This window comes from Marinomonas profundimaris, from assembly GCF_000508165.1.
GTDB lineage: Bacteria > Pseudomonadota > Gammaproteobacteria > Pseudomonadales > Marinomonadaceae > Marinomonas > Marinomonas profundimaris.
This window is the reverse complement of record NZ_AYOZ01000060.1, coordinates 1-57,671: the sequence shown is the minus strand read 5'-3', so window position 1 is coordinate 57,671 and position 57,671 is coordinate 1. Positions and strand designations below refer to the sequence as shown.

At 41.7% G+C, this 57,671-nt stretch carries 52 protein-coding genes and 7 tRNA genes (1 of these 59 running past the window's edge); 39 read left to right on the top strand and 20 right to left on the bottom strand.

Annotation, left to right across the window (positions count from 1 at the left end; translation table 11 throughout):
• Together D104_RS34590 and hpf are read right to left on the bottom strand one after the other, a co-directional pair.
• Positions 1-138 carry the 5' end (the start) of a Bax inhibitor-1/YccA family protein gene (locus D104_RS34590; RefSeq protein WP_024025255.1) on the bottom strand. Its footprint begins 522 nt before the window's first position, so 138 of the gene's 660 nt are visible here — the first part of the coding sequence; the start codon lies at positions 136-138; its stop codon lies off the left edge, out of view.
• Positions 139-291: 153 nt separating this feature from the next.
• On the bottom strand, positions 292-609 hold the full coding sequence (gene hpf / locus D104_RS34585) for a ribosome hibernation-promoting factor, HPF/YfiA family (protein ID WP_024025254.1): 318 nt from the start codon (positions 607-609) through the stop codon (positions 292-294).
• Between the two features lie 290 nt (positions 610-899).
• On the opposite strand from hpf, the gene D104_RS34580 reads away from it, so the two are divergent.
• The 11 genes from D104_RS34580 (at position 900) to D104_RS34530 (ending at position 9,168) form a co-directional block, all read left to right on the top strand.
• Positions 900-1,706 (top strand): DnaT-like ssDNA-binding domain-containing protein, encoded by an 807-nt coding sequence (locus tag D104_RS34580; protein WP_024025253.1) that lies wholly within the window; start codon positions 900-902, stop codon positions 1,704-1,706.
• Positions 1,669-2,445, top strand: a complete 777-nt coding sequence (locus tag D104_RS34575) for a replication protein P (RefSeq protein WP_024025252.1) — start codon at positions 1,669-1,671, stop codon at positions 2,443-2,445. The genes D104_RS34580 and D104_RS34575 overlap by 38 nt, the downstream gene beginning before the upstream one ends.
• Positions 2,446-2,556: 111 nt before the next feature.
• Positions 2,557-3,198, top strand: coding sequence for a response regulator (locus D104_RS34570; protein WP_024025251.1), 642 nt, complete (start codon positions 2,557-2,559; stop codon positions 3,196-3,198).
• Between the two features lie 18 nt (positions 3,199-3,216).
• Positions 3,217-5,040: an excinuclease ABC subunit UvrC gene (gene uvrC / locus D104_RS34565; protein ID WP_024025250.1), complete on the top strand. Its 1,824-nt coding sequence runs from the start codon at positions 3,217-3,219 to the stop codon at positions 5,038-5,040.
• A gap of 45 nt (positions 5,041-5,085) precedes the next feature.
• The gene (pgsA, locus tag D104_RS34560) at positions 5,086-5,646 is read left to right on the top strand and encodes a CDP-diacylglycerol--glycerol-3-phosphate 3-phosphatidyltransferase (protein WP_024025249.1); all 561 of its coding nucleotides are present in this window, start codon (positions 5,086-5,088) and stop codon (positions 5,644-5,646) included.
• 96 nt (positions 5,647-5,742) lie between these two features.
• Positions 5,743-5,817 (top strand) — tRNA-Gly (locus D104_RS34555).
• A gap of 22 nt (positions 5,818-5,839) precedes the next feature.
• Positions 5,840-5,913: transfer RNA gene (locus D104_RS34550), tRNA-Cys, on the top strand.
• 11 nt (positions 5,914-5,924) lie between these two features.
• Positions 5,925-6,010, top strand: a tRNA-Leu gene (locus D104_RS34545).
• Positions 6,011-6,388: 378 nt separating this feature from the next.
• Entirely contained in the window at positions 6,389-7,255 is an 867-nt protein-coding gene (locus tag D104_RS34540) for a BRCT domain-containing protein (RefSeq protein WP_024025248.1), read from the top strand.
• Between the two features lie 120 nt (positions 7,256-7,375).
• A complete protein-coding gene (locus D104_RS34535; RefSeq protein ID WP_024025247.1) occupies positions 7,376-7,984 on the top strand; it encodes a hypothetical protein in 609 nt (202 codons plus the stop codon).
• Positions 7,985-8,109: 125 nt separating this feature from the next.
• Positions 8,110-9,168 carry a hypothetical protein gene (locus D104_RS34530; RefSeq protein ID WP_024025246.1) on the top strand — a complete coding sequence of 353 codons (1,059 nt, stop codon included), beginning with the start codon at positions 8,110-8,112 and terminating at the stop codon, positions 9,166-9,168.
• 60 nt (positions 9,169-9,228) lie between these two features.
• Here the strand turns inward: D104_RS34530 and D104_RS34525 are convergent, their stop codons facing one another.
• The 3 genes from D104_RS34525 to D104_RS34515 all read right to left on the bottom strand — a co-directional run bounded on the left by D104_RS34525 (position 9,229) and on the right by D104_RS34515 (position 10,077).
• The gene (locus D104_RS34525) at positions 9,229-9,525 is read right to left on the bottom strand and encodes a helix-turn-helix transcriptional regulator (protein ID WP_024025245.1); all 297 of its coding nucleotides are present in this window, start codon (positions 9,523-9,525) and stop codon (positions 9,229-9,231) included.
• Positions 9,526-9,540: 15 nt separating this feature from the next.
• On the bottom strand, positions 9,541-9,783 hold the full coding sequence (locus tag D104_RS34520; RefSeq protein WP_152531174.1) for a hypothetical protein: 243 nt from the start codon (positions 9,781-9,783) through the stop codon (positions 9,541-9,543).
• Positions 9,784-9,879: 96 nt separating this feature from the next.
• Positions 9,880-10,077, bottom strand: a complete 198-nt coding sequence (locus D104_RS34515; protein ID WP_024025243.1) for a CPXCG motif-containing cysteine-rich protein — start codon at positions 10,075-10,077, stop codon at positions 9,880-9,882.
• A 178-nt stretch (positions 10,078-10,255) separates the two neighbouring features.
• Here D104_RS34515 and D104_RS37080 point away from each other — a divergent pair, with 178 nt between their 5' ends.
• Positions 10,256-10,699, top strand: a complete 444-nt coding sequence (locus tag D104_RS37080) for a hypothetical protein (protein WP_152531173.1) — start codon at positions 10,256-10,258, stop codon at positions 10,697-10,699.
• A 120-nt stretch (positions 10,700-10,819) separates the two neighbouring features.
• Positions 10,820-11,251 (top strand): acyl-CoA thioesterase, encoded by a 432-nt coding sequence (locus tag D104_RS34510; RefSeq protein WP_024025241.1) that lies wholly within the window; start codon positions 10,820-10,822, stop codon positions 11,249-11,251.
• A gap of 61 nt (positions 11,252-11,312) precedes the next feature.
• Here the strand turns inward: D104_RS34510 and D104_RS34505 are convergent.
• Positions 11,313-11,397, bottom strand: a tRNA-Leu gene (locus D104_RS34505).
• 76 nt (positions 11,398-11,473) lie between these two features.
• Positions 11,474-12,700: an EAL and HDOD domain-containing protein gene (locus D104_RS34500; RefSeq protein ID WP_024025240.1), complete on the bottom strand. Its 1,227-nt coding sequence runs from the start codon at positions 12,698-12,700 to the stop codon at positions 11,474-11,476.
• A 198-nt stretch (positions 12,701-12,898) separates the two neighbouring features.
• On the opposite strand from D104_RS34500, the gene D104_RS34495 reads away from it, so the two are divergent.
• The 10 genes from D104_RS34495 (at position 12,899) to D104_RS34455 (ending at position 26,017) form a co-directional block, all read left to right on the top strand.
• Positions 12,899-12,974, top strand: a tRNA-Ala gene (locus tag D104_RS34495).
• A gap of 86 nt (positions 12,975-13,060) precedes the next feature.
• A tRNA-Ala gene (locus D104_RS34490) sits at positions 13,061-13,136 on the top strand.
• A 228-nt stretch (positions 13,137-13,364) separates the two neighbouring features.
• Entirely contained in the window at positions 13,365-13,598 is a 234-nt protein-coding gene (locus D104_RS34485) for a type II toxin-antitoxin system ParD family antitoxin (protein WP_024025239.1), read from the top strand.
• Positions 13,598-13,900: a type II toxin-antitoxin system RelE/ParE family toxin gene (locus tag D104_RS0119100; RefSeq protein WP_031215305.1), complete on the top strand. Its 303-nt coding sequence runs from the start codon at positions 13,598-13,600 to the stop codon at positions 13,898-13,900. Before D104_RS34485 ends, D104_RS0119100 begins: the two co-directional genes overlap by 1 nt.
• Positions 13,901-14,294: 394 nt before the next feature.
• On the top strand, positions 14,295-17,717 hold the full coding sequence (gene recC / locus D104_RS34480) for an exodeoxyribonuclease V subunit gamma (protein ID WP_024025238.1): 3,423 nt from the start codon (positions 14,295-14,297) through the stop codon (positions 17,715-17,717).
• Entirely contained in the window at positions 17,714-21,367 is a 3,654-nt protein-coding gene (gene recB / locus D104_RS34475; protein ID WP_024025237.1) for an exodeoxyribonuclease V subunit beta, read from the top strand. Before recC ends, recB begins: the two co-directional genes overlap by 4 nt.
• The gene (recD, locus tag D104_RS34470; protein WP_024025236.1) at positions 21,354-23,294 is read left to right on the top strand and encodes an exodeoxyribonuclease V subunit alpha; all 1,941 of its coding nucleotides are present in this window, start codon (positions 21,354-21,356) and stop codon (positions 23,292-23,294) included. The genes recB and recD overlap by 14 nt, the downstream gene beginning before the upstream one ends.
• Before the next feature lie 223 nt (positions 23,295-23,517).
• Positions 23,518-24,525, top strand: a complete 1,008-nt coding sequence (locus D104_RS34465) for a tryptophan--tRNA ligase (protein WP_024025235.1) — start codon at positions 23,518-23,520, stop codon at positions 24,523-24,525.
• 13 nt (positions 24,526-24,538) lie between these two features.
• A complete protein-coding gene (locus D104_RS34460) occupies positions 24,539-25,402 on the top strand; it encodes a Tim44 domain-containing protein (protein ID WP_024025234.1) in 864 nt (287 codons plus the stop codon).
• Positions 25,403-25,507: 105 nt separating this feature from the next.
• Positions 25,508-26,017: a chemotaxis protein CheW gene (locus D104_RS34455; protein ID WP_024025233.1), complete on the top strand. Its 510-nt coding sequence runs from the start codon at positions 25,508-25,510 to the stop codon at positions 26,015-26,017.
• Positions 26,018-26,100: 83 nt separating this feature from the next.
• On the opposite strand, the gene D104_RS34450 is transcribed toward D104_RS34455, so the two are convergent.
• A complete protein-coding gene (locus D104_RS34450; RefSeq protein WP_024025232.1) occupies positions 26,101-27,399 on the bottom strand; it encodes an inosine/guanosine kinase in 1,299 nt (432 codons plus the stop codon).
• Positions 27,400-27,487: 88 nt separating this feature from the next.
• On the opposite strand from D104_RS34450, the gene D104_RS34445 reads away from it, so the two are divergent.
• Entirely contained in the window at positions 27,488-28,237 is a 750-nt protein-coding gene (locus D104_RS34445; protein WP_024025231.1) for a HesA/MoeB/ThiF family protein, read from the top strand.
• Positions 28,238-28,393: 156 nt separating this feature from the next.
• Complete coding sequence (gene trxB / locus D104_RS34440) at positions 28,394-29,347, top strand: thioredoxin-disulfide reductase (protein WP_024025230.1); 954 nt, start codon at positions 28,394-28,396, stop codon at positions 29,345-29,347.
• 119 nt (positions 29,348-29,466) lie between these two features.
• Here trxB and ppa read toward each other — a convergent pair whose 3' ends face one another.
• Positions 29,467-29,997, bottom strand: coding sequence for an inorganic diphosphatase (gene ppa / locus D104_RS34435; protein WP_024025229.1), 531 nt, complete (start codon positions 29,995-29,997; stop codon positions 29,467-29,469).
• Positions 29,998-30,205: 208 nt separating this feature from the next.
• Between ppa and ihfB the strand changes: the two genes are divergently transcribed.
• The 5 genes from ihfB (at position 30,206) to D104_RS34410 (ending at position 33,317) form a co-directional block, all read left to right on the top strand.
• Positions 30,206-30,511 carry an integration host factor subunit beta gene (gene ihfB, locus D104_RS34430; protein WP_024025228.1) on the top strand — a complete coding sequence of 102 codons (306 nt, stop codon included), beginning with the start codon at positions 30,206-30,208 and terminating at the stop codon, positions 30,509-30,511.
• Between the two features lie 74 nt (positions 30,512-30,585).
• A complete protein-coding gene (locus tag D104_RS34425; protein WP_024025227.1) occupies positions 30,586-30,909 on the top strand; it encodes a LapA family protein in 324 nt (107 codons plus the stop codon).
• Positions 30,910-30,914: 5 nt separating this feature from the next.
• Positions 30,915-32,093 (top strand): lipopolysaccharide assembly protein LapB, encoded by a 1,179-nt coding sequence (gene lapB / locus D104_RS34420; RefSeq protein ID WP_024025226.1) that lies wholly within the window; start codon positions 30,915-30,917, stop codon positions 32,091-32,093.
• A 56-nt stretch (positions 32,094-32,149) separates the two neighbouring features.
• Positions 32,150-32,857, top strand: coding sequence for an orotidine-5'-phosphate decarboxylase (gene pyrF / locus D104_RS34415; protein ID WP_024025225.1), 708 nt, complete (start codon positions 32,150-32,152; stop codon positions 32,855-32,857).
• Between the two features lie 148 nt (positions 32,858-33,005).
• Positions 33,006-33,317, top strand: coding sequence for a ComEA family DNA-binding protein (locus D104_RS34410; RefSeq protein WP_024025224.1), 312 nt, complete (start codon positions 33,006-33,008; stop codon positions 33,315-33,317).
• Positions 33,318-33,348: 31 nt separating this feature from the next.
• On the opposite strand, the gene D104_RS34405 is transcribed toward D104_RS34410, so the two are convergent.
• The gene (locus D104_RS34405) at positions 33,349-35,073 is read right to left on the bottom strand and encodes a SulP family inorganic anion transporter (RefSeq protein ID WP_024025223.1); all 1,725 of its coding nucleotides are present in this window, start codon (positions 35,071-35,073) and stop codon (positions 33,349-33,351) included.
• 212 nt (positions 35,074-35,285) lie between these two features.
• Here D104_RS34405 and uvrB point away from each other — a divergent pair, with 212 nt between their 5' ends.
• The 3 genes from uvrB to D104_RS34390 all read left to right on the top strand — a co-directional run bounded on the left by uvrB (position 35,286) and on the right by D104_RS34390 (position 37,692).
• Complete coding sequence (uvrB, locus tag D104_RS34400; protein WP_024025222.1) at positions 35,286-37,313, top strand: excinuclease ABC subunit UvrB; 2,028 nt, start codon at positions 35,286-35,288, stop codon at positions 37,311-37,313.
• Positions 37,314-37,344: 31 nt separating this feature from the next.
• Complete coding sequence (locus D104_RS34395; protein ID WP_024025221.1) at positions 37,345-37,533, top strand: hypothetical protein; 189 nt, start codon at positions 37,345-37,347, stop codon at positions 37,531-37,533.
• 82 nt (positions 37,534-37,615) lie between these two features.
• Positions 37,616-37,692: transfer RNA gene (locus tag D104_RS34390), tRNA-Val, on the top strand.
• A 163-nt stretch (positions 37,693-37,855) separates the two neighbouring features.
• On the opposite strand, the gene D104_RS34385 is transcribed toward D104_RS34390, so the two are convergent.
• The 6 genes from D104_RS34385 to D104_RS34365 all read right to left on the bottom strand — a co-directional run bounded on the left by D104_RS34385 (position 37,856) and on the right by D104_RS34365 (position 45,970).
• A complete protein-coding gene (locus tag D104_RS34385; protein WP_024025220.1) occupies positions 37,856-38,863 on the bottom strand; it encodes a PDDEXK family nuclease in 1,008 nt (335 codons plus the stop codon).
• A gap of 16 nt (positions 38,864-38,879) precedes the next feature.
• Positions 38,880-39,605, bottom strand: a complete 726-nt coding sequence (locus D104_RS37075) for a DUF6710 family protein (protein WP_024025219.1) — start codon at positions 39,603-39,605, stop codon at positions 38,880-38,882.
• 82 nt (positions 39,606-39,687) lie between these two features.
• Entirely contained in the window at positions 39,688-40,893 is a 1,206-nt protein-coding gene (locus tag D104_RS34380; RefSeq protein WP_024025218.1) for a GIY-YIG nuclease family protein, read from the bottom strand.
• Positions 40,886-42,934 carry a DEAD/DEAH box helicase gene (locus tag D104_RS34375; RefSeq protein ID WP_024025217.1) on the bottom strand — a complete coding sequence of 683 codons (2,049 nt, stop codon included), beginning with the start codon at positions 42,932-42,934 and terminating at the stop codon, positions 40,886-40,888. Before D104_RS34375 ends, D104_RS34380 begins: the two co-directional genes overlap by 8 nt.
• 2 nt (positions 42,935-42,936) lie before the next feature.
• On the bottom strand, positions 42,937-45,708 hold the full coding sequence (locus D104_RS34370; protein ID WP_024025216.1) for a class I SAM-dependent DNA methyltransferase: 2,772 nt from the start codon (positions 45,706-45,708) through the stop codon (positions 42,937-42,939).
• Between the two features lie 31 nt (positions 45,709-45,739).
• Positions 45,740-45,970, bottom strand: a complete 231-nt coding sequence (locus D104_RS34365) for a helix-turn-helix domain-containing protein (protein ID WP_024025215.1) — start codon at positions 45,968-45,970, stop codon at positions 45,740-45,742.
• Between the two features lie 141 nt (positions 45,971-46,111).
• On the opposite strand from D104_RS34365, the gene D104_RS34360 reads away from it, so the two are divergent.
• From D104_RS34360 to D104_RS34345, 4 genes are read left to right on the top strand one after another with little or no spacing between them, the layout of a single operon-like run.
• A complete protein-coding gene (locus D104_RS34360; protein ID WP_024025214.1) occupies positions 46,112-46,351 on the top strand; it encodes a hypothetical protein in 240 nt (79 codons plus the stop codon).
• Positions 46,344-47,540: a site-specific integrase gene (locus D104_RS34355; protein WP_024025213.1), complete on the top strand. Its 1,197-nt coding sequence runs from the start codon at positions 46,344-46,346 to the stop codon at positions 47,538-47,540. Before D104_RS34360 ends, D104_RS34355 begins: the two co-directional genes overlap by 8 nt.
• The gene (locus D104_RS34350; RefSeq protein WP_024025212.1) at positions 47,537-48,061 is read left to right on the top strand and encodes a hypothetical protein; all 525 of its coding nucleotides are present in this window, start codon (positions 47,537-47,539) and stop codon (positions 48,059-48,061) included. The genes D104_RS34355 and D104_RS34350 overlap by 4 nt, the downstream gene beginning before the upstream one ends.
• Before the next feature lie 44 nt (positions 48,062-48,105).
• Positions 48,106-48,504: a hypothetical protein gene (locus tag D104_RS34345; RefSeq protein WP_024025211.1), complete on the top strand. Its 399-nt coding sequence runs from the start codon at positions 48,106-48,108 to the stop codon at positions 48,502-48,504.
• Between the two features lie 109 nt (positions 48,505-48,613).
• Here D104_RS34345 and D104_RS34340 read toward each other — a convergent pair whose 3' ends face one another.
• The 3 genes from D104_RS34340 to D104_RS34330 are packed head-to-tail and all read right to left on the bottom strand — an operon-like array spanning position 48,614 to position 54,189.
• Positions 48,614-51,175, bottom strand: coding sequence for a site-specific integrase (locus tag D104_RS34340; protein WP_024025210.1), 2,562 nt, complete (start codon positions 51,173-51,175; stop codon positions 48,614-48,616).
• A complete protein-coding gene (locus D104_RS34335; protein WP_024025209.1) occupies positions 51,162-53,273 on the bottom strand; it encodes a hypothetical protein in 2,112 nt (703 codons plus the stop codon). The genes D104_RS34340 and D104_RS34335 overlap by 14 nt, the downstream gene beginning before the upstream one ends.
• On the bottom strand, positions 53,266-54,189 hold the full coding sequence (locus D104_RS34330; protein ID WP_024025208.1) for a hypothetical protein: 924 nt from the start codon (positions 54,187-54,189) through the stop codon (positions 53,266-53,268). Before D104_RS34330 ends, D104_RS34335 begins: the two co-directional genes overlap by 8 nt.
• 1,106 nt (positions 54,190-55,295) lie before the next feature.
• Here D104_RS34330 and D104_RS37070 point away from each other — a divergent pair.
• Both D104_RS37070 and D104_RS37510 read left to right on the top strand, forming a co-directional pair.
• Positions 55,296-55,679, top strand: a complete 384-nt coding sequence (locus D104_RS37070) for an MbcA/ParS/Xre antitoxin family protein (RefSeq protein WP_024025207.1) — start codon at positions 55,296-55,298, stop codon at positions 55,677-55,679.
• A gap of 144 nt (positions 55,680-55,823) precedes the next feature.
• A complete protein-coding gene (locus tag D104_RS37510; RefSeq protein WP_024025206.1) occupies positions 55,824-55,961 on the top strand; it encodes a hypothetical protein in 138 nt (45 codons plus the stop codon).
• 105 nt (positions 55,962-56,066) lie between these two features.
• On the opposite strand, the gene D104_RS34325 is transcribed toward D104_RS37510, so the two are convergent.
• A complete protein-coding gene (locus D104_RS34325; RefSeq protein WP_024025205.1) occupies positions 56,067-57,188 on the bottom strand; it encodes a hypothetical protein in 1,122 nt (373 codons plus the stop codon).
• Between the last annotated feature and the right edge of the window lie 483 nt (positions 57,189-57,671).

Here is a 57,671-nt window from a genome sequence, read left to right as displayed (position 1 = left end):
GAAGTTCATTGTCATGCTCACGCCCGCAGTGAAGGCGCTGAACAAAAGGGTTAGCGACAACAGTCCGTATGTATTGCGGAGCGTTTTGTTTGCCGCTTGCGACGTATGTGTCGACGAGTGGGCTTCTGTGTAACGCATGGTATGACTCCTTTGAGGTTTAAGACTATCAATAGACTTAATATGAGGCTGAAAGTTCCAAACTTCAAGCTAGATTGTTTATCTGGGGAATAAAAATCAAAAAACACCGATGCGTCTCGGTGTTTTTCGAATGGGAAGATGAATGAGTGTGGTTTAGTTGGATAACACGGCTTTGTGTGTCGTGTTGGATTGTTTGGTTTTATGTTTGCCTATTTGTCTGATGAGTTTGTCTATCATGCTATCTATGGCGTGGAATAATCTGTGCTCAGATGTGGATGCGGCAAATAACTCTTTACCAGGCAGTTGTAGGCTTGCCTCGGCCTTCTGGCATTTATTGTCTTTAAGCAAGGTGACGTTGACTGAGGTTATTTGATCTGTCAATTTGGATAACTTGGCAAGCCTCTCATTGATGTGATCTTTTATTGCCGGGGTTACGTCGATATGGTGACCAGAGATTTTGGTAGTGTGCATACTGTATTTCTCCTGAGTGACATTTGTGAAACAAGCAACATAAACGACAGAGAGTAAAGAGCATTTGATGAAAATGTCGCCGCCTTTTGAGCATAGGTGTGCTTTTTAAATCTGTCAAAAAACGCCGCCAGATCACTTTTTGTTGAAGTGGTTGGTGGTATTATAGTGGTAAATAAGGGGAGAAATTGATGACTGTCTTTCTTCAAAAATGACGTCGTTAGTTGAAGGTTGTCGTGCTTATGGTAATGGCTTTTGATAGACTGTTGAGCTAAATATGCGAAGCGAGATTTATGTTGGATAACGACTATTCATTACCGATATCATTTTCAATGGCTGCCCAAATTGGGCTAGAAGAAACGGTATTACTGACTTTTTTAAAACAACAGGCATACCTTGTTAATTCAGGAGTTTTGCGTGTTGAAATGAGTCAATTAAGTGTGCAACTGCCATTTTGGACTGTGCCTATGTTGATGCGCTTATTGGCGAATTTACAAATTAGCCAACTATTAAGTTTTCAGCGACAAGAAGAGATGTTAGACATCCATTTAGCGTCTTCGCAAAAAGTGACGCAAACGGTTAAGCCTGCAGCAGAAAGAGTGCCAAAAGAAGATTCATTGATGAATAAAATGGATCGGTTGCATAAAGCGTCACGGGAAAAGCCAGAAGAGTTTACGCCTCAGCCAAAAAGCTACCCTGCTAAGCAACCGGTGCGACAATACGATGCGCCATCTCCTCCTGTGGTAAATGACCGCAGAGGTGTTACTGATTTTGATCTGTATTTAGAGCAAAAAGAACGTGCTCGACAGCCTGATCAATGGCAACCAGAAGAAGCAACGCTTGAACAAATTGCACAATCTGGTATTGCTCGTGAATTTGCCTTGTCTTTGCAAACCGAGTTTTTGTTACGAATTAAAGAACAGCGTAAAAATGTTCGGACTTGGAACAGTGAATTTTTCAAATACGTAAAACGTCAGTGGCAATACAAACAATCGGATAGGTCTTCATATGAAGGAACCTCAGTCAGTTCAAAATTTACTAAAACCTCTAGAGAACAGGTTAGTGACGCCCTCAACAACATCCACGACACAGACTGGTGATTTTGGCGGGTATGGCTCAGAAAGTGGCGGTGCCACGCGTGAGTCAGGTCCAACTGAGGCAGAGCAGCAAACTCGCGTTTTAGTAAATATGTTATTTGCGCGCTTTAAGGCGATTTATACTCATAAATTCGCATCGGCTTACAGCACGACAGACGAAGTGAAACTCGCGAAACGAGAGTGGGCGATTGCGCTAAAAGGCTTTCAGGAGCCTTTGCTTGCCTACGCGGTAGAGCGTACGAAAGAAGTGCATGCTTGGCCTCCCACCATCTCTGAATTTTTAAAACTGATCAGCACCGCCTATAAAGCATACGGTTTGGCAGACCCACGTTCAGCGTATCTTGAAGCTTGTGCTTGTCGAACTGATCCATTGCAATACAAATGGAGCCACCCTGCCGTTTTTTTTGCGGGTTCTCGGGTGGGTTGGTACAAAATTAAATCGGAAGAAGAGCGTGTTACTTGGCCTTTGTTTGAGCTGAGTTATGTGGAAGTTGTTGACCGTGTCATTGCTGGCGAGCGTTTGGTTATCCCAAAAGTCATAATGATTGAAGACAAGCAAACGCTTAGCGTAAAAGATTTAGTGAGTAAAATTGCCAATGATTTATCCGTTGACGAAGAGGTGATAGCGCCTCTGCTTTACTACACGCAAAAAACCTATGGTTCTGGTGTGCGTGTTCGTTATCGAGAAATTAGTCAGAAAAAACTCCTTGAAATGGGTTACGAAGAAAAACTTCCGGAGTAATGCGGTTCATTGAGCAGCATTTTTCAATTTTAGCAGGATGCTATTGGCGCGGCTTCATTCTAGGGTAGAGTGAAATCGACACGAGGCGTAGGAAATTTTGGTGAGGTTGTTATGTTGAAAGTATTGATCGTTGACGACCATGATGTGGTTAGCCAAGGTATTAGTCGCGTATTGCAAGATGTTAATGGTGTCGAAGTTGTTGGCGTGGTGCACAGTGGTGAAGAGGCCATTGTTCAATCCAAAATACTGTTGCCAGACATTATTCTTATGGACGTGCATATGCCAGGAATTGGTGGTTTAGGTGCGACAAAAGAAATAAAGCGCATATTGCCAAAGACAAAGATCATTGCCTTGTCTGCATTAGACGACAACCTTTATCCAGTGAAATTATTGGAAGCTGGCGCATCAGGTTACTTAACCAAAGGCACCAACACTTCCGAGTTGCTAGAAGCCATTCAAATGGTGTCGAAAGGCGAGCATTATATTTCTAAGACAGTCGCGCAAAAAATGGCATTGTCTAAGTTTTCCATCGATGGTCAAGGCTCGCCATTGGGGCAGCTGTCAGATCGAGAGTTGCAAGTGGCTCAAATGATTGTGGATTGCAAAAAGTCCAATGAAATTGCAGATCATCTCAATGTGAGTCCAAAAACCGTGAGTACATATCGTACTCGTATTTTTACGAAGCTTAGTATTGAAAGTGATGTTGAGCTTATTCACTTGGCCGTTCGTTACAATGTACTTGGTATGGGCTAGGCGAAAAACGAGGTTTGTTTGAGCCATTCAGAATTTGATCCAAAGCATTTTGTCAGTCACTTAACGACTCGTCCTGGTGTTTATCGTATGTACGATAGCAAGGGGTCGTTGTTGTATGTTGGTAAAGCAAAAAATCTAAAAAATCGTGTGGCCAGTTATTTCCGCGTCACTGGTTTAACAACGAAAACCATGGCGTTGGTCAGTCGCATTCACACGATTGAAATTGCTGTCACCAAAAGTGAAACGGAAGCGTTATTGCTTGAGCAAACGCTGATAAAGCAACATCGTCCGCCATACAATATTCTACTCAGGGACGATAAATCTTACCCCTATATTTTGCTGTCCAATCATCTTCATCCGGCGCTGCTGTTTCGTCGAGGGGATAAAACGGATAAGGGAACGTTATACGGCCCTTTTCCGAGTGGCTCCGCGGTAAAAGAAAGCTTAAGCACCATGCAGAAGGTGTTCAAAGTGCGCCAGTGCGAAGACAGCACTTACGCCAATCGATCTCGACCTTGTTTGCAATATCAGATTAAACGATGCTCAGGCCCTTGTGTTGGCTTGATTAGCGACGAACAGTACGATCTGGATGTTCGCCATGCTCGCATGTTTCTACAGGGTAAAGACCAAGAATTGACCGCAGAAATTACGTCTCAAATGACCGTCGCGGCCACAGACATGGAATTTGAGCGTGCCGCCGAGTTACGCGATCAAGTCATCCAGCTGAAGCATATACAAGAGCAGCAACACGTTTACGGCCAAGTGGGGGATGCGGATGTTATTGCCTCGATTATCCAACCTGGTGGTTTGTGTGTTCACGTTATGATGGTGCGCAAGGGGAAGGTGGTTGGCAGTAAAAGCCATTACCCTAAAATGGCCATTGAGGTCACAGAAGGGGAGTTGCTGTCGTCTTTTATTGCGCAGTTTTACCTTGGTGGTATTCAGGAATTACCTAAGACATTGATCGTTAGTCATGAGTTAGAGGATGGTGATGCATTGGTGGAGGGGATTTTTGAAACCACTCAGAAAAAAATTGAAGTGCTCAATAATGTTCGAGGTCAGCGTGCTCGTTGGCTTGATCTGGCGAAATTGAATGCAGAGCAAGGGCTTCAGGCGCGTTTATCTGACAAACGTAATCACTTTAGCCGTATAACCGCGCTGCAAAAATTGTTAGGCTTCTCTGAGCCGCCAACGCACATGGAGTGTTTCGATATCAGTCACTCAAGTGGCGAAGCAACCGTTGCATCATGTGTGGTATTTGGGCCTGATGGACCGGACAAAAAACGTTACCGCTCATTCAATATTGAAGGCGTTGAACCTGGTGACGATTACGGTGCGATGAAGCAAGCACTAATGAGGCGCTATAAGCGAGTCAAGAGTGGTGAGTTGGAAGCGCCAGATGTCTTACTGATTGACGGTGGTAAAGGTCAGCTAACGCAAGCAGAAGCTGTGCTAAAAGAATTAGGGCTAGTGAACATCTTCTTATTAGGTGTGGCCAAAGGTGATACGCGAAAGCCCGGTCTTGAAACCTTGTATATTGGTTCAAAAGAAGACGAAGTCGTACTGCCGCCAGATTCATCGGCTTTGCACTTGATTCAGCATATTCGAGACGAAGCTCACAGGTTTGCGGTAAAAAGCCATCGTCGTAGACGAGATAAGAAGCGCCGGCATTCTGTGTTGGAAGAAATACCAGGTATTGGTCCTAATCGTCGTAAAGAGCTATTAACCGCGTTTGGCGGCTATCAAGAACTGTTGTCTGCAAGTCAGGAAAATATTTCAAAGGTAAAAGGGATTAGTGCGAAAAAAGCAGAAGAAATTTACCTTTACCTCCATAAAAGTTAAGTTTGGCTAAGTGTTGGTGCATTTAGCGTAATTATTAGGAATAAAATGAACATACCGAATATTTTGACGTCCGTGCGGATCTTCATGATTCCAATATTAGTGGCCATATATTATTTACCGTGGGAAGGGCGTTATTTCACCTGCGCCATAATTTTTGCGCTGGCTGCCATTACCGATTGGTTGGATGGCTATTTGGCTCGAAAGCTCGATCAAAGTACGGCTTTTGGTGCTTTCTTTGATCCTGTGGCGGATAAGCTTATGGTATCTATTGCGTTGGTATTACTGGTCGCCAGTTATGCCAACCCATTACTCACCTTGGCCAGTGCCGTTATCGTTGGTCGAGAAATTGTGATCTCAGCTTTGCGCGAATGGATGGCAGAAATGGGCAAACGAGCAAGTGTTGCCGTTTCCTATATTGGTAAGTTGAAAACCGCCATGCAAATGTTGGCCATTTTCATTTTATTGGGAAGCCGTCCGGATACCTTGATGGCGCATGTGGGGGAAGTAGTGTTGATCGCCGCGGCCTTGTTAACGCTTTGGTCAATGTACATTTACTTGAAGGCGGCGTGGCCTGAGCTAATGTCCAAAGAGTCGGATGAAAAATAAACAGATTGTAAAAAAGTGCCTAAGTTAGTTATTTATTTGGAATTTTTCCTTGACGTGAAAGCTCAAATACATAGAATAGGCACCGTCTTTTGAGACGCGGGAATAGCTCAGTGGTAGAGCACAACCTTGCCAAGGTTGGGGTCGCGAGTTCGAGCCTCGTTTCCCGCTCCAATCAAAAGAATTTCTGATATGAGGCCGGATGGCAGAGTGGTCATGCAGCGGACTGCAACTCCGTTAACGCCGGTTCGATTCCGACTCCGGCCTCCAAAATCAGATATGCCCGGGTGGTGAAATTGGTAGACACACAAGACTTAAAATCTTGCGCTGAATAAGCGTACCGGTTCGATTCCGGTCCCGGGCACCATTTATGGTGCCTTTTTTTTGCCTAAATTTTGTTATCTAGCTCAAACCCTCGTACTTTCTCGCTTTCAGCCTTTTTATTCAATTCCTTAAAATTCATTCTTTTCATTACTTATGCTATCTTTTCTGAAATTCAGCACCGTACGTTGCACTATAAATTGATCGACGACCTAGATATTGTACTGATTTTTTACTTGGGGTTTTGGTTGGCATAAGTGTAAGCGTGATGAAAGAAATAAAAACTCATAGGGACAAGTGACAACATTTGAATTAAACCGCCACAGGGCGGTTTTTTTTGTGCTGGCGTATGGTTCGACTGGAACAAGCAGACAAAACACTTTACTGTGGATGGATAGCGTTGATTCAGGTTAAAGGAGTAATCATGGACAGTTCAACACCAAACTACGCGCTTGCGAGTAACAAGAAAAAAGCCATTTACTCCTTGAAGGGAATTTTACAAGGCGTGGTGGCTGACACTGCATTGAATACGATGGAAGCCCTTTACCTAAATACTTGGTTGTTAGACTCAAAACCATTGCGCAATGATCCCGACGCCATCGACTTGTTGGACTCAATCAGCGATGCGTTGGCGGATGGTAAGTTCACTGCGGAAGAGCTGGAAGACCTAAGCGCACTCATTACCGACATTATCGAGTTTCGGTCCTATGAAGACGTCACGGCTTCGGACTACCTGAACGAGTTTCTAGGGTTAATCAATGGTATCGTGTCAGACGATCAGATTAACGCAGACGAGTTTTCCTATCTCCATGAGTGGCTAAACAAACATATCGATTTGGTTGATGACGCTACAGTAAGAGGCGTGGCAACGAAGATGGTTGAGTTTTCAGCGCTTAAACAAGCCACACCTTCCGATGAAGAAGCCTTACTGTCTTTTCTAAAACAGACGGCCGGTATTCGCTTCCTAGAAACGGGCGCCGCCGATGCACACCCTATGGACCACATCGCAGACAGCATCGAATCCATGAACCACGAGCGTGCGGCCATGTGTTTTACCGGTGTATTCAATACAGGCACCCGCAAAGAAGTAGAAGCGATTGCCATCAAGTTGGGTGCTACGCCTCGCAAAGACCCGAGCAAATCTATTCATTACGTCGTGATTGGTTCTCAAGTGTCGCCAGATTGGAAACACACCAGCTTTGGTCGCAAAATACAAAAAGCGATAGAACTAAGAGAAAGCGGGCATCCGCTTATCATCCTAACGGAACAAGAGTGGGTTAGGTTTATTTAGTCTATTATTAATAGCTAATACGTGATGCTTTCACTAGGCGATTTAAATAGGGTAAAGGGCGGAACTAGAAGTTAATTTTACTCTGACCCCATTTATTAAAAATATTATAAGGATACGGAATTGACACGAAATAAATTTGTAGGTGTGGTTTTTATTGCGTTAATAGGATTGTCTTCTATAGCTTATTTTTTTGCAGACGATGGCTTTTTAATTGGTAACATAGTTCCAGAAATCATAGGTGTTTGTGTAGAGCTATTGATAATAGTTTTTGTTCTTGATGCTTGGAATAAAAAAGAAGAGAAAGACAAAAAAATTAAAGTTGAAAGAAGGCTAAGAGAATTTATGATTTTTTTTCTAAAGCATAACTTCAAAGATTTCCCTGTCGATTGTCAACCAGGTGATTTTTATGGAGAAGATCATAAAAAAAATCAAAAGTCTTTAAATAATTTAATTTCCTACATTGAATCAAATGGGCTTAATGAATCAATTGTTTTAAAAGTACAAAGTTACTGTGAGAATGAAAAAGAAATATTTAACAATTTAATACCAGTGGCTTCTGATTTAACAAATGATCATTTCAAGTCATGGGTTAGGCTTGCATATTTTATGAATGCTATAGTCTCAAAAAACGAAAAAACTAGTTATGCAGTGATTAAAATACTTCAAAATATTAAGCGTTTTGATAATGAATCATTTGAAAATGGTCTATATGTTGGGTCGAAATCTTAATTGTCTAGGTTGGAAGAAGCGTTGTGATTTATTTTTTTGATTTGTGTTTTACATTTGAGTTTTGACTTTTTAAATTGTTGGTTAATAACTAGATATAAAACCTAAATTATATTGAGGAATTGGTAATGTTGCTAAAAGAAATTTATGGATATGATGCTCCATGTTTGGGTATTTGGCCAATGCCTTGGTATGAGAATCCAGGCTATTTTCTTATGTACGAACTAAAACTCATAAATGATAAGTTGAAATGGCTTCACCGATCTATTGAAAGCCAAAAAAGGCCAGGACATGCAAAAGCTGATGTATATGATGATTATCTGGTTGCAGCTAAAATTGCTAAAGAAAATAGTGTTTCGATAGCGCATATTGTAAATGGTCTAGATATATCTGACATAGAAAAATCCTCACTTACCTTAAAGGCCGAGAAAGCTTTGATGGTTAAAAAAAGGCTGATGGATGAAGAATTCTTGATGCTCCAGGAAGCCAAAAAACTTCACAGTAAAAGAGAGTTTAAGAAAGGTGACATAAAATTAAATGAGCCTAGTGATCTGATTGAAGAGGAGTTATGTAAGCAGTTGGTTGATTTTCCATACTTAACTGTTGTGTGTATTTCTCAATATGGAGTTATTTTATTAAAAAAAGAGAGTGATGGGGTTTGGGTTCGAGCGAAAAAAAATAAGAAAGCAGCTTTATATGCATATAAAGAAAAAATCGCTAAAGGGTTTGGGTATAGTTGCTATGCTCACTGGGGTAAAACAAAATCAGCAATAAGAAAAGAGTTGCTTCCGCGTGCAAATGAGTTATTGCAATTAGCAAGTGTGAAAAGGTTATTGGCTGACGCTGAGAGATTAGGGCAAAAAGTACTTGTGGTTGGTGAGTATGTTTTTTGGTTTGAAGCTGATAATGGTATTGGTTGGGTTATTAAAGAATCAAATGGAGTACCAAGTGAGTCAAGTGCTAATACTTTATGGCAAGATGGGGAAATTATATCTAAGAATCATGGTCGGATTGTAGTTTTACCGTATCAAAAGGAAGATGGCACCAAAGTAGTTGGGCACACTAAAAATGCACCTAATGATCAAAAGGCTAAACCAAGACACCCAGATGAATTTCTTGAACTGCCATTTGAAATTTTGGATGGTGATCTAATGGTTGGTTTATTTGGAGAATTACCTTACGAGTGATTCTTTATTAGGCATAAAAAAAACCGCCCTTTGGCGGTTTTTTTATGTCTGAATACTAATTCAATGCGTCATTTTTTGAGCTAGTGCCCAGGACATTACGTCGCTTGCGATCCAGCGCCAGTTGGTGCGGTTTTCTGATCCGCCTACGTTACGAGGTTTTGGGAAAGTTCGTCTGCATGCTACGTCACCCATGAATTTGTTTTTCGATAGCCCAAGGTAAGCGGCGCATTCGTCTGATCCCCAAAGGGTTTTGTTGTCCGATACTTTCGGCTTGCTTAGTGTCTGGATCAGTTGTTCTAGCTTTTCAGCTAGGGCAGTTTCGACTTTTTCTGGTGTTGATACGTTTGAATTTTCCATGTTATTAGTCCTTTATTAAACGGCGATGTTAAGAGGTTGCTTGTTTGCTTTGTTTAAGATGACTAGGCGCGTCAGGTATTTTTTAGAAACGATGCTTTTGAGTTCGGTTTCTGTCCATTTAGCGCAAAGGTCTGTTTCGATAAGAAGTGACGTTGCTAGTGCGTAGGGTTCTAGGTCGAGCATGTAGGCCACGAAGAAACGCCACATTCTGACAAGGGTTCGGTTTTTGATATTGGCCAGTTGGTCGTGGATGCTCAAATCTGAGTAATCAGTAAAGAAAGCCTCAAAGTCTTTTGGGCTTTTCTGGTTTTACTCGACACGACTCATTGTCTGTTTGTCTCAATATTTTACGGCTTAATACGTCTCATTTTCCGAGTGAACCGAAACCGTAGTTGAACCATCAATCGCGATGTCTATGTTGAATGTGATCGGGCGGCAACAGACTTGGCAATCCTCAATGTATTCTTGACTGTCATCCAGTATTTCAATCACGACGTCTATGGTTTCTCCGCAGTACGGGCATGAAATGTCTTTTTCTATTAATGCGTTCATGATGTCCTCTTTTTTTTGTGACTCTCATTTAAATCATAGGGTAAAAATGGTCTGGTCAGTTCAATGTTTACTTGCGAAAGTGCTGCTTTGTGTGAAAAGTCACAGTCTTGGCAATCTGCTTTCACTCTATTTATGCAAAACTGTTATGATTTTTGGCTTCAATGGTGAGGTTGATGAAATGATTAAGCGTATTGGTTACTGGTTGGTTCTTGTGTTTCCTGTCTTTTTGTTTGGTTGTGCTTCCGGTTCGCATGTGATTACGGGGCAGCAGCGTCCTGAGATCGAGGTGGATCAAGTGTCTGTGTTTACAGAGATGCCAGCGTTTGAATTTGAAGTGATTGGTACGGTGCGTGCATCAAGCGATAGCGGTTTTTCAGAAGATTCAAGGAAAGAAAAAGCCACACAGGAGCTAAAGGAGCAGGCGGCTAAGATAGGTGCTAATGGCGTCATTGTGGGTGATGTGACGCAATTGTCATTTCGGCGTTTAGGGACAGGGGTTGGTGTCTCTGTAGGTAGCGGAGGTGGTGTCGGAACGTCGATTGGTTCCAGTTTTTCATTTCCTACGACTGAGGTGGTTGGAAAGGCCATTTATTATCCGTCAGACGGGCTGAAAACGCCGTAATTTAAGTATTGGAAGTAAGTGTTTTGGTGGGTTTGTGATACTATTTTTTGGGGTTCTGTACTCTTTTATACAGGCAGAAAAGCAGCGTTAGTAAATGATGAAAACCAATGAGAGAGCGTTATGTCAGGGTTAGAAGAAAAGGCAAAGGGTCGTCTTACGACTAGGACGGTCGCGATGCCAGGGGATACTAATCCTGCAGGTGATATTTTTGGTGGTTGGGTGGTGTCGCAAATGGATATCGCGGCGGGGATTTGTGCAGGGCAGCGAGCACAATCTCGAGTGGTTACTGTGGCACTGGATAGCATGAGCTTTATTCGACCAGTAAAAGTCGGTGATATTTTGGGTGTTTATACACACGTTGAGTCGGTTGGCCGTACTTCTATGAATATTCTTGTTGAAGCTTGGGTTCGCCGTGGCCGTATTGGTCAGCGTGAAAAAGTCACGGAAGGAATGTTCAAGTTTGTTGCGATCGATGAAACGGGCGTATCTACTCCGATTCCGAAAGAAGAAGATTTACCGGATTACGTGTTGCATGGTTTTGATGATCATTAAGCCATTGACGGCTAAATAGGCAAAAAAAAAGCGCTTACCGAAGTAAGCGCTTTTTTTATGTTGGTACCAGTAGGCGGACTCGAACCGCCACGCCTTTCGGCAACGGATTTTGAAGCCGTCGTGTCTACCAATTCCACCACACTGGCCTTGAAAAAGGTGAAACGTATTCTATGTTTTTTTCTATAGGTGTCAATCGTTTAAGCAAAAATAAACGCATTTTATTTAGTTAATAGACCTTACTACTTCATCAGACCACAGCATCGCGTCCAGAAACGCTCGATTTAAGGTGGTTCTGTCGGCTTGTGATAAGGATTTTATACTATCCCAGCTTTGCTCTTCACAGCTTAATGCTTGTATTAAATAGCCTCCCAGTTCACCAGATTGCGTCATAATAGCGGCTCGTGAGCCTTTATCCAGCGCAATTTGCTCCAGCACCACGGACTTTTCCACATTAAACACCGCGTCGATACCAGACATCAAACCTACCATGAAGGCTGAATCAGCCAGTTCAGATTGTTTGCTTTCAGCGATCAGTTGGCAGCAACGCCCCCGGGTTAACAGTACTTTTAATAATGCCTGTGGTTGATTGCTTGATGATGTCAGGGTGATCAATAGCGCCCATTTTTTTAATTGTAATAAGCCTAAAAAAACAACGGCTTCTTTTATGGAAACAACGGTTTTAGGTACGCCGCAAACGGGGCTGTTTAGAATGCGTAATAATTGATAAGACAGCTTAGGGTTTTTGCCAACCAAGCTTGTGATGGCTTCTATGCTAATGTCTTTGTTTTGCAATGCATTGACGAGTTCAATGGCGCCGTGTGTTGCTGAATCAATCCTTTTGCCTTTGATGATTTCAGGGCGTTGTAAAAAATACCCTTGAAATAAATCGAATCCGAGCGTTTTACACAGTTCAAACATTTTCGAATCTTCGACTTTTTCGGCCAATAGGATCAAACCTCTGGCCTTGAGTTCAGCAATTTTTCCTGCGTATTTTTCGGGGTGTGTTGCAAGAACGTCTATTTTTACGATCGATACCCAAGGTAAGAGTGTTTCGTAAGCCGCATCAAATTGATAGTCGTCTAATGCGAAACGATAACCTGCAGAGCGCCACTTTTTCAACGCCACAAAAAACTCAGGAGTTAATTGTTGGTTTTCGAGTATTTCGATATACACGGTATCGGGGTCAATCGGAAAAAAGGCGTCGGACAGCATCAATTCCGTTGTCATATTGATAAAAAAAGGTTTTCTCAATTGAGATTCTAGTTTTGTGAGGCCAATGCACAGGTTTACCAAAACTTGGCTGGTAGCCGCTTCGCCATCAGAAATATTGGCGTTTAGGGAGTCCTTTCCACGGAATAAAAGCTCATACCCAAAAATGTCTTTTGTTCTTTTGAGTATTGGTTGTTGAGCCATCATTAGATCATCTAAAACCGCTGGAAATTCGATCATATGCTTCTCTTATTTGTTGCCTTTTGTGACATCGTTCTACTTTTGGCAGAACAATGAGTTATAAAAACATATCTCTCTTCATTCTTGCAATGAGGAAAGTGTTGGAATTTTGTTTTCTACGATAAGGTTAAATTCGAATTGGGTGTTTTAAAAGGGTTGACAGTATTTATCGACGCCCATAAAATCCAACGCGGTTTTGGGGCTATAGCTCAGCTGGGAGAGCGCTTGCATGGCATGCAAGAGGTCTGCGGTTCGATCCCGCATAGCTCCACCAATTCCCACTGTTTTTGTTTTTACTACTTAAGAGTAAAACAAAGAACAATCCCAGGACATTCTGTCCACTGACGCCAAGCGTTTTGTGGGGCCTTAGCTCAGCTGGGAGAGCGGTTCGCTGGCAGCGAACAGGTCAGCGGTTCGATCCCGCTAGGCTCCACCAATTTTATTCATTTCATTTTTACTCACAGATGCACTTTACTAGGCATTAGTCATTGAACTAATAAAGTGGCTACATGAGATCTCTATCAATACTTGGCTCACAATCAACTCTATATTTTAGGAACTACTCATACTAAACAGTGATAAAACTTTAGCGTCGATGTCTATATTTGACAAATATAGACATCGAGTGATAGTTTTCAATGAAAAGATCATGAGGTTTAATAGTATGAATATCAGCTTTACCGACACACAAGAAACTTATATTGCAGCCCAAGTAAAAGGCGGCGATTTTCAGAATGCTAGCGAAGTGGTTCGAGATGCATTGCGCTTACATCAAATCTACCGTCACCGCATAATAGAAGACTTACGCGTAGAAATAGCCAAAGGTTGGGGTGGTGAAACTAGTCCAAATAACGTACAGGATATTATTAATACCAAGCTGAAAGAAAAACGCCCTTGATGGCTTCTTTTATTGCAAGTTATGAGCTTTCTCCAGAAGCAGAGCAAGACTTGAGTGATATTTTTGATTATACAGAAATGGAGTTTGGCCTCGATCAGGCGGTTCAGTATTTAAAAGACCTAGAACGCAGTTTTATTCAGTTATGTAGCAATCCCAGCATAGGTCGTGAACGCACCGAAATCCGCCCAGAGCTTTATAGTTTTGTAAGTCAATCTCATGTGGTGTTCTATCGTACTCTTAATGATCACTTAAGAGTTGTTCGAGTTCTGCATGGTAGCCGTGATCTGCCTAGATATTTTTGAAAGTTACAGTTCGCATACCTTAACGCAAAACGCGGGAACGCATCCAAAACCAAGTCTTTGCAGCCATACTTATGTTATGCGCGCCTTTTGCCACGACATCGAAGTCAAACTCTCTATTGCCTTTGCACACTTCCAGATGAACTCAGTTCTCTGTACCTCACACTATAATTGTAAGGTCTAAGAAACTGTGCAATAAATTCTGGGAAGTCCATTTAGTATTTCTTTCCAATGTGCTTAAGCTTGGATAATTCGTATTTATCTTTTCGATTACTTTTAACACTTAATCTGCCTTCTCTTCACTTTTTAAACCATTCAGTTCTTCTTTTTTATTGCTTCCAAGGTTAGGCTTATTGGTATTTTTATTAAGTTCCTTTCTAAGGTCTAGGGTTCGTGCATGTTTCAACTTTACACTGGTAACCGTCTAGAGGATTTGGCCGTATTGCTGGCTAAAATTTTGGCAGTGTCTCCGCCAGAAAATCCGTTTGATGACGAGTGTATCTTGGTACAAAACCCAGGGATGGCTCAGTGGTTAAAAATGTTTTTGGCGCAATCCCATTCTATTGCCGCGGGTTTAGCGTTTCCTCTTCCTTCTACGTTTGTTTGGCGTACTTTTTCGCAAACTCTTGACGATATTCCTGCACAAAGCGAGTTCAATAAGCCGTTTTTGGTGTGGCGTTTGATGCGGTTACTAGACTCGCGTCTTAGCGATCCTGAATTTCAGGCGCTCAGTTGGTATTTAGAAGAAGACGATACACAAGTTCGTCGTTTTCAGTTGTGCAGCAGCATTGCGGATATTTACGACCAATATTTAGTGTATCGACCGGATTGGATAAAAATCTGGGAAGCCGGTGACTGCCAAGACAAAAACTTGGCAGCCTTATTTGAACAGCAACCTTGGCAAGCCATTTTATGGCGCGATTTGGTCGCCGATGTGAGCGAACTGGGCACGTCCTTGTACCATCGTGGTAATTTAATCGAAGCCCTGCAAGACGCCGCGCAGTCATCGACTCGCCCTGTTGGTGTTCCTGAACGCATCTTTATTTTTGGTGTGTCTTCTTTACCGCCAAATACGTTGGAATCGTTACGCGTGCTTGCGGCATCGGGTTGGATTGATGTGCATCTTTTTCTACAGAATCCGTGTCGTTTTTATTGGGGCGACATTGTTGATAAGCATTACCTAGGGCGAGAAATAAAACGCCAAACCCTCAAGCCCGGTTTAAGCACAGACACCTTGCATTTGGATGCGAATCCTTTATTGGCAAGTTGGGGGCGATTGGGGCGAGATTATATTGCCCAATTGCAAGAAATGGCCGACGGCGAGCTGGATGTCTTTGAAGACTATCTGAGCGAGCAATCAAGTCGCTCCGAGCAGGCAAGCGGTTTGTTGCAATGGGTTCAGCAAGATGTACTGACACTCGAAAATCACGGATCGCAAGAAGAAAGAGATTCGACCATTGCCAACGCGGAATATCGTCATCGCATCGCGGTGGCAGATCAAAGCATTCGCGTTCATCTTTGCCACAGTCCATTGCGTGAAGTGGAAGTGTTGCACGATCAATTACTGCAGATGTTTGAACATAATCCCAGCCTAACGCCAAAAGATATTATTGTGATGTTGCCTGACGTCAACGCGTACAGTCCTTTTGTGAAGGCGGTTTTTGGTAAAGGAAGCGGTCAAACGAAAGGAAGCAGTCAGGCGCAAAACAGAAAGCGCATCCCGTTTGCCTTGATTGATCAATCTGGTGGTATGGAAAACCCGATCGTTGACGCGTATTTGTATTTACTGGGCTTGGGCGAAAGTCGCTTTACCTTATCGGAACTCATCAGTGTGTTGGAAGTGCCGGCGGTGCTGGCGCGATTTGAGCTCACACCGGATGAATTGGAGCGCATTCGCCAATGGTCGACGGAAGTCGGTATTCGTTGGGGTTTGGATGGCAATACCGCACAACAGCACGATTTACCAACGCAAGAATCCCATACCTGGTTACACGGCGTGCGTCGCATGTTGTTGGGTTACGCCATGGGACACGATCATATTTGGCAAGAGACATTAAGTTACGGCGACGTCGAAGGGGTGGAGGCGTCGGTGGCGGGCAAGCTGGCGGAATTCTTGATGGCAATTAATAACGCGCAAACGCGTCTTATGCAGTCGCTAACGCCGAAAGAATGGGTGTCGATCCTGTATTATTTGTCCGATCAATTTTTCTTGATCGATGAGGACGACGCCTTTCGAGTATTATTAAGCAAGCAGCTGGATGCCTTGACGTTACAGTGGCAGCAAGCGCATTTTGACGCGCCATTGGATCAGCAAGTATTGCGACAGTTGTTGTCGCCGCTGTTGCAAGAATCTCAAGGTGGGCAGCGCTTTCTTGCCGGACGAGTGAATTTTTGTACCTTGATGCCAATGCGTTCTGTGCCTTTTAAAGTGATTTGTGTGCTGGGTCTGAACGAAGGCGATTACCCGCGTAGTGTTGCACCGATGGGATTTGACCTCATGGTGGGTCAATATCGAAGTGGTGACCGAAGCCGACGCGAAGACGATAAATATCTGTTTCTTGAGGCGTTAATGTCAGCACGAGACTGTTTTTATATCAGCTATGTTGGCCGCAGTATTCAAGACAATAGCGAGAAAAACCCTTCTATTTTGGTAAGTGAGTTACTGGAATACATCGGCCAAAGTTGCGTTTTTGAAGGCGATCAAACACTGGCGCCAGATAATGCGCAAACGGCGTTATTGGACAAGTTGATCATTGAACATCCGCTACAACCCTTTAATCCTGCGTACTATTCTCAAAACGCCACCAGCGAGGCGAATCCTTTCGACTCGCGTTTGTACAGTTACGACGAGCAATGGCTACCGGCGTTGTTGAGTGTGAAAGTCGATGAGGTCGCCCCCGTGTTTAATCCGCTTGACGGCTTAGAGCAATCGCATTTTGATTTGGCGCTCGATGAACTATCGCGTTTTATGGGGCATCCTGCACGGTATTTCACTCAACGCCGTTTAAAAGCGTATTTGAGTTTACGCGAAGAGGAAGAGCAAGAAGACGAGCCATTTGCGCTGGATGGTTTGGCAGGTTACCAGCTGCGTGAGTCCTTGTTGCAGGCCATGTTAGAAGGCAACGAGTCGCAATTCGTCGAGCGTTTATCGCTTATGGGCGCCTTGCCGTATGGCGCGTTAGGGCGTTTGTCCTTGCAGAAAAGCCAAGGACAATGTCGTCAGCTTTTTAGTGTGCTACAAGGTTACGCGTTGGAAGAATGCGAGCCGATAGAAGTGAACCTCACGCTGGGCAGCCTTGTTTTGCAAGCCTGGTTGGATTTGCCGACGGCCACCACTCGGTTGTCTTATCGTATTGGCGACTTGTCTGCGCATCAAAAAATGCAGGCGTGGATCGAACATTTGGCACTGTGCGCGCAAGGCACACCAAAACAGCATCATCTTATTAATCTCACCAAAACAGGCAAATTGCTTCAGCACAGTTTTATTCTGATTCCGCCGAATGACGCCAAAGAACATCTAAATAATATGTTGGCGCTGTTGCAGCTTGGTTTGTGTCAGCCTATTGCGTTGCCAGCAAAAAGCGCCGATGCATGGTGTAAAAGTTATTGTGCCAGCAAAACCGAAGAAGACGCCGACACCGCATGGGAGCAGGCGATAAAAATGTACCAAGAAAACAGCAGTGCGTTTACTCGAAGCGAAGTCGATGACGCTTATTGGCAGCGATATTATACCGATTTGAACGATCAAAAAGACACCTTCGTTCGTTTGTGTGAGCAAATATGGTTGCCCATGCATCGTCATTTGGAGGTAATGGAATGAATGACTCTACTTTGAGCTTTTCGCCTGCTCCAGAGCAACTCAACGCGCTGACGTTTCCTTTGTTTGGCAAACGCTTGATTGAAGCCAGTGCGGGCACAGGAAAAACCTACACCATTGCCAACTTGTATTTACGCTTATTGGTGCCAACGGGAAACGCAGAAGATTTAGACAAACCGCTTACGGTCGATCAAATTTTGGTGGTGACTTTTACCGAAGCCGCGACGGCCGAGCTGAAAGCACGTATTCGTGACCGTATTCGCGCCGCCCGCAAAGCGTTATTGCAGGGCGAAAGTAACGACGTATTTCTAGCAGATTGGCTCACACACATGTCCGATGTGCAGCGATCTGGCGCGATTGAAAAATTGCTCTATGCTGAAAAACAAATGGATGAAGCGGCGGTGTTTACCATTCATGGTTTTTGTCAGCGTATGTTGAGCCAAAACGCCTTTGAAAGCCGTATGTTGTTTCAGCAAACCATCGAAACCGATGAGCAAGCGCCGTTGTCGATGGCGGTAAAAGACGTTTGGCGCAGTGTGTTTTATCCGATGGACGACACCAAAGCCGCGCTTATTCAGCCGATTTGGGCGAATCCCGATGCTTTGTTGAAAGATTTGTATTTGTTGAACAACCAGCCAGATGCAAAATTGGTTGTGCCTGATTACGATTGGGAAAGCGCCTTGAGTCAGGCGCAGCAAACCATGCAAACCGTGAAAACCATGTGGCTGTCGCAATCGCACGATATTATCGACGCCCTTGAGCGAAGCGGTATCAAACGCACTTTCTGGCGCAAAGACCCATCGAAAGACATTCAGGCCATGACGAAGTGGGCGCATTCAAGCCGCTTTGAGTTGGATAAAAGTCTTGAGAAATTCGATACCAACGAACACGCCAGTCGATTAAGCAAAGGCGGTGATTTACCGGCTCACGCGTTTTTTGACTTGGTGCAATCACTACGTGATTGTTTTCCGGACGCTGGCCGATTAAAAGCCGTGCTGCTCATTCAGCTCTGGGAACAGACGCAAGAGCGCATGAAGCGTTGGAAGCGTAGCACGCAATCCCTAACGTTTACTGATTTGCTCACCTCGTTGGACGTGGCGCTATCGCAAGAGGAAGCGGGAAAACTCGCAGAGCGGATACGTCATCTTTATCCGATTGCCCTGATTGATGAATTTCAAGACACTGACGCGGTGCAGTATCGTATTTTTTCGACGATTTATGAGCCCGCAACAGTTGATCAAACGGCGCTGGGTTTGATCATGATCGGCGATCCAAAACAGGCTATTTACGCGTTTCGTGGCGCCGATATTTACACCTATTTGTCCGCCAAAAAACACGTAGATAAAGTGTATTCTTTGGCGACCAATTACCGTTCTTCCGCCGCGATGATTCAATCGGTTAATGGGTTGTTTATGACACAAAGTGAACCGTTCCGCGTTAGCGGTATTCCCTTTGTTGAGGTGCAGGATCGTGGTGTGGCGGGTCGATTTATCCGACAAGGCCAAACGCAATCGGCACTGCAATTTCTGTATCAACATTCTGACGAACCGGTTTCCCCGAAGGATTATCGCAATCTCATGGCGGAAGCGTGCGCGGCGCACCTGCATGCCATTTTATTAGATGGGCAAAAAGGCACGGCGACAATCGACGGAAACGGCGTGCGACCAAAAGACGTGGCGTTATTGGTAACCAATTTTAGCCAAGCCAATGCGCTGAAAGATGCGCTACGACAACGTGGCATTGCCAGTGTGTATTTGAGCGACAAAGGGTCGGTGTTTGAAACAGTTGAAGCGCGTGAATTGTTAATCGTGCTGACGGCGATTTTATCCAATGGGCAAGAAAGCAAACTGCGTTCTGCGTTGGCAACCAGTTTGGTGGAATGGTCGTTAGAAGCGTTGGATACGTTAAATCACGACGATGTAGTCTACGAAAAATGGGTTCAGGCGTTTCGTCATTATTTGGAACTATGGGATCAGCAAGGTTTGCTGCCCATGTTACGAGAGTTTATGCAAGACGTGGCGTTGGCAACGCACATGCTGAGTCATATTGGTGGCGAACGCCGCTTAACGGATTTTCTGCATTTAACCGAAAAGCTTCAGCAAAAATCCTTAGAGCTGGACTCAAAAGAAGGCGTGTTACGTTACCTTAAATTGGCGATTCAAAACCCGAATGGCAACAGTGACGAGCAAAAGATTCGCCTTGAAACCGATGCGGAACTGGTGCGGATTGTCACCATTCACAAAAGTAAGGGCTTGGAATACCCAATCGTGTATTTGCCATTTGCTTTTACACCGTATCGAGATCAAGAAAAATCGGCTTTGTATCACGATCCTCAGCAGCAATTGTGGATCGCCATTGACCCTGACGAAACGCAAACCGAGCTTCATAAAGAAGAGTTGTACGCGGCGGAAATTCGCTTGGCGTACGTGGCGTTAACGCGCTCCAAAGAAGCCTGTTTTATTGGTTCGATGGATGTGGGGAAAAAGGCGAGTAAATCCCGTGGTGCTGTGTCAGATGTGCACCTGAGTGGAGTGGGCGCGTTAATCGCAGAAGGTGAGTTGCTTGAGGCGGGCGCTTTGTACCCGAGTTTAGAGCGACTTTGTGGACGATATCGCACAGAGCAAATGAGTGTGCAGGATTTGCCCGATGAAATGGTCGCGTTGCCGCGCTTTAAAATGGCTCAGGCTGAATTGCTTGAGCCGCAAGCGCGTGAATTTACCGGTCGTGTAGAGCGAGATTGGTGGGTGGGCAGCTACTCTTCGCTGGTGGTGGAAGACAAAGAGCGTCACGATGAAAGTGTGCCAGGGTTGGATGAAACCACGCGTTTGGTCGATCTTTTGCTGGATGAAATAGTTGAATTGGACCCATTGGCGAAACCGGAACACAATCGTTTTACCTTTCCGAAAGGCTCAAAACCGGGGACTTTCTTGCACGACACTTTGGAAGGCAAAGCCTTGCATGATGTGTCGGAAAATCCGAGTTTCCGTGACTTATTGAAAACCAGTCACCATAAGCGCATGGCCGATTATTACGAACGTCATGGGTTTCATGAATGGCAAGATGTGCTGAGCGATTGGTTGCCAGATATTATCAATACAGAGCTGGTGGAAGGCATGAGTCTTGGTGAATTAGCTCAGTCGGCCTGCCGAAAAGAGTTGGAGTTTTTTATACCGGTGAATGGCATGAATGCGTTGCAGCTTGATCGTATTTCCCGTGAACACGATGCAGTTTCTCGTGTCGCGCCATTGATCCAAGATCGGCCATTAAAAGGCATGCTAAAAGGTTTTATCGATTTGTTGTTTGAATGGCAAGGTCGTTATTACGTGCTGGATTATAAATCGAATTATTTAGGCGATCATATTTCGGATTACGAGCCGGAAAAACTGGTTCACGCCATTGCAGAACACAGATACGATTTGCAATATCAGCTCTATACCTTGGCGCTGCATCGTTTGTTAAAGCAGCGTTTGCCGCATTATGACTACGAAAAACACGTTGGCGGCGTGGTGTATTTGTTCTTACGCGGCATGAAGCCAGAACAGAAAACCGGGGTGTTTGAAACACGTTTATCGCTTGAACATGTCACGGCATTAGACAGACTGTTCAGCGGCGAGTCGTTGAATGAAGAGGCGGTGCAATATGGACTTTTCTAATCAATTGGGCATTTTTGATCAAGTAACCGCGTCAGAAGATCGTTTGCTAGAAGATCTATTGCCAGATGGCCACTCGTCGGTTCAAGTGAGTTTGTCGACATTGCAAGCCAAAGGCGTTTTTCGAGCCATTGACTGCCAATGGATTGAGCAGTTGTCTCAACACGCAGGGGAAAACGACGCGGCGGTTTTAATGGCGGGGGCTTTGTGCAGTGCGTATCTTGGCGCGGGTCATATTTGCATTGATTTAGCGACAATATGGACTGTGCCGCCAGAAGGTTTGAGTGTCGCTGACTTGCATGTTTTTTTAGAAAAAAGTGGTGTTTCCAATATTCAATCTTGGCGTGATGCATTGGCTAAGAGCGGTCTCGTTTCTGAAGCGCCAAGTGCAGCAGAACGACCTATGGTGCTCGTAGGAACGCGTTTGTATCTGTACCGTTATTATCAGTATGAACAGCAGGTATTGAATTACCTAAAAAGGCAATTTGATCGAAGTGTGTTTGATGTGGACGGTGATTTAATCGCGCGGCTTTTTCCCGATAAGTCAGATAAAGTAGATTGGCAAAAAGTGGCAGTGGCGAATGCGGCCAGCTTGCTTTTTTCCGTGATCAGCGGTGGGCCGGGAACGGGCAAAACCACGACAGTGACCAAGTTATTGGCGTTGTTGGTAGCGCAGTCTTTTGCGCAAGGGAAACCACTGCGTATTGAATTGGCAGCGCCAACGGGCAAAGCGGCGGCACGGTTAACGGAATCCATTTCCAGTGCCAAGGCGAATTTGCCCTTGAGCGATGAAATAAAGCGCGCCATTCCAGAACAAGCCAGCACCTTGCATCGATTATTAGGCAGTGATTTTGGTCGCAGTCGATTCAAACACAATAAAGAAAACCCATTGCATTTAGACGTGTTGCTGGTGGACGAAGTGTCCATGGTGGATTTGCCCATGATGGCAAAGCTCATTGATGCGATGCCGCCTCATGCAAGGTTGATCTTGCTGGGTGATAAAGATCAGTTGGCGTCGGTAGAAGCGGGCAGTGTGCTGGGGGATTTGTCCTTTGGTATTGATGACGTTTATTTCCAACCAGAGTGGGCGACTCGCTTAGAAAACCTAACCAGTGAAAGCTTAACGCCGTTTGGTAATGTATCCGCGCCGCCGATAAGCCGAGCCTTAACCTTGTTACGCACCAGTTATCGTTTTAATGAGAACAGTGGTATTGGGTCTTTGGCAAAGGCGATGAATGCCGGCGATGCAAAAGGTGTTTTGCGTTGCCTGCAATCGGATCACGATGATGTTCATTGGTGTATTCCCGAGGAAGGGCAGACGAAAGCGGACATTGCGACCTTGGCAAAAGGCTACGATGACTACTGGGAAGCGGTGCGCCAGAAACGGGATATTGCACAATTGTATGCGGCTTTTTCACGTTACCAAATTTTGACGGCGGTGCGTCAGGGGGAGTTTGGCGTTGAGAAGATCAATGCGCATTTGGAGTTGTATTTTTATCAACGGGGTCGAGTAAAAGATCCGCATGTTTGGTATCCGGGAAAAGCGGTGATGCTCACCAGAAATGACGCGGCGTTGGGTTTGTTTAATGGCGACATTGGCTTGTGCATGCCGGACGAATCTCAGCGACTTCGAGTATGGTTTATGCAACCGGATGGCAGCTTTACGGGGTTGTTGCCAAGTCGATTGAGTGAGTTTGAAGTGGTGTTCGCCATGACAGTGCATAAATCGCAAGGGTCTGAATTTGATCGTGTGGCCTTGTTGTTGCCGATTACGCCATCACCGGTATTGACCAAAGAGTTGCTGTATACCGGTATCACAAGAGCGAAAAAAGACGTCACCTTATGGGGCGCGAGCAACTTAATCCGCAGTGCTGCGACTACTAAGATTCAGCGATACTCAGGGTTGGTGGATGCGCTTTGGCCGAATTAACACTGCTTTGGTTTGCGCTGAATGCTTGATATTGGCGTATTTGTCGCCACTATGAGGTTACTCTTCAAAATCGCTTATAAAACATCACATTAAATAATCGTCTTATTACAATTCTTGGCGTGGTTTTTTTATGGTAGGGTAAGCGGCATTTGAATATGATCGACATACGAATTTTCGATACATTAATTCTCGATACACTGTTAAGTAGGAAAGAGTAGTAGCAATGGCAAAAGAAATTGTTTTAACCGGTGTTACCACCACAGGCACACCACATTTGGGAAATTATGTTGGCGCCATTCGTCCTGCAATAGAAGCAAGCCGTCAAGACAATACGGAGTCTTACTTCTTCCTTGCTGACTATCATGCGTTGATCAAATGTCAGGATCCTGAGCGCGTGAAACAGTCTCGATTAGAAATCGCAGCGACGTGGCTGGCGTGTGGACTAGACACTGATAAAGCAACTTTTTACCGTCAGTCTGATATTCCTGAAATTGCAGAATTGAATTGGCTGCTGACGTGCGTGACGTCAAAAGGTCTAATGAATCGCGCGCACGCTTACAAAGGTGCGGTGGATGAAAATCTTGCGAATGACCAAGACCCTGATTTTGGCATCACGATGGGGTTGTTTTGTTACCCTGTTTTAATGGCGGCGGATATTTTGGCGTTTAATGCGCATAAAGTGCCAGTGGGCCGAGATCAAATTCAACACATTGAAATGGCGCGCGATATTGCGGGTCGCTTCAATCATTTGTTTGGTGAGCATTTTGTCTTGCCAGAAGCGGTAGTGGGTGAAGAAGGGTCTATTCTGAAAGGCTTAGACGGCCGCAAAATGAGTAAGAGTTACAACAATACGATTCCATTGTTTGATACCGAGAAAAAACTTCAAAAAGGCATCAATAAGATCAAAACCAATCTTTTAGAGCCAGGCGAAGCGAAAGATCCGAGTGACTCGACAGTGTTTGAAATTTATCAAGCCTTTGCCACACCAGAGCAAACCGCGCAGATGCGTCAGAACTTTGCCGATGGTATTGCATGGGGTGAAGCGAAGAAGGAACTTTTTGCCTTGGTTAATGGTCAACTAAGTGAGCCTCGTGAAAAGTATCTTGAGTTGATGGCAAACCCTGCTCATGTAGAAGAAGTGTTACAGGCTGGTGCTGAAAAAGCGCGAGCTCGTGCACGAGGAATGATTTCAGACTTACGCAGTGCCGTTGGTCTAGTTAATTTTAAATAATCGGAGAAAACCTTTGAAAACAACAGTATATGCTATATTGATGGCGTTTGTTTTAGCTGTAGGTGTGGGTGGTTATAGCGCAGACCTAGAAGCAAAAGCAAAATTTGGCGGTGGTAAAAGTTTCGGGAAAAGTTTTTCGATCTCTAAGCCAAAAAGTGCAACAGCAGGAACCAGTAAAGCGACTAATTCTGCAGCAAGCACTGGCGCTAAGAAACCTGGTTTTCTAGGTGGCTTAGGTGGTGGTTTGTTAGGTGGATTATTGGTCGGCGGCCTGTTTGCGACTTTGTTCGGTAGTGGTGCGTTTTCTGGTATTTCTTTTGGCGATATCTTGTTATTTGCCTTGGTCGGTTTCTTGGTTTACAAATTCTTTATCGCACCGAAACGTCGTGCTGCGGCAGAAGCTGGCACGAATGGTATGTTTCGTGAAGCGGCTGGTAACCATGAACATGTTCAGCCTACGCCAATGACTGGAATCAGTGGTTTTGGTGGTCAGCCAGAAATTCAACTTCCTGAAGGCTTTAATGAGCAGGCGTTTGTTGAGGAAGCAAAAAACCATTACATCACATTGCAAAAAGCATGGGATGACAATAATTTTGATGAAATCTTAGATTATGTTAGCCCTGAGCTTTACAACTTGTTGGTTGCTGAACGTGCAACACACGGTGATAACAAGCCTCGTACAGAAGTGGTTTCTTTGATGGTTGAGATCGTTCGTGGTGAGGTTATTGGCACCACTGCCTCTATTTCACTTCAGTTCTCTGGCTGGATTAAAGAAGGCGATGAGACATCAGACAGCAATGAAATTTGGCATTTAGAGAAGAATATGTCTGACGCCAATGCAAATTGGACAATTGTTGGGATACAACAAGACAACTAATTGTTACTTAATTTTGCTCGTAGACTCATCGCGATTTGTTTAAGCTAGACAAAACTTGCGATGAGTTCTACATTACTCTAATTAAATTAAATACGGATGTGAGCCATGTCTGAATTAGCGTCTATTAAAGAAAATGGTAAAGCCTTATCTGAAACGAACAAAGGCGAGTTGTTGCAGTATCTTACGTTTAAGCTTATTGACGAAACCTACGGGATTAACGTCATGCAGATTAAAGAAGTGCTGCGTTATAGCGAAATTGCCCCCGTTCCAGGTGCGCCAGGTTACGTATTAGGCATTGTTAATTTACGTGGTAACGTTGTTACTGTGGTGGATACTCGCGTTCGCTTTAGTTTGCCTGAGTGCACGATTAGTGATGACACTCGAATTATTATTATTGAACATGATGGCGAACAAGTTGGCTTGCTTGTAGATGCGGTTCAAGAAGTGTTTTATTTATACCAAGGTGAGATTGAGCAAAGCCCAAGCGTTGGTAATGATGAAGCATTGATGTTTATTCAAGGTGTTTACCAAAAAGAAGAAGAGTTGGTCATTTTGCTTGAGCTTAATCGTATGTTCGAACGAAATGAAGCGCTTGGAATTGAGGCAATGAATTAATACCGACTTCTGATTGGCGTTTTAATTAGAGTAAAAAAAACCATGCAGAGCATGGTTTTTTTGTGTCTAAAATATAGTTTTGCTTATCGTTCCCAGTAGGCTTCTTCTAGGCTGTCTTCTCGCTCTGGCAATCCTTTCGATAAACGTGACGCGTTTTGAGCCAGTATTTCATAACTCACACGATTGGAGTATTTACAGATTTGTGCGAACGACGAGTAGGCAAGGAAAGGCGCTGAGTGCTTGCTCGAGTTTGGAATAGTGTCTTTGTGAAAGTGGTTTGCAGAAATATCATGCAATAAAGCCGATAGCGCGCCATCGCCTGCGCCATTAGTGTTGCGGATTTTTTCTGGCCCGCCCATGTATGGATCGATGTGGGAAAATACTTTGATGGGATTTTTACACGCGTCTCGTAGCATTGGACGACTGAACTCCCAGCGATTAAAGTCAGCCAAACCACCGGATTTGATGGGGTTTGTCGTTTCACGTTTTAGGCTGTCGTCAGTATGTCCACAGAGGTACATGCCATCTGGTCCCGCGGTGAGTAACACAATATCGACATAATCAAGAATTGCCTCAGCGGCTTTAAGCGGATCAGAAATGCCTGTAAGCGCCTCAGCTTCGAGTTCGTTCATAGCGAGCACGTTCACATAGTCTTTTATTAATCCAAGCAGCTCTTCTCTGTGTTCTTCTACAAGGTGTTTTGTCCCCAATGTCAGAACCGTTGGCACATGATGTTCGTGAGCGTACTGTAGTGCTTTTATCATCGCTTGCTTGATTGGTTTCCCTTGATGTCTGAGTGGGTAAGCGCAAGTGACCAATGCTGCTCCGCCAGCAATAATATTTTCAGGGATGTGGTCTGTATTGAGTTCGTCCATGTCACCAGGTGCGATGGCGAAGGTTCGTTCACCGTCAGGCGTAATCAACGTAATGCCATGACCGATGTCGCCGGGAACGCCTTGAAGGTGATTCATGTCGACTTTGCTGCTGGTGTGGCAGATATAATGATAAGCTGGCGATCCTAATGTGATGTTGGCAGACATAACGCCCAGCAAAACGGATTTGTCGTCTGCTAACACAGAATAATTATGAATAGTGTTGCCAATCGTGCCGCCGGCAAAATGGTCTGAGATACATTCTTGTGCCGTGAGTTCGCTGAAAATCGCCGAAGCGGTGTCGGAGTCGACGAGGTTAGACAAGCCTTTTTGGATGTTAAATGTCTCTAGAAATTGATCAGAAACATGCGCCACGACATCCACAATGGTTTCATCCAATCCAACGATATAAGTGTCTTTATCGGGTCGTACTTCCGAGGTAGGCAAAACGGGTTTTGGTTGAGACACTGGAAAATAATGTTTAAGTTTGCGTCTGCCGGGAAATTTCATGATAAGTGCTCGTGGGAAGGATAATAAATCCATTTTATCAAAGAATTGACCACTCGGGCAGGATGAACTCAAAGAAAGTAAGGTGAAAATGAACGAATTAGAGCTAGATAGATACAGTCGTCAGTTATTATTGCCGAATTTTGATGTTGAAGGACAATTGAAGTTTGCCCAAGCCAACATTCTAATCATCGGTCTCGGCGGTCTTGGAAATATTGCGGCAACTTATTTGGCAACGTCTGGAGTGGGTTTTCTTACCTTGGTCGATGATGACCGGTTAGAAAGTAGTAATCTTCCTAGGCAGGTTCTTTATGACGAAAGTCAGATTGGATTGAATAAAGTGATTGCGGCGGCGGAGCAGATAGCCCACAAAAATTCGGCCATCATTGTTAAGACTGTCCCGCATAGGTTGTCTGATGATGCGTTATCGATGGCGGTAGAAAATGCCGATGTCGTATTGGATTGCACGGATAACTTTACGACGAGGCAAGCGATTAATCGTGCTTGCCTATTGTCAAAGAAGCCGTTGGTTAGTGCTGCCGCCATTCGTTGGGAAGGGCAGTTAGTAAGTTTTTTGTACCATAAAAAATCAACGCCGTGCTACGAATGCCTTTATCCATCGCTGTCGGATCAGCAACTAAGCTGCAATGAAAATGGCATTATGGCGCCGGTTGTTGGATTGTTGGGCGTGTTTCAAGCGCTGGAAGCGTTAAAGTTGGCAAGTGGTTGTGGTGACGTTCAGCATGGCGTTTTAAAACTGTTTGATGGTTTTGAGGGGCGCTGGCGTGAAATGCGTTTAACGAAAGACCCAGAATGTACCGCTTGTGCACTCGATAAATAAAGAGGCGCTTGAAAACTGATAGATAGTCCCTATTTTAGTAATTAATATTTTTCTCTAAGAATTTCATCAGATATTCGTTAGAATTCATGACAGCATTTTTAAGTCGACGACTTTTTTCTAGACGTCAGGCAAGCATTCATTTACAGGAGCAATAACATGAGCGATGTAAAACACGCTAAATTGATGATTTTAGGTTCAGGCCCAGCGGGTTACACGGCGGCGGTTTATGCTGCTCGCGCAAATCTAAATCCTGTGATGATTACAGGCATGCAAATGGGTGGTCAGTTGACCACAACCACAGAAGTAGATAACTGGCCAGGTGATGATCAGGGTGTACAAGGTCCAGAATTAATGGAGCGTATGCGTAAGCACGCTGAGCGCTTTGAAACAGAAATTATTTTCGACCACGTAAACAAAGTTGATTTAGAAAACCGCCCTTTCCGTTTGGAAGGCGACAGTGGTGTTTATACCTGTGATGCCCTTATTATTTCGACAGGCGCAAGTGCTCAATATTTGGGCCTAGAAAGTGAAACCAAATTCATGGGGCAGGGCGTATCGGCTTGTGCAACATGTGATGGATTCTTCTATCGTAACCAAGACGTTGCCGTCATTGGTGGTGGTAATACCGCTGTTGAAGAAGCATTGTACTTGTCTAACATTGCTAAGACAGTGACCGTTATTCACCGTCGTGACAAATTCCGTTCAGAGAAAATTCTTGCGGATAAGTTGATGGAAAAGGCGAAAAACGGCAACGTTAAAATTGAATGGCATTCCGAGCTTGATGAAGTATTGGGCGATGCTTCTGGTGTGAATGGTATTCGCATTAAAAACAATGAAACCGGTGAGTCGAAAGACATTGCGCTTGCTGGTGTGTTTGTTGCCATTGGTCACAAACCAAATACGGATATTTTCCAAGGTCAGTTGGAAATGAAAGACGGTTATCTAAAAGTTCAAACAGGTTCAGAAGGTAACGCGACTCAAACAAGCATCAAAGGTGTTTTTGCCGCAGGTGATGTATCTGACCATATTTATCGTCAAGCGATTACATCGGCTGGAACAGGCTGTATGGCGGCATTGGATGCTGAGCGTTTTTTAGATTCTCAGGAATAATGTATCGCGCAAATTAAATAACGTGCTAAACAAAAAAACCGATCCTAGGATCGGTTTTTTTATGTCTTCAATAAATAGATAAAAACGTATTGCCGAAGCAATGCGTATTTATAATAGTCTTAAAGCGCGTTGTAAGCTTCGATGCCTTCAACGATGGCTTTTTTGGCTTCTTCTGCGTTCGCCCAACCTTCAACTTTCACCCATTTGCCTTTTTCAAGGGTTTTGTAGTTTTCGAAGAAGTGTTCAATTTGATCGCGTAGTAATTGTGGGATGTCGTTTACGTCTTGGATGTGCCCGTATTCTTTGCTCAATTTTTCATGAGGAACGGCAACCAATTTTGCGTCCATACCGGCTTCGTCAGACATGTTTAAAACGCCAACAGGGCGGCAACGAATCACAGAACCAGGCACCACTGGGTATGGCGTAATAACCAATACATCAACTGGGTCGCCATCATCGGCTAAAGTGTGGTTCACATAACCGTAGTTTGCTGGGTAAAACATCGGCGCGGTCATGAAACGATCTACAATAAGAGCGTCCATGTCTTTATCGACTTCGTATTTTACTGGATTTGCTTGTGCTGGGATTTCGATAATTACATTGATGTCATTTGGAGCATCTTTGCCCGCTGGGATTTTGCTATAGCTCATGATTGTTTCTTCCAGTGTGTTAAATATGGGCAATATTATAAAAGCTAGACTGCTTCTATGCTAGTTGTGGAAGGCATCCATTCGTAATATTCGCTATCACAATAGAATAAAATGCGTAAAAATGACCCTAAACCGCGTTAACTTATTGCTTTCTTTCTGAATTTAGCTAGTCTTACATTGTGGTCAAAATATAGTCGCGAGGACAGTAATGACAAAATCTGAGCTGATAGAGCTGCTAATCGATCAGCAATCCCATTTGCCGGTAAAGGATGTCGAGCAAGCAATCAAGGCAATGCTAGAGCATATGTCTGATTCTTTGGCGAATGGTGAACGCATTGAGATAAGAGGCTTTGGTAGTTTTTCTCTACATTATCGAGCACCTAGAATAGGCAGAAATCCTAAAACAGGAGAGTCTGTTGAATTAAGTGCGAAATATGTACCCCATTTTAAACCAGGTAAAGAATTGAGAGAGTTGGTCAATTTGCCTGATGAAGAGATAAATGAACTTAACTAATTTACGTCTTATGCCTCGAATTTTTTGAGCTATCACGGCATAATATCGCCATTCTATTGTTGGTAGGTTGTTTTATGCTTAAATGGCTGAAAAGAGTTCTCTACACGATTCTTATTATTTTCTTTCTCGCCGTCGGTGTGTTTTTTGCTATCCGAAATCCACAGCTTATCCCGCTTGACCTTGTCTTTTGGCAAGGGCCAGAATTGAGTGTCGCCCTCTATATTATATTGTCTTTCACGGTCGGAGCGTGTGTGGCTTTGCTCATAAGCGCCATCGCTTATTTGCGTAGCGAGAGACAAATTAGGGTGTTAACACGAAAATATGAAAAAGCACGCGATGAAGTGGACACCTTACGCAAAGCTTCTATTACTAAAGAGCTTTCTGTAGGGAAGGAGTAGTTGCGTTGACCGAAATTGGGTTGTTTGTTGTTCTTTTTGTCGCGCTCTTTGTTGGCTGGGCAATGGGCCGTAAAAGTCCGGCTAAGAAAAATAAACAAACAAAAAAAAGCATTCCTACCGATTATTTTCGCGGCCTTAATCATTTACTGAATGATCAACATTCTGAGGCGATTGATGCCTTTGTTGATTCTCTAGAAGTCAATTCCGATACTTTTGATATTCACTTAACGTTGGGAAACCTGTTTCGCAAGAAAGGTGAAATTCAAAAAGCCATCAATATCCATCAAAATCTCCTTGCTCGTCCTGAGATATCTCAACGTGAAATGCGTATGGTTCAGCTTGAACTTGCTAGCGATTTTATGTCGGCGGGATTGTTGGATAGAGCCGGACGTCTGTTGCTCAACATGGCGTCAACATCAAGAAAAAGTGAATTTCAGCCAAAAATTTTGACGTTGTTGGTAGACCTTTATGAGTTTGAACAGAGCTGGGATAAAGCGATTCAAATTGGTTCAGAATTGATCAAAGAAACCCCGACAAAAAAAGAAATCAAACGTTTGGCGCATTTTCATTGTGAGATGGCGCAAGAGCTACAAAAAAAAGAACAATGGAAACCTGCTTTTCAACATTATAAATTGGCGTTAGATGTGGATGCTAGTTGTGTTCGCGCTAGTATCGGTGCGGCCGATGTATTAAACAGTCAGCGTCGTTATCGTGATGCGATTAAAGAGCTGAAGCACGCGGCGGATCAAGACCCAGAGTTTATTTCGGTTATTATTCCCAAGTTGAAAGAGTGCTACCAAAAAGTTTGGGGCAGCAGTGGTTATATTAAATTTTTGCAAGAGCACAACCACAAAAAACCATCAACTACATTGATTATGGCGCTTGTTCAGCATTACATGGAAACGGACAAAGACTACGCTGAAATGTTTTTGGTTGAGCAGCTAAGATTGCACCCAACCATTAAAGGTTTTAAAGAGTTAATTAGCTTGCAGCTTGCGGATTCGCAAGGTTATAACCAGCAGCACTTGGTGGTTCTGTTTGAGCTGATTGACCAGCTTGTACAAGCTAAACACAAATTCCAATGCCGCCAATGTGGTTTCTCTGGTCATCAATTGCATTGGCAATGTCCAAGTTGTAAAAACTGGGGTGTTGTGAAACCGATTCATGGTTTAGAAGGCGAATAGCGCCAATTTAACTGTATACATTAATCGATAAAAAACTGAAAGAAAGAGGACACTGAATGAGCTGCCAATCCCCTATAGTGGTTGCCCTAGATTACCCAACTATGGCGCAATCCATTGATATGGCGAAACGATTAGACCCGAGCCAATGCCGAGTCAAAGTCGGCAAAGAGCTGTTTACGACAGCGGGTCCTGTTATTTTAGATGAGTTGCATCAATTAGGTTTTGACATTTTTCTGGATCTTAAATTTCATGATATTCCAAATACGGTCGCGAATGCTGTCAGTGTAGCGGCAAAAGCGGGGGTATGGATGGTCAATGTTCATGCCACTGGCGGACGTCGTATGATGGAAGCATCTGCTAATGCGTTACAGACATTGCCTGATAACAAAACATTGTTGATTGCTGTCACCGTGCTTACCAGTATGGATCAATCCGACCTTATCGAGATTGGTATTGATGCCACACCTGAACAGCATGTTAAGCGTCTTGCTGCGTTGGCGAAGTCGTCAGGTATGGATGGCGTGGTTTGTTCTGCGCAAGAATCCAGTATGCTGTCTAAAGATCTTGGGAAGGATTTTGTGCTTGTTACGCCGGGGATTCGTCCTGCAGGTTCAGATCAAGGTGATCAAAAACGTATTATGACACCTGCAGAAGCCATGGCGGCTGGTAGTCATTATCTTGTGATGGGGCGTCCTATTACACAAGCGATTGACCCCATTGCAGTACTGACTCAGGTAAATCGAGATTTAGGTATAGCATCATAAATTGCTCGTAATGAGTGTTGAAGTCTAAGAAAAAAACTTTTACTCTAAAACCACTTACTTGTTTAGGCTTAAGGTTGATTCAATAAGTGGTTTTTTTGTTGGCAAGATGCCATCTTTTCTTTAAGAGTGTTTTAAAAAGGATTTTAATATGACGAACTTTCATCGTGTTTTTCGTTCCACTGTTTTTCGTTCACTTCTTGTTTTATCGCTTGCGTTCACGCCTTTCTCTCTTTTTGCTGCGACACCATTAGACATTAATGCTGCCACGGCGGACCAGTTTGCTGCGGTAATGTCTGGTATTGGGATTAAGAAAGCGGAAGCAATTGTTGCGTATCGAGAAGCCAATGGTCGTTTTAATTCGATTAGTCAGTTGACCGAAGTAAAAGGTGTGGGGCCTAAGATTATTGATCGTAACCACACCGTGATTCGAGTACAGGATGCGGAAGCTAAGGCGAATTAGCCTTAAGTGTTTTGACGGACAAGCAAACCAACTATTCGTTGGTTTGCTTCGTTTCTAATGCCTGAATGGCCTGATGCTGAGTGATAAACACTTGGCCACTCAAATTATCGAGCAGACTCGATTGCTTCAACCTATCCATAATGGGACCTTTTACTTCTGAAAGGTGCAGCTTCACATTGGAGTCGGCTAAACGATCAACAATTTTTTCCAGACTTTGTAATGCGCTGGCGTCAATCATATTGATGGCGGTACACATGAGAATTAAATGTCGAATGGCAGGGTCTTGAGAGACCAAACTTTGCAGCCTTTCTTCGAACACTCGCGCATTGGCAAAAAACAAATTTTCATCAATGCGAACAGTGAGGATGCTAGGGTTAGTCTCAACGGAAAAACGCTGAACGTTACGGAATTGTTCTGTGCCTGGAAGTCGTCCAACAATGGCAATATGTGGGTGGCTGGTATGCCAGAGAAAAAATAAGATGGACAGAATTACCCCTGCGATTAAGCCTGTTTCCATGCCCTCAATCATTACGACACTGAACGTGATGATTAATAAGTAAGCTTCTTTTTTTGAAAAACGCCACAAATTACGCAAGTCTTCCACGCTAACCAATTGCATCATAGAAATTGAAATGATGGACGCCAAAATGGCTTTTGGTAAATAGTAAAATAAGGGTGTGAGAAACAAAATAGTGAGCAAAATGAGCAAGGCCGAAATAATGCCTGTCATTGGACTCTTTGAACCGCAATCGGTATTTAACACGGTACGAGAAAAGCCACCGGTAACTGGGAATGCGCCAGAAAATGCGGAACCTATATTTGCTAACCCAAGTCCTACGAGCTCTTGATTCGGATCAATATCCTGACGTCGTTTAGCGGCAAAAGATTGAGCAACGGAAACAGAACCAATAAATCCGACAATACTGATTAAAAAGGCACTTGGAAATAACGCTTTGATCATGTCCCAGCTAATGCCTTCTATATTGAGCCCAAGTAATTTGTTAGGTACCGCCCCAATAATACTGACGCCCATGTTATCTAGTGACAAAGTAGCCACTGTGACAGTGGCCGCGATGACGACCAGAACGGGTCCTGATTTGCCAAAGAGTTGAACAAATGAATCAGAGCAACCGAGTGCCTTTAAGAGGTTGATGAAATATCGACGCATTAATAAAAGAGAAGCGATAGAAGAGACACTTAAAATAAAGGTGGGCAGATTTATATCGCCTAAATGGGCGAACAAACTACTCACAAGTGGCAGCAAGGTGTCACCCTCAGACTGGATGCCCAATAAATACTTTAATTGGCCAATGACGATTAACAGTGCGGAAGCACTAATAAAGCCAGAAATAACAGGGTGGCTGAGTAAGTTGGTTAAAAAACCTAATCGTAATAGGCTCAAAACCAATAAAAATACACCCGATAAGAAGGCCAATAAAATCGCCACGCTGGCATATTGTTCGCTACCAGAAACGGCAAAGGGCAAAACCGCAGAAGCAGTCATGACAGAGGTAAGGGCGACGGGTCCTACTGCCAGAGAGCGGCTAGTGCCAAATAACGAATACAGAATAGACGGTAAAATACTCGCATATAAGCCAGTAATCGCGGGTAAACCTGCAAGCATGGCATACGCTAAACTTTGAGGAATGACCATGATGGTGAAAACAATGCTGGCGACGGTATCGTTTTTTAGGTCGGCGCCTTGATAGTGTTTGAGCCATGTTAGCGCAGGCAGATATTTAGCGAATTTTGTCATGGGTGTCTGGACCAAATGATAAAAAAGTGGGCATATAAAGAGAGATAAGCTTAGAACTTAATGTTATATATCGAGATCTCATTAGTAAAGTGAAGACGGGGCTTGAACGGAATTTATTGCTATTTTCGATATCAAGGAGAGAGGAAACACCAGACGCCGTAGGGAAAATTTGCTAGTCTGTGGCGTCGATTGTAAAGCTTAGGAAAAAACCCGTGTCGCAAGAGTTTCAAGTCGTTTCATCTTATTCCCCCGCAGGCGATCAGCCAAAAGCCATTGAAAAGTTGGTTCGTGGGGTAGAAGCAGGATTGGCTCACCAAACCTTACTTGGTGTCACCGGATCCGGTAAAACCTTCACCATTGCCAATGTTATTTCTCAGGTGAAGCGCCCGACCATTGTTATGGCACATAACAAAACCTTGGCGGCACAGCTTTATGGTGAATTCAAAGAATTCTTCCCAAACAATGCGGTGGAATATTTTGTTTCTTACTACGATTATTACCAACCTGAAGCTTATGTGGCTGCGTCAGATACCTTTATTGAGAAAGACGCTTCTGTCAACGAACACATAGAGCAAATGCGCTTGTCAGCAACTAAGGCCTTGCTTGAGCGTGACGACGTTATTATCGTTGCGACGGTATCGGCAATTTACGGCTTGGGCGATCCTCAGTCGTATTTGAAAATGATGTTGCACTTAGATCGCGGCGATCGAATTGATCAGCGTGCTGTATTACGCCGATTGGCTGAGCTTCAATACAGCCGGAACGATTTGGTATTAGAACGTGGTAACTTCCGCGTTCGTGGTGACGTAATTGAGGTTTTCCCTGCGGATTCCGAAGACACGGCGATTCGTATTGAATTGTTCGATGACGAAGTTGAGAACTTGTCAATGATCGACCCACTAACGAACAAGACCCTTCGTAAAGTGCCTCGTGTAACTATCTACCCGAAAACGCATTATGTCACACCAAAAGAAACTGTCCTTGCCGCTATTGATCGGATTAAAGTGGAATTGGATCAGCGACTAGAGCAGCTTAAATCTCTGAATAAGCTTGTGGAATTACAACGTCTTGAACAACGCACACGATACGATTTGGAAATGATGCAGGAACTTGGGTATTGCTCTGGCATCGAGAACTACTCACGCTATTTGTCGGGGCGCGAAGAAGGCTCGCCACCGCCTACATTGTTCGATTATCTTCCTGCCAACGCGTTGCTGGTCATTGATGAATCTCATGTTACCGTGTCGCAAATTGGCGCCATGTACAAGGGTGACCGATCGCGCAAAGAAAACCTCGTGGAATATGGCTTCCGTTTGCCTTCGGCATTGGATAATCGACCAATGCGCTTTGAAGAGTGGGAGCAGATTAAACCGCAGACTATTTTCGTGTCCGCCACACCAGGGAAATATGAAGCAGAGCATCAAGACTGGGTGGTAGAGCAAATAGTGCGTCCGACGGGCTTGATAGATCCGACTCTAGAAGTACGGCCTGTCGCGACTCAAGTGGATGATTTATTGTCCGAAATTAACCTGAGAGTGCCAATTGGCGAACGGGTGTTGGTCACAACATTGACCAAACGAATGGCGGAAGATTTAAGCAGTTACCTTAATGATCATGGTGTGCGTGTGCGTTATTTACACTCGGACATCGACACGGTTGAACGTGTTGAAATCATCCGCGATTTACGTTTGGGTGAGTTCGATGTATTGGTTGGGATTAACTTGCTACGAGAAGGTTTGGACATTCCGGAAGTGAGCTTGGTCGCTATTCTAGATGCGGACAAAGAAGGCTTCTTGCGCTCTGAAAAATCGCTTATTCAAACCATTGGTCGTGCCGCGCGAAATGTGAACGGTAAAGCTATTTTGTACGCAGACCGCATTACTGGCTCAATGGAGCGAGCGATTAGCGAAACGGATCGACGTCGTGAGAAGCAAAAAGCGCACAATAAAGAACATGGCATTACACCAACTGGTATTACCAAATCGGTTGAAGACATCATGGAAGGCGCTTATAACCCTGGTGCGGGCAAGCGTGGTAGCCAAGCGAAAAAAGTGGCCGAGACAGCAAAAGACTACCAAGTGGAAAGCATGGAAGATGTAGCGCAAGTTCGTAAGGCCATGATCCAACTGCAAAAAGAAATGATCCAAGCCTCTGAAGAGCTGAAGTTTGAATTGGCAGCAGGGTATCGTGATCAAATACGTCAGTTGCAGAGAAAGCTAAAAGACGTTGGTGAATCTTAACGCTTAGATTCAAAGAAAAAAGGAAACTTTAATGGCCATAACGCTAAGAAACTACAACATTGTCCGGGTAATCGACAATGGTGTCATCGTGAATTGCACCGTGATTGAAATGTGTTACGACTACGTACTTGTTCGATTCAAAGACAAAAAATATAAAGTGCCTTACGGATTAATCGACCAAGTTATAGGCCATGAACTGCTGGTCCCATTGAGCGAATAATCTATTTAGAACAAAGGCTTCAAAAAATACCAACGAAGACTTGTCAAAACCAAACCTCTGAGTATAATAGCCAACACTTTTTAGGACTATAGCTCAGTTGGTTAGAGCGCTACCTTGACATGGTAGAGGTCGGCGATTCGAATTCGCCTAGTCCTACCAAAATTTATACTTACTGTTCAGTAAGTTACGAAAGCCGAACCCAGTGTTCGGCTTTTTTGTATCTGAATTGGGACCAAAAAGGGACCAAATTGATACCACTTTGATCCCATCTTCGTATTTTTACTGTTTTTTAGTGACCTTTACCCTTTAATTTTTTGCTTTCTTAATCTTTTAATATTTGTAATGCTTTGAATTGATTCGCAAGTTTTTCAATAAATCCATCTACGTATAGAACTCCCCAATTTCGTGCTACAAAGTAGCCTTCGTTGTTGAAGATAATTTCTGGCTGTTTTTTATAGCGGTACTTAGAATATTTTTTTTCATTGTCTGTTATTTCATCCAAAGTTTTAAGCAACTGAAAACTACAGGACTTATCAGCTCTTAAAAATTCGAAACCAGCTTGATCAAGTAAGCCGTATTCGCTTAATGCTGTAACAGCTATGTAACCTAGATCAGACTTCTTAAACCCTTCTTCATACACTTCATTATTCATCAGCAGTGTATAAGTGGATCTGTCTTTATATGATTCTTTGGCGGCTTGTATTTCTCTACGTTTCTCTCTAACGGCTATTTGATAGCTTTCAGTTTCGGGTAACGGAATGATCTGTTGAGAGTTGATGATGAGATCATCATTTAGCTTAAAAAGTTCAAGTCGTATGCAGGTGATATCAAGGTCCATTTGATTCAGCCATAGAACTGATGTTGTAATCTCTTTTGAAAAATCCGCAGAGGTTAAAATAATGCGAATACGGTTCGCGAATTCATCCCTTTTAGGCTCATCCCACTTTAGAAAGTCGAGTAACTTCGATTCTGCATCTTCTATAGATTCCAAATATTGGTCGTAAGCATCAATGGCATTCTCCCACGTCATATTTGCAACCATTGCAGCGTAACGAATAGCTTGAAGCTCCATATGACCGCCATCAGAAGTGCGTTTGATTTCTATTACAACTAGGTTGGCATCGCTATCAACTGCTAGAAGATCTATACGTCGGCGTGACTCTTCGAATTCTCCGTACTCTTCTGAAATAACTAGTAAATCATCTTCTAACACTTCAATATTTTCTTTAAGAAGTCGCTGTATATCTTGACGCTCTCTTAATGCTTCTTGTTCGAACGCTGTTTTCTTGATTGGAGCAAGTGTGTTTTCTTCGATGTGATAAAGTGCCATACAGCTACTCCTTTCTCTATAATAGATATGTTTTATATGGTGATGTTTCTAGTAGGGATATTTTTTTAGCTATTTCCCAGCAATAACCGAATTCTTCGTATAGAGGTTGGCCAATGACTTTCCCATTATTATTCTCAATCCAGTTTTTTCCGTTGTAACTAACTGCATCAAGTAGAATTGAAATATCATGTAACTCATTCGGCTTAATATATCCGCCGGTTAATATGCCCTGCATTATTGAGTGATTACCGCCACCAACCCAACCAATCATTAAAGGATATTGATATATAACGATATGATTTGGATCTTGAAGGAACTCTCCTTGTTTTCTATTTTTGCCAATTGAGCCTAAATTTCTAATGATTCGGTTTGGCTCCCAAGGAGTAGGTAGTACAATATCGGTTGTTAAAGACAATGATGGAATAGCTTGCTCGTTGTCTATAAGACAATATTCTGACCAACACCAATCACTAAAGCTTTTAGTGATTGTGGTGCCATCGTTTAGTTGGATCGAAATCGAGGTAAAGGAAAAGCCTAGAGATTCCATCCAAGAGAGTGAGCTGGTCGCTTTATGGTCATCTTCGATGTAAGCAGACAAAAGATGATTGGATTGAATAGGGCGTAAACAAAGTTTGATTAGATCCTTTAAACCATCAAGATTTTTATTTCCTAGTAGTTCATCTGCACGTCGGATAACATTTTCAAAACACAGATTTTGTTTTTTATCTTTCCTTAGAAACATCTATGACTTCCTTTAGAGAACATGACTGAAGGCATCACAAAGAACATATTGGCGATACACTCTTTGTGATTAGAACGCTTATTTAGATTTCAACCACTTTAGCGCTTTTTGTGTCGTAGCGATAATCGCTTAAACAACCATCTTTTAGTTTCTCTACGACCTCGTCAATGACTGACAAAGGAACCAAAAACCATTCTCTTGGGACAATAGGCTTACCAAAACGGTCAATGATAGTAACGCTTAATTTGGCATCCTCAAAAAAACGATGAAGTAACGCTTCTAGCTTTGTTCGATTAATATTAAAAAGTTGATATTGAGCGACAATTTCTACTTCGGCCATTAAAAAAGTAGGGTCATCTTTGGCGCTTGATATACGTCGTTCCACGCTATCATTAGTAACACCAATCTTATGAATTACTTGATGATTATCTTTGATGTAAGGGAATTCAGAACGACTCTGAAGCACGTAAATAATACCGCTTTCAAAGTCACCATCTTCCTGAGTATTTGAAAAAAGTGGGCCAGCGCCATGATCAATAATTCTACGGCTACCTTCATCACGTTCTAATGCTTTTTGCAAAGACCGCAACAATAAATCGCTTTCTGTTTTATTGTCGTAGATAACTCTTAATCTATAATCATTGTTATCGTAACCAAACTTTTTCTCTTTACTAAAGTTTGCTATATACGTCTTTTGACCAAATAAAATAAACCAATCACCTTGTTTTACTTCAGGCAGCTTTTGAACATTTTTAGGTATCAGTAAAGAATCACGTATGCCTGATTTAAGTTCTTTTTGAATCAGCTCAAACATTGGGGCAAAGGTTTCAAAGTCTTCACAAAATGTTCGTGTAGCAATCTCTTCAGCGGCTCTTACTTCAGCTCTCGTTTTGACGTGCTTTAAAAAATTTACATCACCTTCTTGCGGTGTATTGACGCCAAGAGCCTCAAGTAATTCATCATCCGTATCGTAGGTTGCTTGAGTTTCGGTTACTTGATTATCTGCAACAAGTAGTCCTTGATGATCCATATCTTGAATAAGCGTAACCGCTTCTTTGTTAGCTCTAATACTATCTAGTCTTGTTGCATAGATTCTTTCGAAAATATCTCTATCTTCACCATGCAAAGGAGGGCGGCTATTCTCTTCAAAAAAACGTTGAATTTCTTCAAAACCAGCAATAATCCGTTCTTCTTTTGCGGTTCTCTTAGGTGCTTTTTTTACTTCAATTTCAACACCAAGTTCAGCTAAGAGTAGGTCATCTTCATCGGTAAATTTTGATTTAGCCATTGTTAGCCTCTGCTTTCATACGTGCCAAATACGCAATGCCTTCGGCCATTCTTTGTTCCCAAGGGTCAGCGGCGGTAAGTGAGGGCAAACGACCTCGCTCTTTCTTGAATTTTAATGCTCTAAGGGCTAAATCTCTAGCTTCTTCAGGTGTTAAGTTAACTCGTTTACCTGTGATGATCGCTTTTACTGCTAACAAGCTTTCTTCATTCATGGCTTTCGCTAAAATATTATAAGCTTCTTTAAATGGGTTAATACTGTCAATTAAGTCCATGTCTAAATCGCGTACATCGGCAAAGCGCCTAACACCATCGATAAACGCCGTACTGCCTACCTTTTCATTTTCCTGGTAAGTATTGAGCACTTCTTTCGCTTGTTGAGTTATATTGAGTGCGGCTATTGCGTGTTGACGAATCGCTTCTTGGTCATCCTCATCAAGCTCTGGGTATTTTTCTTTAACAATCTTTCCCATTCGAGCCTGAGTTAACTCTTCTGGGACGATTTCATCATCAAAAACGCCTCTTTCTAGAACGGTCTTATCTTGAATAAAACTCGTAATTACTTCGTTAATGTCTTCTTCACAGATACGCTTAGCATCGTCACTTTTTGGTTCGACCAACCCATTAATTTCAATACTGAACTGGCCTGTCTCTTGATTAAACCCCACGTTATTCCCTGCTGGATCATAACCCGCTTCACCGTAGTCATAGCCAGACTTTGCTTCACTCTGAGGGTTCTTAGCCGTGAAATTAAAACGTGGCGCTAACACTTGTTCCATTAATAAACTGGCGGCAATGGCTTTTAATGTGTCGTTTACTGCATCGGTCACCGCTTCCTGAGAAGCATCAGGTTCTGCAATTAAATTAGTGAAACGCGCGTGTGTTTTACCTAATGCGTCGCGAGTGGTTCGTCCGATAATCTGAATGATTTCTGTCAAGCTTGCTCGATAACCAACGGTTAAAGCGTGTTCACACCAAATCCAGTCAAACCCTTCTTTTGCCATACCTAATGCAATAATAATATCCACAAAGTCTCTGTCATGTTTCGCTTCTGGCCGCTTCAATGCGGCTGAAACAAGATCACGTTTTGAGGAGTCATCAACAAGGTCAGCAATTTTAATGATTTTACCTGATAAGGTTTTAACTAATTGAAACCCCGTATCAGGATCAATGCCTTGCCATTCGCCAATTTGGCTAATGATGTCTTCCACCTCAGCGACTTTGCCACGTCGAGTACTTTCCCGAGAGTTAACATTTGGAATATGGATTATGGTTTTTTCGTTCAAATCTAATACGCTGAGTAAATCGTTTACATACGATTCGGAGTAAAAATAGTAACCAATGTTCAGCGTTTTAAGATATTCATAACCATTTAACTGTTCGTAGTAGGTGTAAGTGACGGTGTCAAAATTGGCTTCATCGTCTGGTGAAAGTACGGCAACAGCATCCCCTCGAAAGTAAGAACCTGTCATCGCAAGAATATGCGCTTTGTCACGAGCGATGAGCTGACCGAGCTGATTGCCAAGTTTGTTTTCTGGATCGGCGCTAACATGGTGGAATTCATCAATAGCGATTAAGCAATCATCAAAAGCCTCTACGCCAAAACGCTCAATAGCAAAGCGAAAAGTTGCATGAGTGCAAACCAAAATTTGGTCTTGGTCTTCTAGAAATGTCTGCACAGAATTAACCTTGCCTCCATCTTCACCCGGCGCATTACATAAGTTCCATTTAGGAGTCACTTGCCAATCCCAAGCAAAACCATGTTCAGACAACAGTTCATCATTAAAGCTCGCGCCAATAGATTTTTCAGGCACAGCGACAATGACTTTTTTGATGCCTTGGTTGTTTAATTTATCTAACGCCACAAACATCAAAGCACGGCTTTTCCCTGAAGCGGGTGGCGATTTTATTAATAAATATTGTTCGCCGCGTTTTTCATAAACACGTTCTTGCATAACGCGCATGCCTAACTCATTAGACTTCTTAGAATTGCCATTTTGGGCGTAATTCACCGTTACAGAAGGAATGTCTTTTTTATCCGTCATGGTTAAGCGTCCTTTTTCTTCGTTTTACTTTTAGCTTGTTTGCTTGTCATTTTAGTGTACAGATCAAATAACTTTTCAAGCCGTTCAGTGTCGTTTTTAAATTGTCTACCGATATAGATACGTTCTAGCACTTCATCATTACGATCATGAGCACGGCGAAGGTTCTCAGGCATTTTTTCAGGGTCGTACAAATCTGCGATGGTTGCAGGGAAGTGAGCTTCACGGGCGAGCAGAATATCTTCGGCGCAACGGGTCAAATCTGTTTTATTCTTTACTGTTAATTCTGGAATAGGGAAGTTGTTGTAACATGTTGCAGAAGTGTATCTTAAATCTGTTTTTAGTTTACCTGCTATAGCCTTCACCCAAGACATATGCAGAGTTGAGGATATTATTGCAAAAATGTGAACGGGAGCATTTTGTACAATGCTTGCAGCATTGCTAATCACATAGTCTTCCGAAAGGTAACCCGCAGTTAAATATTTCCTACGCTCAGAAAATACTGTTGGTATTATAATTTGTCTCCCATGCTTCTTGTTAATCCACGCAAATTTATGAGGACGAGCAACCGCAGTTTTAGCTCGCGTTCCTGCATTTATCCTGAACTCAAGCACGTTCTTGATTCTCTGGCCAATTTCATCGTTACTAATTGCAAGTTCTACCTGTGAATCTTCAATCCAAAGACACCAACGTTGATTTCCTCTAATGAATTCACTAGAGCCTAGGTATGGTTTTATAAATAGTGCATATTTACCAAAACTAGAACTCATTAATCTATCTTTAGCATCCTTGTTTAATATTAGGAACCCACCATCTAGAGCGCCGCTGCCATCAGTGATATGTGCATCAAATGATATAGGTCGCTTTGCAGCATCTATAAAAATACTCTTTGCATTCAAAAGGTAAGAGTTAATGTGATTGACTTTTCGAACCTTTGTGATGTTTGCATTATTTGTTTCGTAAATCATTTTCTGGTTAGCCTTAATTGCTAATCCTACGACTATTACAGAGACTCCTGCATTATAACTAGCTAGATTTGCCCACTTAAAAGATGTGTGAGCAAAATTAATTTCATAACCTGTTTCAAAAATCAGAGGCCAGAGTATTGGAACTTGTTGGCCTTGGCATATGGAATTTGTACTTACAAAAGCGCAGGAAGTTTTAGTTTTTTGTCCGTATTCTGCTGCTTTCATAAACCAACCAGCTACATAATCAAGGGATTTCCAGTTTTTTGTTTTCCCATTAAATATTCGCTCGAGATCTACTTTTTGCTCTTTTGATTGCCAAGTACTTCCTAAGTAAGGAGGGTTACCACAGATATAGGTTTCACCGCCTTCGTTCTTAAAGTCGATATTAGATTGATCTTGGTCTACAGCGAATAAATCATCCCCTATGATATCAACCTTAGTGCCTGTCGCAGGACAAACAGATAACCAATCTATTTCTAAAGCATTACCATTAGTGATCCAGTTTTCTGAATCAAGCGGTAGAAATGTCATTAAAGCGAGTTTCTGCCCCCGGTATAGAACATCACATTGGTATTCAGCGATTATTAATGCTAAACGAGCAATTTCAGCAGGAAAGTCATTGATTTCAATGCCACGAAAATTTGTGATATGAATGCTTGTTGGGCTGTCCGCTTCACCACGTCGTTTATTGATTTCGGCTTCAATCTCTCGCATGTGCTTGTAGGCAATCACAAGGAAGTTGCCCGAGCCACAGGCGGGGTCAAACACACGAATAGTAGAAATTCGTTTACGTAGGTTTAATAACCTTCTTGGGTTGTCGCCAGCTTCGTCCAATTGCGCTCTTAGGTCATCTAAAAAGAGAGGGTTAAGCACCTTAAGAATATTTGGCACGCTGGTGTAGTGCATTCCCAAAGACCCACGTTCTTCATCATCAGCAACCGCTTGGATCATAGAGCCAAATATATCTGGGTTGATTTGCTTCCAATCTAGGTTACCAACATGCAAGAGATAAGAGCGGGCAATCTTGCTAAATTTTGGTACATCCACACTGCCAGAGAATAACCCTCCATTCACATAAGGAAAACCATTCGCCCAAGAGCGAATGCTTTCTTTCTCTCTGTGGTCTAGCTTGGTATTCATAGCGCGGAAAATTTCACTAATCACTTCATGAGTGTCAGATGAATCGGATGCACTCATTTGGGAAATAGTGGCGGTGAATAGATCATCACCGTTGAAAATTTGAGTATCTTCCGAGAAGAAGCAGAAGATTAAACGTGCCATGAAATGGTTCAAATCATGACTACGTTCTTCCGTTCCCCATTCAGGGTTGTTTTTCAGCAGTTCAATGTAGAGTTTATTTAAGCGACCTGTGGCTTTTATATCAAAGGCGCTTTCGCGAATTTGTTTAACAGTCGAAATACCAGCCAAAGGCAAGAAAAAACCAAAATGATCGGAAAGCTTAGAGTAAGCGCAGGCAATGGTCTCGCCAGAGTTAATGTCTTCCGCTTCTAGGTTAATACCATCTGTCGCTAAAATGAATTTTGCTTTTGCCTTTGTGGTCGCTTTACTGTTTTTTAACTTTTCCAGTGATGCGGTTACCGTGTTTTTAGCGCAAACTTGAATGTGAATATGACTACGCTGCAAGACGGCATTTTCTATATCAGAGGCGTTTGTATTACCGCTTTGTAAGCGTTTAATCGTGGTTTCTTTATTGCCAAAAGCGGCTAAAAATTCATAAGGGAAGTTCGCGGCATCAAATGGCTGCTCGGCTAATTCACTGATTGCTGCTTCTATTTCAACTGGATTCACTTGGTGTTCTACCTAATCGTTTAAATATTCATTACTTTGTAGCATGAGTAACATGCTCTGCTAGATCACTCAATTCACACCCAAAATAGGTACAAAGTTTGTCCAAATTCTCCGTATTGGTGTTGTAACCATTAGGATTTTGAAGCTTTGAAAGGGTTGTTCTGTGAATGTCTGTCGCATCTGCAATTTCTTGCAAACCGATGCGTCTCCCTTCTTCTCTTTCTTTTAGAGCTATGAGCTCTTTTAGTTTGAATCTAATCATTTCTATCTCGCTCTTCAGATGTATAGATTATGCCCGAGTTATTCAAGAAAGTGAAAAATAATCTATAAATGTGCTTGCCAGTCACAAAAGATGATGTATAGTGTTATTTATGTTCTTCAAATGTGAGTGGAGGTCACTTTTATGAGTACTTATTTAACGGCTAAAGAGTTATCTGTTCGTATCAAGTATCACCCTAAATATATCAATGACGTTCTTAGAGACAATAGTTTTATTGAGGGAACGCATTACATCCGACCTTTTAATGGCCGCAAAGTGCTTTACGTTTGGGAGCCTATTGAAGCAGAGATGTTTACAACGGCTAAAAGTAATGAAGTGGATGATTTGATCCCAATGGCCTCAGGAGGTGTTTACCGTGGCTAGCGTAGGAATAAGAAACGATAAACTCTATTTTGATTTTCGATATCAAGGTAAGCGTTGTAAGGAATACACCAAGTTAGAAAACACGCCCGCCAATATTAAGCGTATGGAAGCAGCGCTTAAGAAGATTGATTTAGCACTAAAAACTGGAGAGTTCGATTATGAGAAGTTCTTTCCAGGTAGTAAAAAAATACCGAAAGTAAAAAAGGAGGTGGTTCAGCACGTTGTCACCGAGGTTCAAAAACGACCGGATACGCCGTTGTTTTCTGAGTTCTCACAAGAGTGGCTTGAAGAGAATATTTTACGATGGAAGAGGTCTTACCGGACTTCTATCAAAGGAACTTTAGATACCCGTCTCGTCCCATATTTTGGGGAAGAAAGAGTCGGCAACATAACCAAAGCCATGATCCTGAAATTTCGTGCATCCCTCGCCAAAGTGAGTCACGAAACAGGGGACAGTGAGCTTTCTAACGATAGGATTAACCACATTATGACGCCACTAAGAATGATTTTAGATGATGCCGCCGACCGATATGAGTTTACGTCGCCTGCTATTGGATTAAAACCCCTAAAAGTGCCTAGAGTGGATATTGAGCCTTTTACGCTGGATGAAGTGAAGAAGATTATTCGCTATGTACGTCCAGATTTTCGTAATTACTACATTGTGCGCTTTTTTACGGGGTTGCGTACTGGGGAAATAGATGGGCTGCAATGGCAGTACGTTGATTTTGAAAATCGACAAATTTTGGTGAGAGAAACCGTCGTGCAGGGACGTATTGATACGACTAAGACACTTGAATCACGTCGTGAAGTTGAAATGTCTCCACCTGTGTATGAGGCACTATTAGAACAAAAGAAAGTCTCGTTTGGGCATTCTAAGTTTGTATTTTGTAATCGTGCAGGTGGTAGCTATGAACACCGAAATGTTACTCAGCGCATTTGGTATCCAACGCTTGAAAAAATTGGCATCAAAAGTAGAAAGCCATACCAGACAAGACATACCGCCGCGACATTATGGTTAGCAGCAGGGGAGAACCCTGAGTGGATCGCAAGACAAATGGGTCATACAACCACCCAAATGTTATTTACCGTGTATTCGCGCTATGTCCCTAACCTGACGCGTCGTGATGGTTCTGCGTTTGAAACACTTTTGATGTCCAGTGGTTTTGAAGTAAGTGGAGAGACGCTATGAGCAGTATTGTTAGTGAATTACCTCTGATCCACCGTTCAGTCCAGGATGTTATGTTCGACCTGTTGCACTCATTGAATGACGATGAACTCAAACAAGTCGTTGAAAAGTTTGGTACAGGTTTGGGCGTTGTTGATGAATTGGCTTTTAGTTCTTGGGTCTCTGAACAAATAAACAGCTTAAATGAACATGAGGAGATGGTAGGGCTCAGCTTTCTTCTCGGGAGACTGAATTTAGAGATACACGGTAATCAGGTTTTTTTCAAACCGCCGCATCTTAATAATGTGATTGGTCTATATCCATCTGTTAAGAGTATCCCATCTTACAATGCTTTTATTGGAAGCTATCGCCTTGAGGGGGTAGCTAATGATATCCATGGTGAAACAACTCCCATTAAAATTTGTGATGCGAGCGGTGAGCTGTCTGTTTTATTAAGTTCAAGCCATTTGAAGGTCAAAAGCGGCTCAATACAATGCGTAAAAGGCATTAAAAATGAGTCGCATTATCTTATTGAGATAATTTAAACAGGACTATTTATTAAAAATGAATGTGTAATGAGGTTGGAAATATGACTAATGAAACCGCACCGTATTTAAAAGCGATCACGTTTTGTATTAGCTGGTTGGCTGATCAAGCATCAGATGAAAAATGGGCATTATCTGATGAAGAAGTGTGTCAACTTTTGGGTGGAGCTCCTTTATCTTCATGGCATGAATGGAAGAAAATGGCAAAGGACAAAAAGCAGTTTGAACTAAATCAAGATGTGATTGATAGGTTGATTCTGCTATTGAAGATCCATGAAAGTATTGCTATGAGCGCCCCTTCTGGTGCAATTTATGATTTTTTTAAAAGACCTATAAATCATCCGACGTTTGAAGGGAAATCCGCTAAGGAAAGCTTACTATTAGACAACTCCATGGATAATTTGAATAGGATTATGCTCTTTTTTAGAAGTAGAATCTTTTAATCTTACAAAGGGCTTGTTTTATTTTTAAACAAGCCCTTTTGCATGAATATTCAAGGCTTCTGTAAACGTCGTAAGATCAAACTTGAGTAGTCTATCCATCTAAATACCATCAGATTTCTTTAGATTGAAAGAACTCCAATACCCCAACTAGACTTTTTTCTTTTATTTGAGAAATCGTTGTTCTGGACTTCATTTTAGGAATATTGGCTTGAATGAAACCAGTACTCACCGGCAAATTTTCCCATCCACGTTGTGCCATATATTTCTTCTGGGCATGGTTATAGACAACAAAATATGAATGGCAATAGACAGCAAAAAAAGTGTCGACAAATCGATGCCCCATTGATTTCATAAGGTGGACCATGTCCGTCTCTTTTGAATGGTTGACCACGCTTCCATGACGATAAATATGACGCTGCAACGCCAAGGCTTCATTTGAGTAGAACCATTCATTTCGATCTCTTAACTCATTAATGACATCAGGGTACCGCATAGCATACCAACGTAAGAACATATGTGTGGCATAGCTGTGCCTAAGTAGGTACAAGTCCGCTCCTTCTCTCAAGATCAGCTTCATCTCTTCACGAGCAATTCTTGTGACCTTTTCAGCATTGCTAAAAAGTGGAAATGTCCTTAAAAACTGTGCCTGCTCATCGTTAACTTCAGCAATTGCCAATAACCTTTTCCTTGCTTCACTTGGTTTTCTGTCTTTGCCAAATGCCCTGGTCATCTTTAACTTGCTAAATAGGTTTAGACGCTGAGAAATATATTCAAAGATCTCTAAACAAACCTCTGGTGGCGCTAATAGATGCAATGGAATGGTACGTCTTGATGCCGGTGTTTTAAACCGGCGTACTCTGATGAGTATTTCTTCTTCGCTGTGTGCTGAGATGTCGCCCAGCGTTAGCCGCGCTAACTCCCCAGGGCGAAGACCCGCATAAAAGAGGACTTTAAAAATTATAGTCGACACAGTGACATCAGACTGAACACTGTGATGACGTTTAAATGCGTCTATAAAAAGATTGAATTCTTGCTGACCAAGGACTTGATGTCGATTCGTAGTAGTGAGTTCACCGCTTTGAGATACGGGAAAGTAAACCTCCGTCCATAAATCTAGCTTTGAGCGGTTAAAATTTAACAGTGTTGAGAATTGAGAAAGCCTAGAGTGGTTGGTGTTTTCTGCTAAGTCTGGGTTGATTAAGATTTCATGTATAAATAAGTTTGAATCTTCCTCATCCCAGTCCTCTACATTTATTGCTGGTTCATAGTCAAAAAGGCTTTTTGAGAATAGATTGGTTAGTTTTGATAAAACTGTGCTTAGTTTGTTCTTTCTTACAACTAATTCATAATACACAAAGGGAAACATGAAGGTTAAAGCACAAAAAGCTCTATCTTGACCTCCAAGATGGTACGCACCTCTAGCCAAAGGAAGTTCTTTAGGTCTAACAGCATGGAGAGATGCCTGAGCTTTGTCATGAATACTGTAAATCAAACTTTCAATATAGAGGCGATTACACTTAGTTTTTTTTGCTATTCTCTTAGATAAGCTGTCTGCTTGGGAGCTGGTTAATTTTGACAGTGGTTCTGCTATTTCAATCTGATGGCTTTTGCCATTTAGAGTTTGATTCTTAATCCAATACCTTAAATATCCTAGGTAGAAGTATGCGATCTCTTGCCAAGCAAGAAATCGTCTATGCATTTCATCATCATCTAAAGTTTCTTCCGAATAAACACTCGAATAGTTTTCTCTTTGAACTGTTGTTGTTTTTTTCTCACTTGGGACTAGTGTCTTTTTAGAACGATTTCTGCGGCTAATATGTGTAGATGGATCTCCGACAATAGAGCTATGCTCATCAGCCCAAGGCGGAGATACAGGTAACGTTCTTCCAGATAACCTGCTGTACAAAATTGCTTCTGTTCCATTAATAGTAAAAAAATTAGTGGCAGCAGAATAGAAATGCTTCATCTTAATTTTGGGAATAACTATTGCAGTATCCGTATTTGCATTAATGATAGAGATTATATGACTCTCGTACTTTTGGCTTTTTAGAGGAGTGTAGTTTCTATTTCGTAAACAAACACATAGGAAACGAGCTGTATTAGAGGGAATGATAGACAAACATTTATCAGGCCTTCCTAATTCACCTGATGAAATTAATATTGTTTTTTCAAACGGACTTCTGAGAAGTGCTTTAATAAACAATTCAGCTCTTTGAAGTGGAAGCCCTGTGGTTATAGCAATATCTATTAATAACAGAATATAAAGGGCTTCACTTTCAATATGATCACTTGATTTCAGAATCTCTGGAGTGTTTGAGACGATTTCTTTTATGATTTTTCGAAAGGTAGATTGATCAGGGTCGGGAGAAATAACGGTGGGTCTGACGGTCTTGCCAATCAAATCAAAAAAAACAACGGAGGAAATTATGGCTTCTAATTTTGAGATGATATCGTTTATTGCTTTTAAATGAGTTCGGGTAAGCTGTCTTTCATCAGTTAGATCATGATGTTTGGCTAGACTTTTCCTGATTAACATTAGAGTCGAATTGGTAATGCTTTGTTTGTTACCAACAGCCTCCAAGACTATCTCCGCTAAAGTGGCGCTTTCTATATCGCTAAATCGAACTTTTTCTAATTTTGGCCATCGATTCAATAAATCAATTGAAATCATAATGTAGTACCTTTAGGTCAAACTCTTTAATCAGACTATTTTGATACTCTAATATATCTTGATGATTACTTGCGATGTTTGATGATGAAGCGGGTGATGAATAGTAAAAACCATCTTCGTTATGGCCAAGCAGAGCCCTTGACGTGATTGGATCATGTTTTAAGGTATTTCCAGAAAGGTGTCTTAATGTATTCTTAGAACTTGATAAAACCTCTATGTCGAATGAATTCAATACTTCTAAAATTTGTCTATTCAGTACAGAGTAGATCGGATGATAGCCCCCATTTTTTAGAAAATGCAGCATGCATGACGTTGCTTCATTTGATCCATATTGACAATCAAAATGACTATGTAAAGCGATACGTGATTGGTTAAGAACCTGCTTTTGTTTAACGTAAAGCTCAGGAATAGGAAGTGTTTTATATTCAACATAGTTAATCGAATTTTTGTCCTTTCGAATAAGAACATCAGATAGAATTGATATCGATTTTTCGCCGTCAGGTCTATTTGAAAATAAGATCTGTTCTAAAAAATAAACATATATTTCTTGTAGGTTAATAAGGTCTATACGGAGTTGATCATTTTTTAATAGAACAAATTTTTCATGGGTCATGTAGCATTTGTTACGTATGCTTTTAAAGAAATTTGCCACAGGGGCAGTGGGTAAACGTTGGCTACCTAACGATTGCAGATTTAGCGTTGAGTCCCATTTAAGTTCTTTTAACGATTTTTGACAAGTGTCTTCAAGGAGCTTTGATAAGTGATCAAAGCGCTCTTTGTAAAGCGTGCCTACTTCTTCATTTGTCATAGAAATATAGGAAAATGGGGCGCTCATAGAAAAGCCAATTTTCCCTCTTAAATAGTGAACTCTTATATCATCGTTATTGGATGTTAGTAGGCGGTTAGAATTTGACGCAATACGGTCAAAATGCAGGGTGTTTCCTCCGTTAAATTCTGAAAATTGTCTGGTAAGGTAAGCGAATTTATCTGCAATTTTGTCGACTAGTTTATCTATTGTTAGTTGCTTTTCATCGAGGTGTAACAAGCTTTGAGGGGATATTTTCAGTTCGATTTCTGAACATAAGTCTGAATCAGTTGGAGTATTAGAGATAAATACGTTTAATGTCTCTGTATGAGTACTAGTACGTATAGCTGAGATAGCCTTCTTAAGCGTTAAGCCTGTCAAAAAACACAAAATTAGCAGATTGCTTAACTCTGGTTTTTTCTGATCTACGAATATTATGAAACTCAATACGGATTGAAGAGATAGCGAAGAGTAATCAAAATGTGATTCGATTTCTTTCTTAGCCGTGTTCCACGATTTTTTCTTAGTTGTTATTACTCGGGGAACGTAGTTTTCTGAAAGTGATATTTTTTTATTTCTTTTTTTCTTAGGAGATGAAGTGTTTTTTTCATTATCCCCCTTGTTTTTTTTAATTTTTTCTTCATTATTTTTTTGGGGGGTTGAACCATTTTCTTTTGCAGGTAGGTAGTCAAATACCCTCCAAAAACTAGCTTCTATAGAGTGAGATGTATTATCAATATATTCACGATATCGTTGAATATCTTTAAGGAAAGTTGTTTTTGTATTGTCCGGTAATTTATTTTCAGACTTCATTGCATTGACTATGTTTGTGAAAGCAAGCTCTCGCGTTGCTAAAATCGCATTGTAGATTTTTCTATCACTTTCTTCATAGCTAATTTGTTTTAGGATTAAATAGGTATTTTCTATAAACCTTGAAATGAAGCGAGTTAAAAATTCATGTCCAAGATGGCGTTTTGTATTTATTATCTTGCTGATGCCAAAAGAAATGGGGTAGTCAACACCCTCGTCATAGTCTACTGTAGTTGTTTTTACGTAAGAAGTATTTTCGATAATAGAAAGTAAATGGTTTAGATCATCTAAAGATAAAATTAGATTTGTATGGTGAAATTTTATAAGTTTATTTATTAATCCTTTTTGCATAAATATGCATGGTGGAGGAGAGCAAAATGTTAAGAACTTCTTTAATATAGGCTTATTTTTACTCCATATTCCAATTTCATCCCAATAGTTTATGGTTAGTTTTAGTGCTTGAGTAAAATTACTACTACTCATTAAAAGCTCTCATTTTTTCTAAAAAATAATCAACGATTTCGGGTTTTTCTTTATCGTTTGTCTTGCTCCATGTGTCAATAAAAAAATTATAATTATCTATTTCTTTATTTTTCTTATCTTCTGTTTTTGAAATTGTCTGGAATAGTGGTTTTGTTGGAGGAGGTGATTTTAATTTTTCTGATAATTTGGAAAATAAGTCTTTCATTAGTGAGTGGTGAAATGACTTCGTGAAATTGTTTTTTATTATATAGTCACATATCAAATTGATATCGTAAATGCTACTGATTTTCAAGTCTATTGAATTTAATATTATTTCATAGAGAAAAAGTTTTCGATTGTTTTCTTTTACTTTTTGTAAAGTTACTTTTAAATTACTTTCCTCTATTTCAAATAGGTCTCTTTCTGCGATTATTTTCTTGCATAAATCTAAATCTATATCTTTGTTGATTCTTGATAGTGTTTGAGATGAGAATTTTTGGTTTAGGAAGTTTTTGTTTATGTATCCCAGTTGTTTTTGTTTTGATTCGCAAAGATAGTTTAATGCATGATTTTCGTGGATTATTAAGTTTTTAATGTTGTTCACTAGATCTCTGCGAGATTTATTTTTCAAATTAATTAATCTGAAAGTATCTTTTAACTCTTCTTTAGATAAATTTGTCTTAGTCACTTTTACAGATAAAACTTTATAATTGTATTTTAATGATTTTATCGAGTTGATTAAGGTTTCATCATTGTCGTTAAGCAAAATGTAATTTGATCTATCGTTGAATAGAAATGGTGTCCGTTCAAGTACAACCTCTTTTTCACTAGTTTTTATATGAGACAAGTTTTTGTAGAAACTCCCTATATAAATATGTTCGATATCGAATTCTGTTTCATTTAATAGTGTAGTGAATATTGGATTAACAAAAATCATAGATAATAAGCTCAAACTGTTTTCAAATAGTATTTATTCACTATGGCTGGTTGGTCAACATGTTTTACGATTTCTTTACAATAATAGGTTTTTTATTAAATTGATATCATATCGATATTGAATTGGTACAGTACTAAGTTAATTAATACAGTACCAAGTTAAATGCTATTGTATTGAGTTGAGTGCTAGTTAAAGGTTCATTGTATTTAGCAAAGGAATACTTTCAAATAAAAGTGATCAAAATCCTTAAACTAAGCAAGGAGAGCAATTTTTCATAAAATCACTATGTTCAACACGCATTTCAAAGCCTGTTAAATTCTTGAAAATCTTCTGCTTTTTCAGGTCTGGCACATGTTCTGGGAATGATAAAGCTTCTATGTATGAAGGTGTGACACATGTCACGGCAATGATTAAAATGTTATTTCTTCTGCAGAATTAAAATACTGATCTTTGCTAAAACTAAGTTTGATATAAGGCTATTGTTGTATTTCCACAAAGAGAGCTCAGTTTAGCAAAACTAAATTTCAGCTCTTTGACGTGCTGATACCAAAGACAATCAGCCGCTCTTATGGACGGCACCCAACTCTGGGTGAGTCCACCTTGATTTCTAAAAAGGATGTTTTAATTTTTGCTCGTAAAACTGGAAGTCTTTCCTCTTACAATAAATCACTTGGTTATTTGTGTTGTTTGAACATACACTGTATTTATGTAAGGGTTATCCATTTAGAGTAACCAGATACTATATCTAGTGTTTATCTGGTTTTAATGTCCTTATAGAATGGAAAGAGACAACACGAATTGATGAAAGTCTTCAAGTAGGCCAAGAGACTATTGATATATTGGTGCTGCTAGTAAGTATATACAAGATGATTCAACTAAGTGCACCAAATGGATATAGTTATAATTTTTTTAAAAGGCTAGTAAATCATCCTACATTCAATGATAAATCAGCTAGAGATTTTATGCTTGAGAATAATTCAATTGATGATTTCCTCAAAATAAAAAATTATTTTCGGAGTAAGGTAATCATATAAAAATTACTTATCTTTAATTAAGCTTTTCATGTTAGTCATAATTGTACTTAACAGATATGTTGGGGGGGGAACATGAGCACTAAACGAAAAAATCATGCTGAAAAATGCATTGATATTCATGATATTGAGAGCAACTTTGATCTTGTTATGAATGAATCAAAAGGCAGCCCAGTTGCTGTAATGAAGGATGGTAACCCCGTATTTTACTGTGTTCCCGCTGACACTTATGCCGCTATTTTAGAAGCAATTGAAGCATCTGAAATGAGAGCGCTGAATGAAAGGGTTCATCAATTGGGTATAGAGCTGTTTGGTGACGAAGACAAATGGAAATCATGGATTAAAACACCTGCACTGGCATTAGGTGGTAAGTTACCAGAGTCGATTATGGTTACTAAAGAAGGAATAAATAGAGTAAGAGATCTTTTAGGGCAGATTAGCCACGGGGTTATTGTTTAAATAGGCGGTTTAGCGATCTTGGTTCTTACCTAACCAATATTTTTTAACGTGCGCTCTTAACCCCCCTTATTTCACAAAGAGCCTCAATAGTAGTATTTCCTTACAGCAGCAATGGTGCTGCTCAGTAAGCAAAGGAAAAATACTATGTCTCAATTCGAAAGTGACTACGAGCAAACGCAAGATGATATTGATAATCGCGCTGACCAATTAAACCCAAACAATGATTCATATTGGCAGTCTCGTGGAGAAGAAGAAAGACCTGAAGATTGGGAGGATCAATAATGGCTGCAAACAACTCAAACTGGCCGACTAAAAATGGTAGTGGCAACCCTTCAGGCAAAGGGCGAGGAAATAACCCACCTAAGAAATAGACTGATATACGGCCGCTTAAGCGGCCGTCTCTTTTTCTCTCAAATAGTAGGTCAGGTAATTATCTGCTGAGTAAATTTCTTTAAGCATCCTCTGCTCATCAGTTTTATATTTGACGAGCAGACGGTCTATTGCTTGGCAAATTAAGCAATAAATAAATAAAAGAAGTTGGTCTTCAAAAGCAAAGTTTGAGCAAAATTTTTCCAGCGTTGCAAAGCTAGGTTTAGTTTTTCCTTTACGCCATTCTTTTAGGCGTTCAACTTGTACTTCTAACACAGTCCGACCTGTTTCCGTACTTTCTTGCTGAATGGGTACATACTGAGCTAATGTTCGAAATGAAACGCCAGTGTCTTCTTTGATAAACGACATGAGTTTACCAAAGTAGCATTTACCATCTGATGCTAGAATTTTAAACAGAAAACTATTGTGTTGTTTTATACCTTCTTGATGACGGTGCTTCCAATTAAGAGCAACTAGATCAACGGCAGCGAATAAAGACAAATTGAAGTCTTGCGTAAAAAGTCCCATAGCTTCTATTTCGTCTTGGTTCGCTTGAATATTCTGTTCTAAAGAAAGCCTCTCCAATAATTGGATAACTATATTTTGTTGTTCTGAATTCAAAGCAGTTTTATCGATAACTGGACGATAAAATTCGGCAATTAGAGTAAGAAGCTTTTGCTCATCTACACCTCGATGGTTAGAGCCCCATTCACGCTGAGCTTCATACTCAGTACATCGCCTTTCGATAAAAGCAATGAGAGGCTGTAGAAAACTCGTGTCCTGACCAGCTGACTCAAACCCCGCGGTAAAGCTTTTAATAGCTGCACGCCATAAGGCCTTAAGATCGTCTGTGCTAGTCCCTATCGGAATGAAGTTATCAAGATTGAGGTTGAGCTGATCTAACAGTGTAAGCATAGGAGCGAGTGCCTCATCTGCTTTTTGTTCAGACACTCCCTTTCCCGACAAGTTATCAAGGCTACGATCACTAACTTTCACTTCTTGCCCAAACAAGGCAGCAAGAATTTTTATCTGACTTCGAATGGAGGTAGGTAAGCCAAATAATTCTGCGACTTCATCAGGAGTCTTTATAAAAGGGTTTTTCTTTATGATTGGTTTGATGACTACTTTTTCACTACTCATTAGCTTAATCACAAGATGGTATTTGAAAAGGGTGGACTATCAGAGCCTTACTACATAATTCATGATATTAAAATCTGATAAAACAATAGACGTTTATGAGGTCATATCATACTTCAGGATCTAAAAATGGTGCAGCGTAATTAAAATATTCTTCTTGTGGTGTACGAGCTACATTCCACATTTTTTTGCGACCTGCTGGCCTGTCTCTTTGATCAGCATGGGTAAGAATAAGTCTCCTCTTAGCCCGAGATATTCCAACAAAGAAATAACCACTGTCTAGCGAATGCAGGGAAGTCCAAACCTCAAAAAATAAACAGTCCATGCGAGTAGAATATATAAAAACCATTATTCAAGCAAAATGAGCCCCACCTCTGGTATGGACCCAGTTTCCTAGACAGTTTCTAGCTCCGTAAAATATCGCTTCTCATATTGCAGTGGCGATAATCCATTATTTGATCCATGGTGTCGCTTTGGATTATAAAA

Bases quoted from the DNA above. Each gene is read 5' to 3' on its own strand.
- D104_RS34465 (WP_024025235.1), top strand. From the start codon at position 23,518: ATGGCAAAAGAAATTGTTTTAACCGGTGTTACCACCACAGGCACACCA.
- ihfB (WP_024025228.1), top strand. From the start codon at position 30,206: ATGACAAAATCTGAGCTGATAGAGCTGCTAATCGATCAGCAATCCCAT.
- D104_RS37070 (WP_024025207.1), top strand. From the start codon at position 55,296: ATGAGCACTAAACGAAAAAATCATGCTGAAAAATGCATTGATATTCAT.
- D104_RS34500 (WP_024025240.1), bottom strand. From the start codon at position 12,700: ATGATCGAATTTCCAGCGGTTTTAGATGATCTAATGATGGCTCAACAA.
- D104_RS34530 (WP_024025246.1), top strand. From the start codon at position 8,110: ATGTTGCTAAAAGAAATTTATGGATATGATGCTCCATGTTTGGGTATT.
- D104_RS34515 (WP_024025243.1), bottom strand. From the start codon at position 10,077: ATGAACGCATTAATAGAAAAAGACATTTCATGCCCGTACTGCGGAGAA.
- D104_RS34385 (WP_024025220.1), bottom strand. From the start codon at position 38,863: ATGGCACTTTATCACATCGAAGAAAACACACTTGCTCCAATCAAGAAA.
- D104_RS34330 (WP_024025208.1), bottom strand. From the start codon at position 54,189: ATGATTTTTGTTAATCCAATATTCACTACACTATTAAATGAAACAGAA.
- D104_RS0119100 (WP_031215305.1), top strand. From the start codon at position 13,598: ATGGCTTCTTTTATTGCAAGTTATGAGCTTTCTCCAGAAGCAGAGCAA.
- pgsA (WP_024025249.1), top strand. From the start codon at position 5,086: ATGAACATACCGAATATTTTGACGTCCGTGCGGATCTTCATGATTCCA.
- D104_RS34425 (WP_024025227.1), top strand. From the start codon at position 30,586: ATGCTTAAATGGCTGAAAAGAGTTCTCTACACGATTCTTATTATTTTC.
- D104_RS34335 (WP_024025209.1), bottom strand. From the start codon at position 53,273: ATGAGTAGTAGTAATTTTACTCAAGCACTAAAACTAACCATAAACTAT.
- D104_RS34580 (WP_024025253.1), top strand. From the start codon at position 900: ATGTTGGATAACGACTATTCATTACCGATATCATTTTCAATGGCTGCC.
- D104_RS34455 (WP_024025233.1), top strand. From the start codon at position 25,508: ATGTCTGAATTAGCGTCTATTAAAGAAAATGGTAAAGCCTTATCTGAA.
- D104_RS34350 (WP_024025212.1), top strand. From the start codon at position 47,537: ATGAGCAGTATTGTTAGTGAATTACCTCTGATCCACCGTTCAGTCCAG.
- pyrF (WP_024025225.1), top strand. From the start codon at position 32,150: ATGAGCTGCCAATCCCCTATAGTGGTTGCCCTAGATTACCCAACTATG.
- D104_RS37080 (WP_152531173.1), top strand. From the start codon at position 10,256: ATGATTAAGCGTATTGGTTACTGGTTGGTTCTTGTGTTTCCTGTCTTT.
- D104_RS34325 (WP_024025205.1), bottom strand. From the start codon at position 57,188: ATGAGTAGTGAAAAAGTAGTCATCAAACCAATCATAAAGAAAAACCCT.
- recC (WP_024025238.1), top strand. From the start codon at position 14,295: ATGTTTCAACTTTACACTGGTAACCGTCTAGAGGATTTGGCCGTATTG.
- ppa (WP_024025229.1), bottom strand. From the start codon at position 29,997: ATGAGCTATAGCAAAATCCCAGCGGGCAAAGATGCTCCAAATGACATC.
- D104_RS37510 (WP_024025206.1), top strand. From the start codon at position 55,824: ATGTCTCAATTCGAAAGTGACTACGAGCAAACGCAAGATGATATTGAT.
- D104_RS34395 (WP_024025221.1), top strand. From the start codon at position 37,345: ATGGCCATAACGCTAAGAAACTACAACATTGTCCGGGTAATCGACAAT.
- D104_RS34525 (WP_024025245.1), bottom strand. From the start codon at position 9,525: ATGGAAAATTCAAACGTATCAACACCAGAAAAAGTCGAAACTGCCCTA.
- D104_RS34450 (WP_024025232.1), bottom strand. From the start codon at position 27,399: ATGAAATTTCCCGGCAGACGCAAACTTAAACATTATTTTCCAGTGTCT.
- D104_RS34340 (WP_024025210.1), bottom strand. From the start codon at position 51,175: ATGATTTCAATTGATTTATTGAATCGATGGCCAAAATTAGAAAAAGTT.
- D104_RS34570 (WP_024025251.1), top strand. From the start codon at position 2,557: ATGTTGAAAGTATTGATCGTTGACGACCATGATGTGGTTAGCCAAGGT.
- D104_RS34365 (WP_024025215.1), bottom strand. From the start codon at position 45,970: ATGATTAGATTCAAACTAAAAGAGCTCATAGCTCTAAAAGAAAGAGAA.
- D104_RS34510 (WP_024025241.1), top strand. From the start codon at position 10,820: ATGTCAGGGTTAGAAGAAAAGGCAAAGGGTCGTCTTACGACTAGGACG.
- trxB (WP_024025230.1), top strand. From the start codon at position 28,394: ATGAGCGATGTAAAACACGCTAAATTGATGATTTTAGGTTCAGGCCCA.
- D104_RS34345 (WP_024025211.1), top strand. From the start codon at position 48,106: ATGACTAATGAAACCGCACCGTATTTAAAAGCGATCACGTTTTGTATT.
- hpf (WP_024025254.1), bottom strand. From the start codon at position 609: ATGCACACTACCAAAATCTCTGGTCACCATATCGACGTAACCCCGGCA.
- D104_RS34445 (WP_024025231.1), top strand. From the start codon at position 27,488: ATGAACGAATTAGAGCTAGATAGATACAGTCGTCAGTTATTATTGCCG.
- D104_RS34380 (WP_024025218.1), bottom strand. From the start codon at position 40,893: ATGGCTAAATCAAAATTTACCGATGAAGATGACCTACTCTTAGCTGAA.
- recB (WP_024025237.1), top strand. From the start codon at position 17,714: ATGAATGACTCTACTTTGAGCTTTTCGCCTGCTCCAGAGCAACTCAAC.
- recD (WP_024025236.1), top strand. From the start codon at position 21,354: ATGGACTTTTCTAATCAATTGGGCATTTTTGATCAAGTAACCGCGTCA.
- D104_RS34540 (WP_024025248.1), top strand. From the start codon at position 6,389: ATGGACAGTTCAACACCAAACTACGCGCTTGCGAGTAACAAGAAAAAA.
- D104_RS34485 (WP_024025239.1), top strand. From the start codon at position 13,365: ATGAATATCAGCTTTACCGACACACAAGAAACTTATATTGCAGCCCAA.
- D104_RS34405 (WP_024025223.1), bottom strand. From the start codon at position 35,073: ATGACAAAATTCGCTAAATATCTGCCTGCGCTAACATGGCTCAAACAC.
- D104_RS34360 (WP_024025214.1), top strand. From the start codon at position 46,112: ATGAGTACTTATTTAACGGCTAAAGAGTTATCTGTTCGTATCAAGTAT.
- D104_RS34375 (WP_024025217.1), bottom strand. From the start codon at position 42,934: ATGACGGATAAAAAAGACATTCCTTCTGTAACGGTGAATTACGCCCAA.
- D104_RS34410 (WP_024025224.1), top strand. From the start codon at position 33,006: ATGACGAACTTTCATCGTGTTTTTCGTTCCACTGTTTTTCGTTCACTT.
- D104_RS37075 (WP_024025219.1), bottom strand. From the start codon at position 39,605: ATGTTTCTAAGGAAAGATAAAAAACAAAATCTGTGTTTTGAAAATGTT.